This window comes from Fusobacterium sp., assembly GCF_032477075.1.
Taxonomy (GTDB): Bacteria; Fusobacteriota; Fusobacteriia; order Fusobacteriales; family Fusobacteriaceae; genus Fusobacterium_A.
Map to the genome: position 1 here is coordinate 1 of NZ_JAWDXO010000015.1, position 57,671 is coordinate 57,671.

Below are 57,671 nucleotides of genomic sequence, written 5' to 3' on the forward strand. Positions count from 1 at the left end.
TCCCATTCTTTCAGGTCCATATTCAGGAAAACCTTGAACAAACATTCCACCACTGAATGCTGCATCTGCTAAAAGTAAAGAAGCTGTTTTGGCTCCTTGTCCCCCTCTTCCATGCCATCTTATTTCAAAAATTTCTTTCATAAATCCCCTTCCCTTTCTAAAATTTTTTAAAAAAGAGAAAGACTAAAATTGCCCTTCTCTTTATTTACTACATGTTTAAATTTAACTGTTTAAGCATGTTCATATAAAATATTATATACCATTTTCAAGCTAAATGCTATATTTTTTTAATAAATGATTTGAAAAAATACTTAATATTAAAAAAGAAATAGTATATATTATGGATTTTCAAAATATTCTTTAATTATTAAATATACATAAAGAAAAATTATTAAGAATATTATTAAAATAACAGTTTTAACAGTATTTATTTAATTTTGACATAAATTATATTAAATAAAATATTTTTTATTATTCTATAAATAGCATTTAATTTCTGAAAGTATTATGGTAAAATAAAAAGGTTATAAAATTTAAAATATGAGGTGTTTGGATTGGGATTTTTTCAGATTTTTTTAATAGGAGTAGGACTTTCAATGGATGCTTTTGCTGTTTCTTTATGTCAAGGACTTATAATGGGAAAAGTCAAAATGAGAAAAACAGTAAGAATAGCTTTTATTTTTGGAATATTTCAGACAATTATGCCAATATTAGGTTTTTGTATAGGAAGTATTTTTAGTGGGAAAGTTTCACAATACAGTAATATTATTGCTTTCATTATTTTAGGATATTTAGGATTTAATATGATAAGAGAAGCTAGAAAAGAGAATAATTGCTGTACAGAAAATGGATGTAGTTCAAAAGCTCTTTTAGCATTGGGAATAGCAACAAGTATAGATGCATTAGCTATAGGATTTACTTTTTCATTTCTGAAAAACTTTAATATTTTTATGTCATCAACTGGAATTGGAATAATTACTTTTATAATTTCTGCTATTGGAGTAGTGTTAGGTACAAAATTTGGAACATTACTAGAAAGTAGGGCTCAATATTTAGGAGGAATGATTCTTATAATTATAGGAATTAAAAGTTTAACAGAAAATTTTATTTGATTTTGAAGCTAGAATCTTATAGTACAAGATGAAGAAAGATACAAAAGTGAAGAAGGATACAAAATTTTTAAGACTGTTTAAAAAAGCAGTCTTTTATTTTTGGAAAAAATAAATAATAAAAATTTAGTTATTCAATAAATAATTATAAAATTAATATTGAGTAAATTTTGCTCTATTTTTTAAAAAAGAGAAATCTTTTTTAAATTTTGAGAATATTTTATTTGATTATGAACAACTGTTATGGTAGTATGTAAAGAAAATATTTTTATACTTAATAAAAGGAGGAACTGTATGAATTTTATCTTTATTTCGCCAAATTTTCCGAAAAATTATTGGAATTTTTGCAGAGGATTAAAAAATAATGGAGTAAATACTTTAGCAATAGGAGAAGAGGAATATTATAGTTTAACTGATGAATTAAAAAATTCTTTAAATGAATATTATAAAGTGTCTTCATTAGAAAACTATGATGAAGTCTATCGTGCATGTGCATATTTTACATATAAATATGGACGTATAGATTGGCTGGAATCTAATAATGAATATTGGCTTTTGAGAGATGCACAACTTCGTACAGATTTTAATATTAATACAGGACTTAAAAATGATAAAATAGCTGGGATAAAATATAAAAGTGTAATGAAAAAATTCTATGAAAAGGCTGGAATTCCAAGTGCTCGTTATCATATTGTAACTAATTATGAAGAAGGAAAAGCATTTATAAACAAAGTTGGATATCCAGTAGTTGTAAAACCTAACAATGGAGTGGGGGCAGCTGCAACATATAAATTAATAAATGATGTAGAACTTGGATATTTTTATAGGGATCTTCCACCAGTTGAATATATTATGGAAGAATTTGTAGATGGAGAGCTTTTATCATATGATGGCATAGCTGGTAAAGACAAAGAAATAATATTTGAAACAGCTCATGCATATCCTATTCCTATAATGGATATAGTAAATGAACAAGCTGATGTGATGTATTATTCTTATAAAGAGATTCCAGAAGATTTAAAACAAGTTGGAAGAAAAGTAGTAGAGACATTTGATACTAATAGTCGTTTTTTTCATTGTGAATTCTTTAGACTTTTGAATGATAAAGAAGGTCTTGGAAAAAAAGGAGATATAATTGGTCTTGAAGTAAACATGCGTCCACCAGGGGGATATACACCTGATATGATGAATTTTGCAAATGATATAGATGTTTATCAAATATGGGCAAATATGGTAGCATATAATCAAGGATATTTTGATAATCAATCTAGACCATATAATTGTGTATATGCAGCCAGAAGAGATAGTCACAGATATGTTTACAGTAAAGAGGAAACTTTAGCTAAATATAGGGATAATATAGTAATGAAAGAAAGAATGCCAGATATATTCTCAGTAGCTATGGGAAATGACATGCTTACTGCAAGATTTTGTGATATAGAAGAATGTTTTGAATTTATTGATTTCTATTTGGAAAAATATTAAAATATAGGAGGATACAGAATATGCATACAGCTTATTATAAAGAGTACAGTCATATATTGGAAAGAGAAATGGAATTTACAGTATATGGACATAGTGGAAAACCATGTATAGTTTTCCCTGCACAAGATGGAAGATTTTATGATTTTTTTAATTTTGGAATGGTGGATGCTGCTTCAAAATTTATTGAAGAAGGAAAGCTTCAGCTTTTTTGTGTAGATGGAATAGACTGGGAAAGTTGGTCACAAATAGGTGGTGATTATCATTGGAGAATAATGCAGCATGAGAAATGGTTCAATTATATCATAGAAGAAGCTATACCCAAATTCAGAGAAATTTATGGAGAAACTTCTGGGGAATATTATAGAGGGAAATTTTTTACAACTGGTTGCAGTATGGGTGCATATCATGCATTAAATTTTTTTCTTCGACGTCCAGATTGCTTTGATGGGGTAATTGCTTTAAGTGGGCTTTATCATGCAGGATATTTTTTTCCAAATTATAACAATGAAATAATCTATAATAATTCTCCAGTTGATTATATGAGAAATATGCCATGGAATCACTATTATTTAAATATGTATAGGAATTCAAAAATAATACTTTGCTGTGGACAAGGTAGATGGGAAAAAGAATGCATAGAGGATACAAATAGTCTTAAAGAGAGTTTTAAACATCTTCAAGTGCCAGTATGGACAGATTTTTGGGGATATGATGTAGATCATGATTGGCCATGGTGGAAGATACAGTTTCCGTATTTTTTAGATATAGCATTATAATTTACTGAAGGAGCTTATTATGGTTTTAAAACATGAGATTTTTATTGAACCTTTTGGTTTGAATAGACTTTTACATATATATATTCCTGATGATATAAAAAAAGGGGAGAAATTTCCTGTAATGTATATGTTTGATGGACATAATTTATTTTTTGATTCAGATGCAACTTATGGAAAATCTTGGGGAATAAAAAAATTCTTAGATAGCTCTAATACAAGAATAATGATTGTAGGACTAGAATGTAATCATGAAGGAAATAAAAGACTCTGGGAATTTTCTCCTTATTCTTTTAAAGATAAATATTTTGGAAGTGTAAAAGGATATGGTAAAATACTAATAAATTGGATAGCTGACTATTTAAAACCTATGATAGATGAAAATTTTCCAACACTTTCAGAAAGAAAATTTACTGGTCTTGGAGGAAGTTCTATGGGGGGCTTAATGTCAGTTTATGGAACTGCTATAAGATCAGATATATTTTCTATGGGAGCTTGTCTTTCACCTTTTTATGAGCATATATTTAAAAAACTTGTAGAAGAACTTTCAAAAGCAGAAGTAAACCCAGAAACAAAATTTTATATCAGTTGGGGAAGGTATGAAGTACATTCTAAGAAACAATTAGCTGTAGAGTCTGAAAAAAATTTGATTATAAGCAGAATACTAACATTTAAAGGAGTTCAAGTATTTCCACATTTAATGGTAGAAGGTGGACATAATGAAACTTCATGGGAAATGGAAAACCCCATATGGATGACAGAATTAGGGCTTATAAGATAATAAAAAATTTGGAGGGGTATATATGTATTATAGTATTTTTTTAGAAACAGAAAATGATCCTGTAATAAAGAAATGGCTTAATATAAATACTAAAGATGAAATTATTGAAGTATTAAGGAAATTAACTGATGAAGAAGTAAAGAAAATACAAATAGTTGAAACTTCTATTGAAGCTACTGGAGAATATGAGCTTATAAAAAGATTTATTAAAGAAACTCAAATTTTAGGAGAAAAATTCTTTAATGAAAAATATCCTTTTTATTATGCTAAAGATATTACAAATGAAATTGTAGAAAGGTAATATCAAAAAAAATTTTTAAAATTACTTTTTTTAATTTACTGGGAGGGGAAAGGGAATAATGATACTTCATTTAATGAAAAAATTGTTTATGTTTTTTTATATACCTGTTGCTGCTAATGTTCCTTTACTCATATATTCTTATTATAAGAATACCATGAATATTTTATTAACAATTTTATTTAGTTTATTAATATTTGCTTTATGGATATATCTTAATATTTTTCCATATAAAAAAGAAGAACATGCTGGGAAAAGATTGAGAATAATGATAGGTGGGAGAGCTCTGTGTTTTTATTCTCTTTATGGATTTTTAGTTCAAGTGGGTATAATTATATTTTTATATCCATTATTTAAAAAAGAAATTTATAATGAAATACTATGGTTTAATAGCTTATATGCTTTAGGAATAATCTTTTTTCTTTTTCTTAATGGAATCATTCGTATTTTTTTTACTTCGAAATGGTTGAGTTTTAGAAAAAGAATTTTATTAATAATAACTATTTGGATACCATTGATAAACATTTTAGTTCTTTTTTATATTTTAAAAATTATTAAATGTGAATATGAATTTGAATGTTATAAGGTATCTTTAAGGGAAATGAGAGCTGAATCAGATATATGCAAAACAAAATATCCAATAATACTTGTACATGGAGTAGGATTTAGAGATTTTAGACACTTTAATTATTGGGGACGAATTCCAAGAGAATTAATAAGATATGGTTCTTCTATTTATTATGGAAATCAAGAAGCATTTGGAACTATTGAATATAATGGAGAAGATATAAAGAAAAAAATATTAGAAGTGATAGAAGAAACTGGTTGTGAAAAAGTTAATATAATAGCACATTCTAAAGGTGGATTGGATTCACGTTATGCTATAAGTGTACTAGGAATGGATAAATATACAGCTTCACTCACAACAATAAGCACTCCTCATAGAGGATGTCTTTTTGTTGATAAAATATGTAAACTACCAGAAAAGATTTATAGGTGGATTGCTAAATTTTATGATAATATGTTTAAAAGATTAGGTGATAAAAATCCAGATTTTTATGGTGCAATGCATCAATTTACAACATATAATAGTAGAGAATTTAATAAAAATGTAATTGATTCTCCTTTGGTATATTATCAAAGCTATATTTCTATAATGAAAGATTCTTTGAGTGATGTTTTACTTACTATTCCACATTTTTTTATTAAAACTTTAGATGGAGAAAATGATGGATTAGTAAGTATACCTTCTGCTAAGTGGGGGAATTTTAAGGGTGTCATAAGAAATAAATATCATAGAGGGATATCTCATGGTGATATCATAGATTTAAAAAGGCAAGATTATAAAGGATTTGATGTTGTAGAATTTTATGTACAGCTTGTTTCTGAATTAAAAAAAATGAATTTTTAAAAGAGGAAGCTAGTTGCTTCCTCTTTTGTAGTTAGATATCTTTTATTTTTTCTGAAATATATCTGCTCGGGCTCATTTCTTCTTTCCAGTAAGGATCAGAGATATTAAAGTTTTTTCCATATATTTCAAGAAGTCTTTTTAAAGAATTTCTTGGAATATAAGTATCTATTCCCATAAATTTAATTTCTTTTAATGTAGAGTTTGAAAGCTTATAAACAGAAATAACTCCATTTTTATCTTCAAGATAGCATATTACTTTATTATCTTCTCTATCAAAAAGAAATATTTCTATTTCAATTCCTTTGTATTCATACTTGATATTTTTAAGACCTTCATTTTTTAAACTCAAAGAAGAGATTCTTTTAAATCCTTCATTTTCTATGTCTATTATAAATTTTGGAATGAGTTCTTCTTTCATTATTCCAATATCAAAGTTGATATCATGTCCTATAAAGTTATTTTCTCTGATTTTTCCAAGGAGCGTTCCAAATTCCAACCAATATTTCACACCAGTTTTTTTAGATATTTTATTCAATATTTCAAGAACTTCCTTACCAGTTAAAAGTAAATTTTCACCTTGTTTTTCTTTTCTTATTGAATCTTTTCTTTTTTTATTATAACTCTTATTTCTTATATATTTTATTGAAAGATCAAAAATTATCTTAAAAAATATATTTACAAGAATAATCATTACAGATATTGCAGCAGCAGTTCCTATATCTCCAGCATCATTTTTACTTATCATCACTACAGATATAAGTCTTGTTTTTGATGTATAAAGGAAAATAACTGCTGAAATAGTTATCATAGAATTTATAAAATAATATGAAAAGCTTTCAAGAATAGAATCTATTGATAGAGGAATTATAACTTTAAAAATAGTTCTATACCATGAAACTCCCATTATATTAGAAATAGTTTCATACTCATTGTCCAAAGTTTTTAATCTTGCAGTTATAGTAAGAAAAGGTGTTGCAAAGAAATGGATTATATTTGCAAGGATAATTATTCCAAAACTTCCATACAGGAAATTTAATATATTATCTTTAGAGTTAAAGAAGAAAATATATGCAAGCCCTATTGTCAATCCAGGAATGGCATTGGGAAGTATAGAAAGAAAATATCCTATTTTTCTTACAATAATATATTTTTTTTCTCTTTCAACTACATATGCTGTAAGGAAACACAAAATAGTACCAAACACTGCAGAAAAAATTGATACAAAAATACTATTACCAAAAATCTTCCAGACACTTTCTCCCATTATAGTAAAAGTATATGACTTAAGAGTCAAGCTCATATCATAAGGCCAAGTTTTTACAAGAGAAGCAAAAATAACTATTGCAAAAAAAGATATTATAACTAAACTTAAAATATAATTAAAAAACTTAAAAAAAGTGTCTCTTACTTTATTTTCCTTTATGATATATCTAGTAGATTTTGAATCTATTTTTGAACTTTTACTTTTAATAACAATATCAAATATAAAAGCAAAGAGAGCAGGGATTATGAGAAGTATTCCAACAGCTGATCCCATAGAGAAGTTTTGCTGTCCTATCACTTCTTCAAATATATCAGTAGCAAGAACATTATAGTTTCCTCCTACAACTTTAGGTGCTCCAAAATCTGTAAAGCTTAAAGTGAAACCAGAAAAAAAACAAGTTATTAATGTATACTTAACATTTGGAATAGTTATTGTAAAAAATTGTTTTAATTTGCCTACTCCCATTATTTCAGCCATTTCATATTTTCTATAATCTTCTGAATCAAAAGCTAATACTAACATAAAGAAAAGTATTGGAAATATAAAAATAGTTTCTGCAAAAACTATTCCCCAGAATCCATATATGGATATTGAAAGATTAAAAGTTTTAGTTATAATTCCCTGTCTTCCAAAAAGATATATAAGAGCAATACCATGTGTCATAGTTGGAGAGAATAAAGGTAAGAGAGCAATCCCTTTTAAGAGAGATCTTCCTCTTAAATTACTTCTATTTATCCCATAAGAAAAAAGGAAAGCAAAAGCTATTGTAAGAATAGTTACAGTTATAGAAACTTTTAAACTATTAGTAAGAGAACTTGCTGTAACTGGATCATTAAAATATTCAGCAAAATTGTTCAACCCTATATAATTTCCATTTTTACTTTGAAAAGCTTTTATAAAGAGATTAGATATAGGAAAAATTATAGAAATAATAAGAAAAATAATTAAAATTAGAGACAAAATTATTTTTATTAGTTTATCTTTTTTCATGAAATGCTCCTAAATATTATTTTTTTCATTTAATTTGATATAAAGAAAATCATTGATTTTAAGGTTTAATTTTTCTTTTTCTTTAGATAATATATCAATGTAAATATTTTCTCCAAATAATTCTAAAGTGACTCTATAAAAAGCACCTCTAAATTCAATACTTTTAATAGTTCCTCTATATGTTTCTTCTTTTTTTTCTATAAAATATTCTACATCTTCAGGTCTTACAGTGTAGATATCATTGTTTTTATCAGTAATAAAATTTATTTTTCCTATAAAATCAGCTACAAATATGTCTTTTGGCTTATTGTATACTTCTTCTGGCGTTCCAAATTGAACTATTTCACCACCATTGATGATAGCAATTTTATCTCCCATTGTAAGAGCTTCTTCTTGATCATGAGTTACCATAATTGTAGTAATTTTTAAGTTTTGCTGAATTTCTCTTATTTCTTTTCTTAAAGACTCTCTTACTTTAGCATCAAGAGCTGACAAAGGTTCATCAAGGAGTAAAATATTTGGTTCAAGAGCTAGGGCTCTGGCTAAAGATACTCTTTGTTGCTGACCTCCACTCATTTCATCTGGATATTTGGAAATTATATGATCAAGGCCAACCATTTTAAGAACTTTCATAATTTTTTCTTTTCTTTGATATTTATCTTTTATTTTCTTTTTTAACCCATATTCAATATTTTCAAAAACTGTCATATTTGGAAAAAGGGCATAGGATTGGAATACCATACTTAAATTTCTCTGAGAAGGTTCTAAAGTTGTTATTTCTTTTTCATTGACTAGGATGCTTCCAGAATCAAGTTTTTCAAGCCCAGCTATTATACGAAGCAGAGTTGTTTTTCCACAACCACTTGGACCTAGAAAACATATAAATTCTCCTTTTTCTATTTCTAAATTAATACCTTTTAAAACTTCCACTTTATTAAATTGTTTTTTTACATTTTTTATAATCAAGTAAGGCATTTTTATTCTCCTTTACCATATCTTTTTTCCCATTCTTTAAGTAATCTTGATCTGTTTTCTGATGCCCATTTGAAATCTATTTTAGCTAATTTTTCTTTAAAGTTTGCAGGATAACCTTCAAGTTTTGTATTTATACCTTTATATGAAACTAATCCAATATTTTTTGAATATTCTTCCATCATTTTTTTTGAAAGAGCCCAATTAATAAAATCAATAGCTTCAGGTTTGATTGTATCTTTTTTTATAAGAGCAATTCCTTCCATATCCCAGCCATATCCTTCACTAGGGAGAATAGTAACTATAGATTCATTAGTCTTTCCAAGTCTCATACTCTCACTATCCATTCCAACACCAATTAATTGTTCACCTTGCATAGCCATTTTAACTGGTGCACTTCCAGAATGAGAATATTGAGATATATTTTTATGAAGTTGATCCATATATTCCCAGGCCTTTTCTTCTCCCCATATACTTATCCAACCTAATATTGTAAGATAACCTGTTCCAGAAGAAGCAGGATCTGGCATAACAATCTCTTTATGATATTTTTTATCAAGAAGATCAATATAAGAGCTAGGAAGAGACATATCTTTTACTGCAAATTCATATTTATTGGCTGTGATGGCAGAAGTCCAAGCTGTCATACCTGTCCATTGGGGTTTTTCATTAATAGAATCAATATATGTAGGATCAATATTTATTAACCAGTCATTGTTTAATTCGGCTAGTTTCTCCTGATCTGCTAAATCAATTAAATTAATACTTGCCATTCCCCATAAAACATCAGCTACAGGATTATTTCCTTCAGCAATGACTTTAGCAGCAATAGCTCCTTGAGAATCTCTGATTATATTAAGTTCTACATCAGGAAAATCTGCTTTGTATATTTCAATATAGTGATTTAAATATTCTTCTTCTAATCCAGTATAAACATTTAAGACAGTTTTATTTTCTTTATTACCACATCCAAAAAGGAATGCAGAAAGAATAAAAAGAATAAAAGTTTTTAATAGTTTTTTCATAATTAGTTTTCTCCTTTTTCTAAAAGTTTAGGGTAAATAGTCTCCATTACTCTGTTCAGCTGAAATTCATCGTCTATTTCAGACCAAATAATACCATCAACTCTTTTACAAATAATCTTTCTATCTTTTGCTATTTTCTCCATACAATATTCATAACCTAATTTAAGATTTTTTTCATCTTCAAATTTTTTAAACATAAGCTGGCATAATTCATTTGATAGTTTTTGTAGTCCTGTAAGTTCTCCATATTCTCCTTTGATTTCAAACAGATTGAAAGTAAGCTTTCCAATACTATTATCCACTATTTCAAAATAATAATCATCTGACATTTTTTTATCTTCAGATAAGAGTATTGTATCTTTTTCAGTAGTATTTATCAGTATATCTAGACAATTTTTTTCATATATGAGATCTCCTTCTAAAAGAAGAATATCTTCATTGCCAATCAACTCTTTAGCGCAATAAAAACTTCCCATACTGCTTGTATTAGTATAGTTGTTATTTTTTATTGTAATAATGCTGCTGTATTTTTTTTTAAGAGATTCAAAAAAATAATCTAAATGACCAGTAACCAGTATTATTTTTTTAATACCTGAATCTAGTAGTTTTTCTATTGATCTTTCAATAAGAGATAATCCATTTATTGTTAAAAAAGGTTTAGGAATTTCATCATTGGTTACTCCTTTAAGTCTTGTTCCCATACCTGCAACAAGTATCACTGCTGTTTTCATAAATCTTTCTCCTTTTTATCTAAACACCTTAATATATTGTTTTTTACATATCTATACTGTTTCTGATTATCTATTTCTCCCCATATTTTCTCTTTAGAGGATATGCATTTTAAATCTGGGAAAATATTTTTGTCTAAAAAACTATATTCATAAAAAAATAGTTTATTTTCTATCTGGGTAAATTTATCCAACATTTTTAAATATGAATTATATTTTAATTTGCTGATCCCTATAAGTTCTCCTGAAATTTTTTCAAGACTATATTTTCCTTTAGATATATTTAGAAGTTCTCTGTTTTTTGTAGTAACATAAAGAGAATCTTCTTTATCAGATATAGATGTATCAATTATTGTTACATTTTTTTCTTTAGAATTTAGTAGAAGTGAAATTAAATTTTCTTCAAAGACAAGGTCTCCTTCCAAAAGAATGAAATCTTCTTGCAAATATTTTCTCAAGAGATAAAGAGAATACATATTTCCTGTAGTTTTATATTTTTTATTCTCTACAATTTTAATATTTAAATATTTCTTTGATAATTTTTTATAGTATTCCGCTTTATATCCAGCTACAATTATTACTTTTTTAATGTTATGTTTTAATAATAGTTTTATTGTTCTTTCAATAAGTGTGGAATCAAATATTTCAAGAAATCCTACAGGTTTATTAAAGTCCAAAGTTTCACCAGCTGCAAGAATAACAGCAGTTTTTATAGAACTTTTATCAGAATTTAAAAGTTCTTTACCAGAATTAGTAATAAAGTATTTTGTTTTCCTATAAGAGATAATTTCTTTAGTAAGATAACCATCATCTAAAAGAGAGTTAATATATTTATTAACGGAACCAAGAGAAATATTCAAATATTCAGATATTTTTCTCTGGCTGACTACATTATTTTCACCTATAAGAGATATGATTTTTCTTTTTATTTTAATCACCACCCAACACTAAAAATGAACGATAATATTTTCACACTGTGAACGATTTTTGTCAAGAATAAAATATCTACAATTCTCAATTTTAAAATTAAAGGCATTTAAAAATGATTTTTTTTTTGATATTAAAGAAATTATTTAGGATAAAAGAGGAAATAAAAACTATCAAAATAAAAAGTTATATAAAAAATATTTATATTTGAAGGTGTTAATTTACATTAAATAATGTTAATATATAGACTGAGAAAATTTGTTAGGAGGATATTGAGTTGGAAAGTATAAGAGCAGTAATCAATTTTGTAAATAATTTGTTATGGGGTAAAAATATTCTGGTAGTAATGCTTATAGGAACAGCAGTTTATTTTACTTTTAAAACAAAATTCATGCAATTTAGATTATTTGGAGATATAATAAGAATATTAAAAGGAAATGGAGACGAAAAAAGAGATGGAGTAAGTTCTTTAGAGACTTTTTTCTTAGGAACAGCCTGCAGAGTAGGAGCAGGAAATATATCTGGAGTTGTAGCAGCAGTTTCTATTGGAGGACCAGGAGCACTTTTTTGGATGTGGCTTGTAGCTCTTCTTGGAGCAGCGACATCTTTTGTTGAATCAAGTCTTGCAGTAATGTATAGGACAAAAGTAAAAAAGGGAGAATATCAAGGAGGAACTCCTTGGATTATAAAGAAGAGACTTAATATGAAATGGTTGGGGGCTGTATATGTAGTAGCATCTATCATTTGCTATATAGGAGTTATACAAGTAATGTCTAACTCTGTAACTGAATCAGTTGTAAGTGCTTATGGATTTGATCCTAAAATAATAGCAGTCATATTAGCAATTGTTGTTGGTTTGATCATATTTGGAAAGAGCAAAAAAGATAAAATAATATTAGCTCTCAATAAAATAGTACCTGTAATGGCTGTTATGTATCTTTTAGTAGTAATTTATGTTATTTTTACTAATATAACAGGAATTCCAGCAATGATAGGAAATATATTCTATCAAGCTTTTGGAGGAAAGGAGTTTCTAGGAGGAGCAGTTGGTGGAATAATTATGCAGGGAGTGAGAAGAGGACTGTTTTCTAATGAAGCAGGAAGTGGAAATTCTAATTATGCAGCAGCAGTAGTCGATATAGATGAACCAGCAAAACAAGGGATGGTCCAAGCATTAGGTGTTTTTGTAGATACACTTGTAATATGCAGTGCTACAGCATTTGTTATTCTTTTAGCAGATACAGAGGTAATAAATGGTTTTACAGGAATGACTCTTTTTCAAGAATCTTTAAAAAGTCATATAGGTTGGATTGGAATACCATTTACTGTAGTGGTATTATTTTTCTTTTCTTTGAGCACGATATTAGGTGTTACATACTATGGAAAAAATGCCATGAATTTTATAAGTACAAAACCAATTGTGAAGGAAGTATATCATATAGTAGTAGTCCTGATGGTATATATTGGAGGGATAGAACAAAATTTCTTTGTGTGGTCTTTGGCAGATTTTGGACTGGGAATAATGACTGTAATTAATATAATATGCATTATTCCAATTTCTGGTGAGGCTTTAAATGAATTAAAAAAGTATGAAAAAAAACTTAAAAATGAGAAAAGAGCCTAAAAGGCTCTTTTATTTTTTCCAATAATATTCATTTCTTGGTCTTCCAATTTTTCCATAGATAATTTTTAAATCAACCATTTTTATTTCTACAAGATAATTCATATATTTATTTACTGTTTGAGAAGCAAGACCAGTAGCTTCTGATATTTCTTCAATTGTAATATAAGAGTCTATCTGTTTCATTTTATTTTCTATTAAAGAAATAGTATTTACACTTATTCCCTTTTTATAATCACCATATTTCTCTTTTTTGGTTGTAGAGATTTCTGAAGAAGAAATTTTCTCTTTCTTCTTGTTAAGATGAACATTTACCCTTGAGTATAAATCAAGTACTTTAATAGGTTTTATAGCAAAATCATTAGCTCCAGCAAGAAAAAATTCTTCTGCAATATTTTCTAATCCTTCAATAGTAAGAGCTATAATAGATACATCTTCATTCATTTGTCTTATTAATTTTACTCCTAATACTCCATTTATATATGGCATGTGATAATCAATTATTATAATATCAAGTTCTTTGGTATTGACTATTTTTAAAGCTTCCTCCATTGAGAGAGCTGTATAAACCTCCCAGTCTTTCATAAGAAAAAACTCTGAAACAGCAAAGATAATATCTTTAGAGTCATCTATAATAAGAATTTTATTTTTCACTTCCTAAAACCTCCCCACACATAATGATATATACTCCAATACCTCTTTTTTTTCTGTTTCGAATAAATAATTTACATTTGTGTTCTTCCATAACTGTTTTTACAAAGTTTAATCCTACTCCACTGGAATTTTTAGTTGAAAAACCATTTATAAAAGCATTTTCAAGTTCTTTTTCAGACATTCCTTTTCCATAATCCTCAATTTTTATGAGTACAAATTGTTTATAATCTTTAATAGTAAGTTCAATTTTATTATTTTCATATTCTGTAAAGGCTTCATAAGAATTTATAATAAGATTAGTAATAGCTCTTGAAAAAACTATTTTATTAACTTTTATTTTTCTTTTTGTACAATAATTGTTATAACTTAAAAATTCAATACATTTATGTGTAGAAAGATAAGAGAGAATAAAATTAAATACTTTATTTATATCAATAGGATTCTTATGAGTATCTCTTAAAATTTCAGATACCATTATATTACATCTTTCTAAAGATTTTTCAATTCTATTATAGTAATCTTTTTTCTTTTTATTATCTTCTTGCATATTAAGTATTTCAATAAGTGTTCCCATGGAGAATAATGGAGTTTTCAAATCATGTACTAGGTATTGAATTTCTTTTAAATATCTATTTTCAACTTCTTGTAATTTAAGATCTGAAATGGCTTTAGTCATATCCTTCTCTTTTTCGTAAATATTCTGACGTCTTTCTTGTTCGAAGAATATAAGAAGTAAGGTTATGGAAAAAATGAAAAAAAGTATAAAAAATAAAAAACCAATTAAGTTTAAGATATTATCAGCTTCCATTAAAGAAGATATATCCTTTAAATCAAAAAAGATTTCCCCAGTTGATTTATAATCCAATACAGAAAAATACTTTGTAATATCAAGCCATTGAATACCAGTAAAAACAAGAAGAAGCACAATGTTTCGTTTAAATAAACTGATATTTTTAAAACGATTGCTTGAGTGAAATGCAAGATAAATCATTTCAAGTATGGATACTTTGCCAAAATAATAATCCATATCATAATAGACTTTATATATTATAAAATAAATTATTTGAATTATCAATATTCCAAATATAACTTTTAAAGTATTGTTTAATTTTTCATTTATTTCTATTTCCATAGAATCCATAAGAAGAAAAACAGAGAAGAATATAGGAAATGATTTTATTGTGTTTAAAAAAACTAAACCAAATGCAGCATGAAGGAGATACTCTTTATCCCAAAAGTCAATACTTTTTTCTAAAGAATCATAAATATCAAAATTTTTATACAATAAAAAATTTGGCAGAATAATACTGATTAATACCATTAATATTCCTAATGAAAGTTCTGTTTTATGAATTTTAATATGAATTTTTTTTCCTAAGATTTTCATGATCTTTCCCCTTGAATCTAAAAATTATTAAAATTCTTTTTATGATTACAAATTAAATTAATGATACCATATTTTAAGTAAAAATAGTAGAAAAAAGATGAGAGGAAAAAGAGAAAAAAGAGAAATAAAAGTATAAGATTTACTTTTTATATATCTTGAAATATACTTAATAGTAGGTAAAATGATAAAAAAATTTAAAAATAGAACAAAAAAATAAAAAAGGGGGAACATATGATTTCATTAAAGAGATTCATGAAAATTGGTAGTGTAATAGTTGGCTTAATGGTAAGTGTTTTTACAGCATCCAATGCAGCACATCCATTAAATCTTTATGGAAGAGATGCTGAAGGAAAAAATGGAGTAGTGGCAGCAGCTAAACCAGAAGTATCACAAATAGGAGTAGAAGTATTAAAAAAAGGTGGAAATGCTGTAGATGCTGCAGTGGCAACTGCATTTGCTATTAGTGTTTTTGAACCAAATGCCTCTGGAATAGGTGGAGGAGGATTTATGTTAATCAGAATGGCTAAGACAGGGAAAACAGTAGTCATAGATTACAGAGAAAAAGCTCCAGCTAAAGCTACACCTGATATGTTTGTACTTGATGAAAATGGAAAGGTAGTAAATGATGAAATAACTGTTGGAGGAAAAGCTTCAGGAGTTCCAGGGACAGTAGCAGGGCTTTTGACTGCATTGGAAAAATATGGAACAATGAAAAGAGCTGATGTTATGGCTCCAGCTATAAAATTTGCCAAAGAGGGTATTCCTGTAACTGTAAATTTAGAAAGTATAATAAAAGATAATTATGAAAAACTTACACAATTCGATGCAGCAGCAGAAATATATTTAAAAGATGGACTTCCTTATGAAATTGGAGATACTATAAAAAATCCTGATTTAGCAACAACTCTTACAAAGATATCAAAAGAAGGTAAGAAAGCTTTTTATGAAGGTGAAGTAGCTAAAAAAATAGCTGATGAAGTTCAAAAGCAAGGTGGTCTTATGACTGTTGAAGACCTAAAAAATTATGCAATAGAAGAAAGAGAACCAGTAGTTGGAAAATATAGAGATTATACAATTATTTCTTGTCCACCAGCAAGTTCTGGAGGTACTCATATAGTACAGCTTTTAAATATGGTTGAAAACTATGATTTAAAAGCAATGGGTGATAATACTCCTGAGAGCTGGCATGTATGGGCTGAAAGCATGAGACAAGCTTTTGCAGACAGAGCAGAGTATATGGGAGATACAGCTTATGTAAAGGTTCCTTTAAAAGGACTTACTTCTAAAGAATATGCAAAAGAACTTGTGAAAAAAATAGACTTAGAAAAAGCTGGAAAAGATGTAAAAGCTGGGGACCCTAGCAAATATGAAAGTGGAAGTACAACTCACTTTTCTGTAATGGATAAAGAAGGAAATATGGTTGCAGTAACTCAAACTATTAACTATTTCTTTGGTTCTGGAGTAGTAGTTCCAGGAACTGGAATAATGATGAATAATGAAATGGATGATTTTGTTCCTCAAAAAAATATGAAGAATTCAATTGAAGGTGGAAAAAGACCTCTAAGTAGTATGTCACCTACTTTGGTCCTTGATCCTAAAAATAGACCACTTATGACAATTGGTTCTCCAGGAGCAACAAGAATTATACCAGCAGTAGCATTGACTATAAGTAATGTAATAGACCATGGAATGACTATTCAAGAAGCTATTAATGCACCAAGAATAGCCCAATTTCAATCTGGGAAATTGAATATTGAAGGAAGAGTATCACTTGAATCATACAATAAATTGGGAGAAATGGGACATGAAATAAATGTAAGAGATAGTTATGATGCTTATTTTGGTGGAGTTCATGGAGTAATGATGGATTACAATACAAAAACTCTTCATGGTGGAGCAGATCCAAGAAGAGATGGACAAGCAGCATCATTCTAATTTAAAGATATAAATTATAAACTGCTTCTGAAAGTTTTTAGAAGCAGTTTATAAAAATAAAAAATTGGGAGGAAGAATAATGAAAAAAAGATTCTTTTTTGCAAGTGTCATAGCCGCATTAGCTTTGTCACTAACTACATATGCCACTACTCAATCTAGTTTAGATTCTAAAAAGACAACTTCAGTAGTTCAACAATCAAAAGAATGGGTTCCTTATGATGCAGCAGGAAATATTTTAAGAAGCGACAGAGATGCAACAGGTATAAATGGAGTTGTTTCAACTGGAAAATATGAAGCAACAAAAATAGGTGTAGATATAATAAAACAAGGTGGAAATGCAATAGATGCTGCAGTTGCTGCTGGCTTCGCTTTAGGAATATGTGAACCACAATCTTCAGGAATAGGTGGAGGAGGATTTATGGTAATCCGTTTTGCCAAAACTGGAGAAACTAAATTCATAGATTTTAGAGAAATAGCTCCTAAAAATGCAACACCAGATATGTGGAAAGAAGATAAAGATGGAAATGTAATAGGAAATGAAAAAGTTGTTGGTGGAAAATCTGTTGGGGTTCCAGGAGAAGTAAAAGGAATGCTTTATGCTTTGGAAAAATATGGAACTATGTCAAGAGAAAAAGTAATGCAACCAGCAATAGATTTAGCAGAAAATGGATATAAAGTGTCTGCTGTTTTAAATAGAGATATGAAGAATTCTTTTGAAAGAATAGAACAATATCCAGAAACAGCTAGTATATATTTAGATGGAGGTCTTCCTTTTGAAGTTGGATCTACATTAAAAAATTCTGATTTAGCAAATACATTAAGAAAAATAATGAAAAATGGAGAAAAAGCTTTCTATGAAGGAGAGATAGCAGAAGCTATAGTAAAATCAGCACAAGATGCTGGTGGACCATTAACTATAGAAGATATGAAAGATTATAATATTAGGGTTAGCGATCCATTAGTAGGACATTATAGAGGATATGAAATAATAACATCAGCACCACCTTCATCAGGAGGAGCTCATATAGTACAAATTCTTAATATTTTAGAAAATTACGATATGAAAAATATAAAACCAGGGTCAGCAGAATATTATCATTTATTCTCAGAAGCTATTAAAATGGCTTTTGCAGATAGAGCAAAATTCTGTGGGGATACTGAATTTGTAGATGTTCCTGTTGAAGGAATAATTTCTAAAGATTATGCAAAAGAACTTGTAAAAAAACTAGATATGAAAAAATCCAAAGATTATTTAGCAGGGGATCCATGGAAATGGAATGAATCAAAAGATACAACTCATTATTCAATAGTTGATAAAGAAGGAAATATAGTAGCAGTAACAAAAACAGTAAATGATGTTTTTGCATCTGGAGTAGTAGCTAAAGGAACTGGAATACTTTTAAACGATGAAATGGATGACTTTGATACTGGACATGGAAAAGCTAATTCAGTGGAACCAGGAAAAAAACCTCTAAGTTCAATGAGTCCTACAATAGTATTGAAAGATGGAAAACCAGTAATGAGCTTAGGGGCTCCAGGATCTACTAGAATAATTACAGGAGTAGCTCAAGTAATAAGTCTTGTTCTTGATTATGGAATGGATATTCAAGAAGCAATAGATTTTCCAAGAATTCATGATGATTATCAAAAATTAGTCTATGAAACAAGAATAGATCCAGCAGTTATAGCTAAATTAAAGGCTATGGGACATAATGTTGTAGAAGAGGGAGAATGGTTTGAGTATCCATGTGTTCAAGGAGTAACAATGGGAGAAGATGGAAAACTTAGAGGTGGAGCAGACCCAAGAAGAGATGGAAAAGCTTTAGGATTTTAATAGTAAAATATTTATTTAGCAAAGACAATAATAAATACAGGAGGAATAAATAAAATGAAAAAATTATTAACAGTATTGATGTTTGTTTTAACAGCAATAGCAGCAATAGCAGCAAAATTTGAAAAACCTATTATGCTTACTTCAGTAGGACAAAGTGCTGATGTACAAATGGTAAAAGCTTTATTAAAAAAAGGTGGATTAGAAGCAGGATTTGATAAATCAATAACAGCAGAGGGATTAACAAATGAAAAAACTTTAATACTTGCTATTGGAGGAAGTTCAAAAGGACTTGGAGCAGCTGGAATAAAAGTTGAAGATGAACTTGACAGAACAGCTAAATTAATAAAAGGTGCAAGAGATAAAGGAATAAAAATAATTGGAATGCATATTGGAGGAGCAGCAAGAAGAGGAGAATTATCTGATAAATTTGTAAATGCAGCAGCACCAAATGTAGATTATTTAATTATTGTAGAAGAAGGAAATAAAGACGGTTTGTTTACAAAAATGTCAACTGAAAAGAATATTCCTATGGATACAGTTCCAAAGATTACTAATGCAGTAGATCCGTTGAAAAAAGCGTTTGAATAATTTGATTAATGGGGGGCAATATATTGTCCCCTATTATTTAAAGGAGGGAAAGAAAATATGTCACTTGAACTTATATTATTTTTAGCTATGGTAGCTGTCTTTATGATTGCATGTTTTGCTGCAAAACTGCCAGTGAGTATAGCTATGGTATTATCATCAATAACAGCAACATTAATAGCAGGAAAGGGTATTCCTATCAGACACTTGATTGAAGGTACTTTTGGATATATTGATACAATTCTTGTAATAGCAACAGCTATGATTTTTATGAAAGTTATTCAGGAAATAGGAACATTAAATGCATTAAGTGCATCAATAATACGTAAATTCCATAAAACACCTTGGCTTTTATTAGTACTATTAATGTTTATTTCAATGTTTCCAGGAATGATAACAGGATCTTCAACAGCATCTGTATTGACAGCAGGAAGCATTGTTGCACCTATATTAATGATTATAGGTATACCTATGGTGGAAACAGCTACTATAATAGCTTTAGGAGGAATTTTAGGTATGATAGCTCCTCCAGTAAATGTACCTGCCATGATTATAGGTGGAGGAATAGATATGCCTTATGTTGGATTTACTATTCCATTGTTGTTATTAACAGTACCAGTAGCTATATTTTCAGTATTGTATCTTGGACTGAAACATGTTAAAACAATAGATTATAGTGAAATAAAAAATGAAATAGATTTTACAGCAATTGATGAATATGGAGTAAAACTATATATCCCAATTATTATAGCTATATTTTTAATGACTATGGATAAAGTTGCTCCAAGCATATTTGGTTTGGGAATGCCTCTGATATTTATAATAAGTGCTGTATCAGGACTTTTTTGTGGTAAGAAGATAAATTTCTTTAAAGTTTCAAAAGAAGCAGTAAATCAAACTCTTCCAGTAATGGGAATACTTATGGGAGTTGGAATGTTTATTCAAGTAATGACATTGACAGGAGTAAGAGGATATATTGTTGTAAGTAGTTTAAGTCTTCCTCCATCTCTAATATATATAGCAATGGCTGTGACTATACCATTATTTGGAGCAGTATCATCATTTGGAGCTGCTTCAGTTTTAGGAGTTCCTTTTTTAATGGTATTTTTATCACAAAATCAAATTATTACTGGATCAGCTATATCATTTATAGCTTCTCTTGGTGATTTGATGCCTCCTACAGCACTTGCAGGAATATTTGCAGCTCAAGTGGTTGGAATGAAAGATTATAGTCCTGTATTAAGAAAGGCAGCAGTTCCAGCAATAGTTATCATAGTTTATTCTATAATTATGATAATTTTTTCTAATCAATTAGGTTCTATTATATATTAGGATGAGGTGATGAAAATATGATGATGTATATATATTTAGCTTTAGTTTTATATGTTTTAGTAATGGTTATTTTAAATCTATTAGAGGAAAAGGATTTAATGAAACAAGTAAATGCAGCTCTTGTTATAATTCCTCTATTATTGAGAATATTAATGATAAAATAAGGGGGAAAGAAAATGAAAGGAAATAGAGGAACAGGAATTGCAATGATTTTTCTTTCTCTGATTGTTGCATTTCTAGCAGGAAAAGAATTTTTAAAAATGAGAGAGCCAGAACCTATAGTTAAGGGAGAAGGAGTAACTTCAATGCAGAAATTAAGCGACTATCTTCCTGCTTTAAAAGGGACTTCTGGAGATAGTGATGTTTATATCCTTCAAGGAAAAGAAGAAGGAGGAAGTGTACTTGTACTTGGAGGAACTCATGGAAATGAACCTTCAGGATATATGACAGCAATACTTATGATAGAAAATTTAAAAGTGGATAAGGGAACTGTTTACATACTTCCAAGAACTAATGGAAGTGGACTTACACATAATGATCCTCAAGAAGGATCACCTCAAAGATTTACATTAAAAACTCCATATGGAGAAAGATGGTTTAGATACGGATCAAGAGCAACTAATCCTTTAGATCAATGGCCTGATCCTGATGTATATATTCATGCAGCATCTGGACAACAGCTTTCAGGAAATGAAACAAGAAATATTAACAGAGCATACCCAGGAAGACCAGATGGAACTTATACAGAAAAAATGGCTTATGCAATAACTGAAATGATAAGACAAAATAAAATTGATATGACTATTGACCTTCATGAAGCATCCCCAGAATACCCTGTAATCAATGCTATAGTATCTCATGAAAGAGCAATGCCAATAACTTCACAGGTAGTTATGAATATGGAATTTGATGATATAGCAATTGGATTGGAACCATCTCCAGTATCTTTAAGAGGACTTACTCATAGAGAATTGGGAGATTATACTGATACTTATGCTGTGCTTATGGAAACAGCAAATGCCGCTCAAGGAAGACTCAGAGGAAGAACAGATGAAGCTTTGGCTTTGACAGGGAAAGATCCAAGATATGTAGAAGCTCAAAAATTAGGAAGATTATTTGTACCTTATGATGAAAATGGACATCCTTTAGAAGAAAGAGTAGGAAGACACTTGACAGGAGTTGTTCAACTTGTTACAGTAATGGGTGAAAATGAACCTGAAAAAGAAATCATAATGGAAGGAGTTCCATCTTATTCTGAGCTTCTTGAAAATGGTGTAGGTCAATACTTAAAAGAGGTAAAATAATTTAAAAAGGAGTGTAAAGTTTGTTAAAAAATCTTTTATTAGTATTCATAATTAATTCTGTTATTTGCTGTGCAATTGAAAAAATTTCATTATCTGAAATTGATTATTTTAAAATTGGAGGAGGAAAGCCAGTAGTTATGGTAATTGCTGGAATACATGGTGATGAAATATCTGGAATAGAAAAAGCCAAAGAACTTAAAGAATATAAAGTTTCAAGAGGTACTCTTATAATTATCCCAGAAGCTAACAAAGAAGCAGTAAAAAGTGGAAATAGAACTGAATACTACATGAAAGATTTGAATAGAACTTTTTTTCAAAATAGTAATGATAAAACCTCTAAAATTACAAAAGAAATTGTAAAAGTAATAGAGGAATATAAACCTAATATAATATTAGATTATCATGAATCTTATTATAATTATGATGAAATTAAAGATCCAAATTTTTATATTGGAAATACTATAATTTTTCAGCAAAATACAATGGATGAATATCCAGAACTTATATTCAGCTTCCTTGAAGAGGGGTTCATTCCTCTTCAAGGAGCAGAAAAGGGAAGTTTGAATAAAGAAGTTTCAGAAAGAATGAACATTTCAGTGATAACAATTGAAAGTTCTAGAGAAGATAAAGTAGAAGTGAGAAAAGAAAAATATGAAACTGTTTTAAAAAAAGCCTTAAAATATTTAAAAATGGAGTAGATTATGGAAAAAATAATTCTTATACTATGTTTTATCTGTGTTGGATATCTTTTTTTTGAAAAAAGAAAAGCTGAGAGACAGAGAAAATCTTTTAAATATGTCATTCATATAAATGGAATAAGAGGAAAATCAACGGTTTCTAGACTTATAGATGCTGGAGTACGTTCTGGCGGCTATAAAACATTCACAAAAACTACTGGAACATCTCCTAGGACTATTTCTGTTTCTGGAGAAGAAAAAGAAATAAATAGAAGAGGTAAAGCAAATATAAAAGAACAGATAAAAGCAATAAATTGGGCTTACAGAGAAGGAGCAGAAGTTCTTATTTTAGAATGTATGGCTGTAAAACCAGAATTACAATATATATGTGAGAATAAAATATTAAATTCTGATATTGGAGTAATTACTAATGTGAGGGAAGACCATCTGGATGAGATGGGGAAAACTTTAGATAAGATAGCAGAATCTCTTTCTAATACAGTTCCAAAAAATGGAGCTTTTTTTACAAGTGATAAAAAATATTTTAAATTTTTTAAAAAAAAAGCTGAAGAAAAAAATTCTAAAGCATTTATAAATGAAAAAGAAAAAGAAGAATATTGGGAGATTGATTTTGCTAGTAATGTAGCATTAGCAATAGAAGTATGCAAGTACATGGGCATAGATGAAAAAAAAGCTTTAGAAGGAATGAAAAGCTATCATAAAGATCCAGGATGTTTAAAAACATTAGTATATAAAAATGAAAAAGGGCATAAAGTATTTTTTGTAAATGCTATGGCTGCAAATGATCCTAACTCTACAGATATAATTTTAGAAAGAATTTCTAAAAGATACTATTGGAATAATAAAAGATATCTTTTAGTAAATAACAGAGGAGACAGGGTAAGCAGATGGGAGCAATACATAAAATTTGTGAAAAGTGTTGAAGAAAAATTTGATAAAATAATAGTCTCAGGAGAGAATAGAGAACTTTTTAAAAAATATTTATTGAAAAATAAAGTAGATAAAAATAAAATAGAAATATTACAAAATGAAAAATATTTTGATGAAATAGAAGATGGAATACTTATTTTTGCTGTTGGAAATATATGTGGTCATGGGAAAAAATTAATAGACTATTTGGAAATCAGAGGAGAGATAATAGATGGCTAATGACATAATAATATTTGGTATCATATTGAGCATAATATTTTATGAAATAACAGAAATATCTCCAGGAGGATTAATTGTTCCAGCATATATAGCTTTTTATATAAATGACCCTCAAAGAATTACTGTAACTATAGTCGCAGGAATATTAACTTTTCTCATTGTAAAATTTATATCAAATCACACTATAATATATGGAAGAAGAAAATTTGCTCTGTGTATAATGATAAGTTTTATAATAAGGCTTGTGGTTAAATATTTTAATATTTATATAGTGAATGAGTATGAAGTATACATATTAGGGGGCAGTATAATAGGAATAATAATTCCAGGAATAATAGCACAAGAAATGGATAAGCATGGAGTTGTAAGAACTGTGTCTTCTCTTATGATACTTTCAATATTTATAAAAGCTGTAGTGGAAGTCATATATAAGGCAGGTGGAATGAATTGAACAAAAAAACTAATAATGTCATTCTTACAGTAATAGCCTTATTATTTATTTTTATTCAATATGGTTTAAAAAATAAAGAAATAAAAACAAAGAGTCCTTATTACAACGAAATGACTCAAGCTTCTGAAAAAATGAAAACTATGAGTATAGAAATAAAAAATGAAAGAATAAGAAAAGGAATAGCAATAGACAAAAATTTAGATATTAATGAAACTGGACTTATAGGAGAAGAATGGAGCAGAATAACAACTACTTTGGGAAATTTGGAAAGTAAAAGGACAAGTACAAATCCTGATTTTGCAGCTCTTATGGTAAAATTATTCAAAGAAAAAGGACTCAAAAAAGGAGATATAATAGCAGCAAATCTTTCGAGTTCTTTTCCAGCATTAAATTTATCTTTGATAGCAGCAGCAGATACTTTAGAACTAAATGCTATAATGGTAAACTCAGTTGGAGCTTCCACATATGGAGGAAATATTGAAGATTTTACATATCTTGATATGGAAAATTATCTCTTTTCTAAGGAGATAATTCAAAATAGAAGCAGAGGATTTTCTTTAGGGGGAATAGGAGATATAGGAAAGGAATTTGAAGAAGAAATAAAAGAAAAAATAATAGAAAAGAATAAAAAATATGGTCTTAAATTTTTTTATAATGAGAATTTAGAAGAAAATATAGAAGAAAGATACAACTATTTTGTGCAAGAAAGTAACAATCAGATAAAAGCTTTTATAAACATAGGAGGTAATCTTTTATCTATTGGAGATAGTGTAGATATTATAGTAAATTCTAAAATAATTTTAGATGAAAATACAAATATGAAAAGAGGGTTGATAGGAAAATTTTTAAAAGACAGAATCCCAGTATTTTATCTTCTAAACCTCAAAGGAATTACAGCAGCATATAACTTACCTTTTGATCAATACAATCTTCAAGACACAGAAAAGAACAATATATTTTTTGAGAAAAATATAAGTATCTGGAATTATTTAATTATTGGAATTTTCTTGATATTTGTATTAAAAATGATATTTATGAAAAAAAAATAAAAAAATTTACGAAAACTATTGAGTTTATTGAAAAAAAATGCTACTGTAATAGTAGTAGCAACACAATATCATATAAAATAGTTGGGAGTGATAAGAATGACAAAAAAAGAATTTGTAGAATTATTTGGAACTAAAGCTGGAATAAAAACTAAAGTAGAAGCGGACAAACTTACAAAAGCGTTTATAGATACTCTTGAAGAAATTTTAGTAAAAGGTGAAAATGTGTCATTCATAGGATTTGGAAAATTTGAAGCTGCTGAAAGAGCTGCAAGAACTTGTGTTAATCCACAAACTAAAAAACCTATGAAAGTAGAAGCTAAAAAAGTTGCCAAATTTAGAGCTGGAAAAAATCTATTAGAAAAAATGAATCCAGTTGTTGAGAAAAAAGCTACAAAATCTAAGAAAAAAGGAAAATAGTTAAATATTATGAAATAGCTGCTTACGGGCAGCTGTTTTTTATATAGTAAGTTATATTTTAATTATAAAATTTGATCTAATTTTTTATTAAAATAAAATTTATACAAAAAATAAAGTTGAAAACTTTAAAAAAATAAAGTTTTATGTACAAGATATAGAGAATTTTGAATTCTAGCTTTATACTTCTTTTTTTATATGATATAATTTAGAATAAGAAAAAATCTATTTTTAAAATTAGTAGAAGTTTATATAATCTGTAGAGGAAATGTAGACATAGGAGAGAAATTATGAAGGAAATATTATTTTTAGTTTTAGGTTATGTAATGGGAGCACTTCCTAATGGAGTATGGATAGGAAAATATTTTAAAAAAATAGATATAAGAGAACATGGAAGTAAAAATTCAGGAGCTACAAATGCATATAGAGTATTAGGTCCAAAATATGGTCTTATAGTATTGGCAGCAGATGCCTTAAAGGGATTTCTTCCACCATTTATAGCCAGCAGATATGGAGTGAGTGGAGACATGTTGTTGTTAATAGGAGTTTTGGCTATTGTAGGACATTCCCTTTCTTTTTTTCTGCATTTTAAAGGCGGAAAAGGAGTGGCAACAAGTTTAGGAGTATTTCTTTTTTTAATGCCAAATGTAACTCTTGCTTTGCTGATAGTTTTTATCCTTGTAGTTTATTTTACAAGATATATTTCATTGGGATCAATTGTTGCAGCAGCAGCACTGCCACTTTTAACTGCATTGAGTCCAGTTGGATATGGAATAGGGAAAACACCTCTTCTAGTGATGACTACCTTAATAGGAGTTTTTGTTATATACAGACATAGAACAAATATTAAAAGACTTATAGAAGGAACAGAAAATAAATTTAAGTTTAAATAAGGAGTGATTGGGATGAAAAAAGTAGTAATCATAGGAGCAGGAAGCTGGGGAACAGCCTTAGGACTGGTACTAGCTAGAAAAGGTTATGATATTACTTTATGGGAATTCAATAAAGAAAGAGCAGAAGAAATACAAAAAGATAGAGAAAATAAAAGATACTTACCTGGTATAAAGTTTCCAGATAATTTAAAGGTTACACATTTAAAAGAAGGGCTTCTTGATGGAATAAAATATGTAGTATTCTCAGTTCCTTCCCAAGTATTGAGAGGAGTAATAAGAGAATTTTCCAACAATTTGACTGAAGAGATGCTTCTTGTCAATACTGCTAAAGGAATAGAAGTCTTAACAGGGATGAGACTCTCAGAAGTAATGAAAGATGAAATAAAAGGTAAATTTCATAAGAATATTGTAGTTTTATCTGGGCCTACACATGCAGAAGAAGTAGCAGTTGGAATACCAACAACTATAGTTGCAGCTGGTGAAAGAGAAAAGGCTGCTGAAATACAGGAACTTTTTAATAGCAAAGTATTTAGAGTATATTTAAGTGAAGATGTGATAGGAGTAGAATTAGGTGCTGCTGTAAAAAACTGTTTGGCTATAGGAGCTGGTATTGCAGATGGAATGGGATTTGGAGATAATACAAAGGCTGCATTGATAACTAGGGGAATAGCTGAAATGATAAGATATGGAAAAGCCTGTGGTGCTAAAGAAATAACTTTTTCTGGACTCAGTGGAATAGGTGATTTAATAGTAACATGTGCAAGTAAGCACAGTAGAAATAGACATGTTGGAGAATGTTTAGGAAAGGGACAAGATATACAAACTATTTTAAATGAAATGACTATGGTTGCTGAAGGTGTTCCAACAGTAAAGGCAGTATATGAACAGATTCAAAAACTTAATATTTCAATGCCAATATTAGAAGCCACATACAATATCATATATAAAAATGCAAATGCTGGAAATATGGTAGAAGAACTTATGGAGAGAACTTTAAAAGAGGAATTTTACTAAAATAAAATTGATAAAAGTGGGGAATCATAATGATAGAAAAGGATCTTATTTCACTTTATTTGGCAGATATAAGAAAATATAAAATATTAGATAAAGATGAGGAATTAAACCTTTTAATTAAAGCTAAAGCTGGAGATGAAGAGGCTAAAGATCAATTGATTTTATCTAATCTCAGATTAGTTGTTAATATTGCAAAAGGATATGTAAATAAAGGCTTGAGTTTCATAGATTTAATTAGTGAAGGAAATTTAGGGCTTATTTATGCAATAGAAAAATTTGATATTACAAAAGGCTTTAGATTTTCAACATACGCAGTATGGTGGATTAAGCAATCCATAAGTAAAGCTGTTATAGTAAAAGGAAGAGAAATAAGAATTCCATCATACAAATATGACCTGCTAAATAAAGTCAACCGTTATGTTATGTCACGATTAAAAGATGAAGGCAATTATCCATCAGTAGAAGAAATAGCTGCAGAATTAAATATAGAAGCTGAAAAAGTCCAAGATATAATAATGGATTTTCAAGATCCAATGTCTTTAAGTACACAAATAGGAGATGATATTTATCTTGAAGACACTTTAGCTCAACAAGAAGACTTTTCTATGGAAGAGGAAATTTTTAACGAAATGGGTAGAAAACAAGTAAGAGATATGGTCAATCAATTAGAAGAACGTGAAAAAGAAATACTCAAATTGAGATATGGCTTAGATGGGTATGAAATACACACTTTAGAAGAGATTGGTAATACTCTTAATATAACAAGAGAAAGAGTAAGACAGATAGAGAAAAAAACTTTACAAAAACTTAGATCAAAATATACTAAAGAATTAAAAGGTGACCTTTTTTAGAAGCTTAAACAGGAGGAAAAAAAGTGATTGTAAAATTAAAAAGACAGGATTTTTTAAAAAGATTAAAAATAGTTGAAAAAGCCATAAATGAAAATAAGATAAAGCCAATAATTTCTTGTGCTTATATAGAAACAAGAGGAGAAAGTCTATTTTTTTGTGGAACTAATCTTGAAACTACTATTACTACAGAAATGAAATGTGAAGAAGTAGTAGAAGAAGGAAAAATAGTTTTTCAACATCAATTAGTAGATGAGTATTTAAGAGAAATAAAAGATGAAATTGTGACTTTAAGTGTAAGAGACAATAATCTTTTTATTGAGAGTTCTGATTCTGCTTCTGAATTTTCACTTATGGAAGCAGATGATTTTCCAAAAATACTTGTAGAAGCTGATTTTTTCCAAAGACAAGAAGAATTTAAAATGAATAGTATAGAGTTAGCTGATATATTTGAAAAAGTAAAATTTGCTGCTTCTGGTTCAAGCGACAATCTTTCTATAAATTGTGTTAGATTAGAAAGTGAAGAAAATAATCTGAAATTTATAACTACAGATACTTACAGGCTTGTATTTTTAGAAAAAGAGTTAGAAAAAGTGAATGAAAAACTTGGAGTAAGTATTCCTTTAAATACAGTAGAAGCTTTAGCAAAACTTTTAAGAAGTATAGAAGAAACAGAAATAAAATTTTACTTTTATAATAAGCAAGTATATTTTAAATTAGAAGATACTCTTATAATCAGTAGAGTTATTGATTTGGCATTTCCTAACTATAGAGGAATACTAGGGAATGATACATACAATAAAACTCTTATTATAAATAGTGACAAGTTTTTAAAAGTTCTTAAAAGAATAATAATATTTGTGAGAAATAATGCAGAGTCAAAGTATGGAGCAACTTTTGAACTTGAAGGAAAGGAATTAAAAGTAAATGGTGTCAATGATATTGCTAAGATAAATGAACAGTTAGAAGTAGAATATGAAGGAGATAGAATAAAAATATCTTTAAATGCTAAATTTCTTTCTGATTTTATACAAAATTTAAATAAAGAAAGTAATATTATGCTTAATTTTATTAGTTCAAATAGTTCAGTTAAAATAAAAAAAGAAAATGATAATAATTATATTTATATAGTAATGCCACTAGCATTAAAAGATTAATTTTAAATGAGAGCTAATAGAAAATATTAGCTCTATTTTTTCTTAATGATTAATTTTTGATTGTTTGAAATATGGACTTAAATATGCTATAATTTCCTTAATAATTTTGAAGAGGTAAAAAGATGAATAGTAATTTTTTTAGAAAAATAGTGTATGATTTTTACTATCTGTTATTTTTACTTGTAGATAGGAAAAAGAAGGAAATAGAGGTAAATAATGTAGCTATAAAATTTTTAGATTATAACAATAAAAAAGTAATATCTTCTTTAAAAGGAAAGGAAATAAAAAAACTATTAATTTTACTCCCACATTGTGTTCAAAAATATACATGTCCATATAAAGTAACATCTAATATAGAAAACTGTAAGAATTGTGGTCAATGTGTAATAGGAGAACTTTTAAATATGAAAAAAGAATTTCCAATAGAAATAAAAATAGCTACAGGAGGAACTCTTGCCAGAAAATATATAAAGGAATTAAAGCCAGATTTAGTAGTTGCAGTAGCATGTAAGAGAGATATTATGTCAGGAATACATGATGCTTTTCCTATAAAAGTATATGGTATATTTAACAAAATTATAAATGAACCATGTATAAATACAACAGTTTCTGGAGAAAAAATAAGGAGTTTTTTAAAAGAAATATATAAAACTCAAGGAGGAGAAATGTGAAAAAGATACATTTGATACTTGCATTACTATTAAGCACAAATATCATTTTAGTTGCCTCAGAGAGAGAAGATATTGCATTCTTAGATGAACTTTACAAACAGAAAAAATTCTCAATGGCTATAACAGAATCTGTGAGCTTTTTAAAAAGATATCCTGATTCTAGATATACAAGGAATATTCAAGATAGAATAGCAAAGACATATTTTCTTCAGGAAGATTATAATAATGCTGTAAAATATTTTAAAATTATTTTAATGAATAATGATGTAAAAGCCAAAGAGAAAGATGAAATAAATTTTTATCTTATGAAAAGTTATACAGCATTAGGAGATGTAACAAATAGTGATTTTTATATGGAATCTTTAGATAAAAATGGTGATTTTTATGAAAGAGCTTTATATGATTCTGGAATGACTTATTTAGCTAAAGAAAATTACCCAAAAGCAGAAGAATTATTTCAAAAAGTAATACAGATAAATAAAAAATATTATAGTGAAGCTGTTTTGAGTATGGCAATGTCATCATATAATAAAGCAGATTATAAAAGAACTCTTTTATTCTTGGACGAATATTCAAATGGGAAAGATAAAAATAATAATCAATCACTTTTAAACTATTTGTATGGGTCAGCTTACTATAAATTGAATTCAACAGAAGAAGCAGTAATATATTTTCAAAAGGTTACTAACAAAGATAAAACAAGCTCATATGGTAAAAAATCTATATTAAGTTTAATAGAAATATACAGTAATAGAGGAGATGTTAACTCCATGCAGAAGTATCTTACTATGCTTGAAAATACAAAAGAGTATGGTGAGGCAATGAGGATGATAGGAGATCTTTATGCTACAAAAGGAGAATATGAGAAAGCTGTTAGTTATTATTCAAAAACTAATACTCCAAATGATCCAAAACTTATGTATGGATATGGATTTTCATTGTATAAATTAAATAGATTAAAGGAAGCTCAAAAATATTTTGAAGGATTAAGAAATACTACTTATTATAATCAATCATTATATTATATTTTTGCAATTGATTACAAATTAAAAAATTATAAAAAAATAGTGAGAAACAGAGATGAAGTAAAAAGAGTAGTTGTGAACCAGCAAGATACTGATAATATTAATTTAATGATAGCCAATTCAGCTTATGAAATTGGAGAGTATACACTTTCAAAAGATTATTATGGAAGGCTCTATGCAAGAAATCCAAATAAAGAAAACCTCTATAGAATAATAGTCATAGATAATAAGGCTGGAGATATTGATGATATTGCAAGAAGATTTGCAGAATATAAAACTAAATACTCAGATGACAAAGAATATAAAAGAAATGTATATTTTTCTGTAGGAGAAGCATATTATAAAAGAAATAAAGTACCAGAAGCAATAGAAGTATATAAAGAGTTTTTAGCTACTGATAAGGATTTTAGTATTTTAAATAATCTTATTGTTTCTTTACTAAGTGAACAGAGATATGATGAAATGCTAACATACTTAAATGATGAGGGAATAGAAAATTCAAAAGAAAATACATACTTAAAAGGAATAGCTTTTGTAGGAATGGGAAAATATGCTGAAGCAGAAACAGCTTTTAATCAATTAGAAACAGATAACACTTCTGATACTGCTCTTCTAACAAAGGTAAAATTTAATAAAATGAGGAATTATTTCTTGTGGGGAAAATATGAAGATGCTATAAAATATGGTGAGGAATATCTTTCATTAGAAAACCCAGAGGGAAAAAATGAGATAATGGATAAATTAGCTATCAGTTATTTTAGGTTAGATAACTTTGAAAAAAGCAGAGAATACTATAATAAACTTTCTACATCCCCAGAATTTGAAGCATATGGAAGATTTCAAATTGCAGATAGTTATTATGCTGAAAAGAATTTTGAGAAAGCTAGAGAAGAATATAAACATGTTGCAGAGCAATATGCTGATGGACAGTATGGAGAAAAAGCATATTATTGGTACCTTACTACTTTAATTAATTTAGGAGAAACAGAAATTTTTGAAAAAGAGAAGGATGCATTTCTTGTAAAGTATCCTGGAAGTAAGATGAGAGATAATCTTTTAATATTATCTGGAGAAGTATATGAAGGTGGAAATAATGATGATAAAGCTCTCGAAAATTACAGAGAACTTCTTTCAACTTCGGAAGATAAAGTAGTTAAAGAAAATACTGCTTCTAAAATATTGGATATACATTTAAGTAAAAATAATATTGAAGAAGCAAAAAAATATATAGAAGAAATAACGAATATAGATTCTAAGAGTTATTATAATTCTCTTATCTATGAAAAGCAGAATAATAAAGAAGCTGCAATGAAAGAATATGAAAAACTTCTAGAAAGTAGCAGATATAAAGATTATGCATGTGTAAATATAGCTTCTAAACTATTTTCTGAAAAGAATTATAAAAAAGCAAGAGAATATTATAGTCAAGTAAATGATATGGAAAATAGTATATATAAAGATCTTGTACTATTCCAAATTGCCTCTATTGATGAAATTGAAAAGAAAAATGAAGAAGCTTTGAGAGGATATACAAAAGGATATGTTATGTATAATGGAAAATATTCTCAAGTATCAAAATTGAAAGCAGCTCAATTGAATGAAAAAATGGGCAAAGAAAAAGATGCAGAAGTATTGTATAAAGAACTTTATGATCTTGATAAAAAACTTATTTATAAAGAATTTGTTCTTGAAAAGATGATCTATTTTGCTTTAAAAGCTGAAAATAAAGTAGATGGTAAAAAATATTATTTAGAATTAAAAGCAATCAATGCTAAAAAAGCAGAAAAATATGCAGACTTTTTTAAAGAGGAGGAAAATAAATGAAAAAATTAGTAGTATTTTTATTTTTATTAAGTGCTCTTGTAGTGAGTGCAGAGGATAGTATGACTGCAATAGACAAAGAAGTAACTGGTGTTAACAAAGAGCAGCTTGAAATGAAGGAAATAGAAACAAAAGAAATGCTTTTAAAAGGACAAAAAATTGATTCTGGATCAGTTGAACTTTCAGGAGAAAATCTTAAAAATCAACAGCAAAAAATAAAAGTAGTTCAAAATGAAAAATCAGCTTTAGAAGATGAATTATCACAAGGTGTAGAAAAAAAATCATTTCTTAAATATATAATAGGAGCTTTGGGAGTAGTAGTTTTAATTATAGCACTTTAATTAAATTTGCATAAAGCAGTATAAAGGAGAAATAAATATGTATTGGATTAAAAATGGTGGAATTTTAATGTATTTCATTTTGGCTATGTCTATCATAGGACTAGCTGTAGTAATAGAGAGGTTTATTTATTTTAAACTTAGTGAAAAAGATAGTTTTAATAAAATAAATCCAGAACTTAGGCAACTTATAGAAAAAGGATCTATAAAAGAAGCAATAGTCTTATTGAATAATAAAAAAGCTTCAGCTGCTAGAGTTTTGAAAGATATATTGATACAATATTATAAAAGTAATAGTAAAGATCCTATTATGCTAGAAGAAAAAGGAAAGGAAAGTGCAATGGCACAAATACCTCTTTTAGAAAAGCATATGTGGATACTTTCATTAGTTGCTCATATAACTCCTTTATTGGGGCTATTAGGAACTGTTACAGGAATGATTAAGGCATTTCAGGCAGTGTCTATTCATGGGACAGGAGATGCTTCGGTTTTGGCAAAAGGTATATCTGAGGCATTGTTCACTACTGCTGGTGGACTTTTTGTAGCTATCCCTGCTACTATTTTCTATAATTATTTTAATAAAAAGATAGATGAAATAATAAATGATATGGAAAAGACTAGTACAGAACTGATAAATTACTTCAGACGATAGGAGAAATTATGAAAATTGAAAGAACAAAAAGACGTGGAAAGGGAGAATTAGCATTAGAAATAACTCCCCTTATTGATGTTGTGTTTCTTTTATTAATATTTTTTCTGGTTGCTACTACTTTTGAAGATATTAACAGTGGGATTAAAATAGATTTACCACAATCTACAATCAGAGAGATAAAAAATATAAAGGAAATACAAGTTGCAATAAATAAAAATAAAGAAATTGTTCTTAACTTTAAGGAAAAAGGAAAAAGTCAAAAAATTAAAGTAAATAAGAACAACTTAAAAACAGAGCTTGAGAATAAATTAAAAGAATCAGAAGAAAAGAATATAGTAATAAGTGCTGATAAAAATTTAGATTATGGTTTTATAGTAGAAATAATGACTATTTCTAAAGAGGCAGGAGCAGCTTCACTGGATATTGATACAGCAAGCAGTAAATAAGGAGAGGATTATGAAAAGAGTCGATTATGTAAGTTTTGGTCTTTCTATACTTCTAAACCTGCTTATCATATTACTTATACCTAGTCTTTCAGTTGAAACAATAGTAGATAAAAAAATTAAAGTTGGATTAGTTTCTTATGATAATAACAGTAGAATAAAAATGGAAGGAACTAAAAATACAAATTCTAAAACTAAAAATCTTACAGCTGAAACTAGAAAAAAGACAGAAAAAGTTGAAACTCAGGTCAAAAAAGAAAGTACAGTAAAAAAAGAACCTGTTACACAAGTAAAACCTAAAGAGCCTGAAAAAAAACCAACTTTAAGCGATATAGCTAAATCTATATCTGGTCCTGAAATAGATGTTTTGTCTGGAATAAATGATATAGGCCATTCTGTTACTAGAGAAAAAGTAAAAACAATTCCTAAAAGACAAAATAATGATAAGGAAGGAATTATTTCAAAAGATAATCTTGTTGGAGAAAAACTAGATTTAACATCTGATTCAGATACAAATATTCAAGGCAAAGAGCAATTTTTAGTTGAAGAAAATGGAAAGCTTGCATTCAACTCAGAAGAAGGAAAAGATTTGGAATTTGAAAGAATATTAAAAGCTGATGGAGATGTAGAGGGGCTTCCAAGTGGATATAGACTTGGAACAGAGGATGGAAATATTGTTGCTAGATGGGATAATACTAATAGAGAACCTGTGTATCCTGAGAGTGCTCAATTAAGAGGATTACATGGAACAGTAAAGATAAGGATGAACATTGATGAGAATGGAAATGTAAATTCTTTATTTTTAGAAAAAGGAAGTGGAGTTCCAGAAATCAATAGTTCTATAGAAGAGATAGGAAGAACTTGGAAGATATATTTGAGTAAAAATGGAATGAATGTAAAAGGTGATGTTATACTGGAATATAATTTTACATTAAGAGGAAAAAATTAATTTGTGAGGTGGATGGTTTGATTCTTTTAGGGTTTAGATTAGATAGAAGTTTAAAAGAGGAATTAGAAAATAATTTTGAGAATGAATTAACTTTCGCAGAAAATATAACTGATTTTATAGAATATCTAAAAAACAAAAAGTTTGAAACTATAGTTATAGAAGAGAGAAATCTTCAAGAAGAAGCTCTTATTAATTTAGTAAAAAAAGTAGGAGAATATCAAAAAAAAGGTGTTATAATAATTCTTGGAGAAACTTCTAATTTAAAAGTAGTAGCAGGGAGTGTAAAAGCTGGAGCATATGATTATATATTAAAACCAGTTGATAATAATACTGTTATAAAAATAATAGAAAAATCTGTAAAAGATTATAAATTGTTAGCCGAAAGAGTAGATAAACATAAAAGTTCTGGAGATAAACTTATAGGGCAGACAAAAGAGATAGTAGAATTATATAAAATGATAGGAAAAGTTGCAAACAGCAGAGTACCTGTTTTAGTGGTAGGAGAAAAAGGAACTGGAAAAACAAGTGTAGCAAAATCTATCCATCAATTTAGTGATTGGTCAAATGAACCACTTATAAGTATTAACTGTACTTCTTTTCAAAATGAATTATTGGAAAGAAAAATGTTTGGTTATGAAAAAGGAGCATTTACTGGGGCTGTTTTTTCTCAAATAGGAGACCTTGAAAAAGCTAATGGAGGAACACTTCATTTAGGAAATGTAGAATCTTTAAGTTTAGATTTACAATCTAAGATACTTTATTTCTTAGAAGAGGGAGAATTCTTTAGAATGGGAGGAGCTGATCCCATTAAGATTGATTTAAGAGTTGCAGCTAGCACAAGTGAGAATCTTGAAGAACTTATAAATCAAGGTAAATTTATTGACGAATTATATAGAAAATTAAAAGTTCTTGAGATAAATATTCCACCATTAAGAGAAAGAAAGGATGATATACCTTTAATAATAGATCATTATCTAATAGAATGTAATGAGGAACTTCATAAAAATATAAAAGGTGTAAGTAAGCCAGCCTTGAAAAAGATATTGAGATATGACTGGCCTGGAAATGTAAATGAACTTAAAAACGCAGTTAAATCTGCTGTAGCGTTATGTAGAGGAGGTTCCATACTTATAGAGGATCTTCCAAGCAATGTATTGGGAACAAAGGTTACAAAAAGAAAAGGAGATGTACAAACAAGTGCTCTTAAGGAATGGATAAAAGTAGAGATGGAGATGTATAAAATAAATAATCAGAAAGGTTACTATGGAAATATTATTTCAAAAGTAGAAAAAGAGATTATACATCAAGTACTAGAAATGACTAATGGTAAAAAAGTAGAAACAGCAGAAATATTAGGAATAACGAGGAATACATTAAGGACAAAAATGAGCAATTATGGTTTGGAGTAGGATGAAATGCATATAACATTATATAGAAAATATAGACCTAAAAATTTTGAAGAGATAGCAGGACAAAAGGAAATAGTAAAAACTTTGAAAACTTCACTAAGAAATGGTAAAACTTCCCATGCATATCTTTTCACAGGTCCGAGAGGAGTGGGAAAAACTACAATAGCCAGACTTATAGCTAAAGGTGTCAATTGCTTAGAGAATGGTATTACAGATGAACCTTGTAATAAATGTGAAAACTGTTTATCAATAAATGATGGAAGTTTTATGGATATGATTGAAATCGATGCTGCCTCTAATAGAGGAATAGATGAAATCAGACAATTAAAAGAAAAAATAAATTATCAACCTTCAAAAGGAAGAAAAAAAATATATATTATAGATGAAGTACATATGCTCACAAAAGAGGCTTTTAATGCTCTTTTAAAAACACTGGAAGAGCCACCTGAACATGTAATTTTTATATTGGCAACAACAGAAGCAGATAAAATATTACCAACTATTATTTCAAGATGTCAGAGATATGATTTTAAAACACTTTCTCCAGCTGAAATGAAAGAAAAACTTGGAGAGATATCTAAAAATGAAAGTGTTTCTGTACCTGATGATGTATTAGAACTGATTTATGAAAATTCTGGTGGAAGTATGAGAGATGCAACTTCTATATTAGAAAGACTTATGATAACTTGCTTAGATGAAGAAATAACTTTAGAAAAGTGTGAAAAAGTTCTTGGAGTAACTCCAGTAAAGAAAATGAAAGAATTTTTAGATAATGTTATAGAAAAAAAATATAAAGAACTTGTAAGGATGCTTAATGAGTTTTGGAGTGAATCTTTAGAGATAGAGTTATTCTTTAAAGATTTTGCCAAGTATTGTAAAACTCTTATGAGTAAATCAGAACTGGAAGTTGATAAAGGACTTGAAATAATTGGAGCTGTTTACGATTCTTTAAATAAATTTAAATATGAAGAAGATAAAAGAATGGTTGGATATGTAGTTATCAATAATCTTTTGAGCAGTAAAGTTACCACTATTCAAGAAAAAATAGTAGAAAGAATAGTTGAAAAACCAGTAACTATATATCAAGATACTTCTAATACTGAAGAAATTGCTGATCTTTCAGGATTAACTTTGGAATATGTAATAAGTCAATGGAAAGATATAGTTGAAGAAGCTAAAAAAGAAAAAATAACATTAGGGGCATTTTTAATAAGTGCTAAACCATATAAAATTGAAAGAGATACATTGTTTATTGGATTTGAAAGTGAAAATTCTTTTGCTAAGGAACAAATGGAAACAAGTGTTTATGATGATGCATTTTTAGAGGTAGTGAAAAAAGTGATTAATCCCAAAATAAAAGTAAAATATATACTTATTGGGAAAAAGAGAGAAGTTAACAAAGGTGAAAATGATTTTACTAAAAAAATTGTAGATTTTTTTGGTGGAGAAATTATGAAGTAAATACTAATAAAAACAGGGGGAAAAATGTTTGTAGTTCATGGAATGGCAGTAGCAGCATTATTTATGATTTCTCTTATGATGCCAATATTTAGTTTTTTATTGCCAGTTTATAAGATAAAAAAAATGAAAGAATTAGATTTTAGACAAAAAGTATTGATCAATATTATTACTATTATGCTCATAATATTGATGAACCCCATGCTTTTAAGTATATATATAGGATTTTTTATAGTAATAGAACTCTTCTATTACTATTTTGAAAAAATAAATTATTATGTAAAGAAATTTGATAGAGTAACCATTACAGCAATAGTTGTGACAATATTTATGATGGGAATATTTTTTCTTATTAAAAAGGATATAGATGCTAATATAGGAACACTCATGGAGATGTATCAACAGAGAACAAATTTCAGTATGGAAGATGTTCAACTGATATTTAAAGAGTTAAAAGCTAATTCCTTATGGCTTATGTTTACATATTCAATGCTGTGTTCATTTATGACATATTTTTCTTTGGATAAGAAAGATTATGGGAATTGGGAAATATCATATGGATGGGTATTAATTTATATAGTAGCATTTTTCGCATGGAAGATATTTAAGATAGAAAATTTCTACATATATAATTTAATGGAAATAGGAAAAGTGATATTTATATTTTTTGGATTAAAAACTATTTATACAATGTTAAATAAAATATTAAAAATAAGAATTTTAAATAGCTTTATAGCAATTTTTACTTCTGTGATGTTTCCTTTCTTGGCTTTTGTGATAGGGGTACTTTCAGGATTTAAGTTGGATAAAGTAATATTTAATGAAAAAAAATAATTTGGAGGAAAAGTGGATGGCAAAAATACAAGTTATCTTAACACAGGATGTAGCAGGACAAGGAAGAAAAGGAGACCTAATAACTGTTTCAGATGGTTATGCTCATAATTTCTTAATAAAAAATAAAAAAGGTATGATAGCAACTGAAGAGGAATTAAAAAAAATAGAGAATAGAAGGAAAAGAGAAGAAAAAAAACTTCAAGAAGATAAAGAAAAATCAATAGAATTAAAAAAACAACTTGAATCTAAAAAAATAGAAATTGGAGTAAAAATTGGAGAAAATGGGAAGCTATTTGGAGCTATTACTAATAAAGAAGTTTCAGCAGCAATAGAACAAACTTTTGGTGTAGCTATTGATAGAAAAAAAATAGAATGTAATATAAAAAGCTTAGGAGAACATACTGCAGTTATAAAGCTTCACACTGATGTAAAAGCAGAAGTTAAAATTGTAGCAAAAGCTCAATAATTTTTTTTTGTTAAAATAAGGAGAAAAAATGCCAGAAATTGAAAATTTGAGAAAAATTCCAAGTGATCTAGAGGCTGAGAGATCTGTTTTAGGAGGTATATTCCTTAAACAGGATGTATTTGGTGATATAATAGAGATACTTTCTCCTGATGATTTTTATAAGAATGCTCATAAGATAATTTATGAAACTATGAGGGAGATATACAATAAAGGAGAGGCTCTTGATCCTCTAGTAGTAATGAATAGACTAAGAAAAAATGAAAAATTTGAAGAGGTAGGAGGGGAACAGATTTTCTATGATATAGTAGAAGAAGTTCCTACTGCTGCCAATATTACTGCTTATGCAAAGATAGTTAAAGAAAAAGCTATTTTAAGAAGGCTGGGAGATGTTGGGACTAAAATAGTAGAAATGACTTATAGCGGATATGAAGAAGCTGAAAGTATTTTGGATAGAGCAGAGGGAATGATATTCAAGATATCAGAAAATAGTGAGTCAAAAGATCTGGTAAAAATAAGAGATGCTATGTCTGATGAATTCCTCAGACTTGAAAAAGTATATGCGAATAAGGGAACTACAATAGGTATTTCATCAGGATTTACAGATTTTGATCAAATGACAAGCGGATTTCAGCCATCTGATCTCATAATACTTGCAGCCAGACCAGCAATGGGAAAAACTGCCTTTGCATTGAATCTTGCACTTAATGCTGCATTGAAAAGTGACAAAGCAGTACTTTTATTCAGTATGGAGATGTCAAGTTCTCAGTTACTTCAAAGACTTCTTGCTGTAGAGGCAGGAATAGGACTCCAGAAAATAAAAACAGGATTTCTAGCTCCAGAAGACTGGGGAAGATTGGGAATAGCTAGTGGAAGATTATCTAATACAGAAATAAATATAGCAGATGTACCTAATCTGGGAGTACTTGAAATAAGAGCCATTGCCAGAAGATTGAAAGCAGCTGGGAAATTAGATATGATACTTATTGACTATTTACAGCTGATAAAAGGAAGCAGTGGAAAAACAGAAAACAGACAACAAGAGATATCTGATATATCAAGATCACTTAAAGGAATTGCCAGAGAGCTTGATGTACCTATTATAGCTCTTTCACAGTTATCACGGGCTACAGAGCAGAGAGCTGACAGAAGACCAATGCTTTCAGACCTGAGAGAGTCTGGAGCCATAGAGCAAGATGCTGATATGGTAATGTTTTTATATAGAGATGATTACTACAATGAAGAAACAGATGACAAAGGAATAACTGAGGTAATTATTGGTAAACATAGAAATGGTCCAACAGGAACAGTTAAATTGAGATTTTTCCATGAACTTACAAAGTTTGGAGATTATACAAATAAAATAGAATAGTTAAGAGAGGAATGATAAAGTGAAAAAAGCAGAATTATTAGCTCCAGTGGGAAATATGGAGAAGTTTAAAATGGCTATCCATTATGGAGCTGATGCAGTGTTCTTAGGGGGAAAAATGTTTAACCTGAGAGCAGGAAGCAGCAATTTTTCTGATGAAGAATTAGAAGAAGCAGTGACTTACGCACATAATTTAGGAAAAAAAGTATATGTTACTTTGAATATAATACCACATAATGATGAGTTAGATCTTTTACCTGACTATGTAAAATTTTTAGAAAAAATTGGAATAGATGGGGTAATAGTTGCTGATTTAGGCGTGTTTCAGATAGTAAAGGAAAATACTGACTTGTGTATTAGTGTAAGTACTCAAGCAAGTAATACAAACTGGCGTTCTGTACAGATGTGGAGAAATTTAGGAGCAAAAAGAGTAGTGTTAGCAAGAGAAATATCTTTGGATAATATAGCAGAGATAAGAGCTAAAGTACCAGATATAGAACTTGAAGTATTTATACATGGAGCTATGTGTATGTCTATTTCTGGAAGATGCTTATTAAGTAATTATATGACTGGAAGAGATGCTAATAGAGGTGACTGTGCTCAGTCTTGCAGATGGAAATATTCTCTTGTTGAGGAGACAAGACCTGGAGAGTATATGCCTGTATTTGAAGATGATCATGGAACATATATATTCAATTCAAAAGATTTATGCACAATAGAATTTATAGATAAAATTCTTGATATTGGAGTAGATTCACTTAAAATTGAAGGAAGAATGAAAGGGATATATTATGTAGCTAACTGTGTAAAAGTATATAGAGATGCTATAGATAGTTACTATTCTGGAAACTATAAATTTAATCCTAAATGGTTGGAAGAATTGGAATCTGTTTCACATAGATCATATACAGATGGATTTTATATGGGAAAACCTGGTGTAGACGGACAAAATTATAATGATAGAAATTCGTATAGTCAATCTCATCAATTAGTGGCAAAAGTAGAGAAAAAACTTTCAAAAAATGAATATATTCTTGCTATAAGAAATAGATTAGAAGTTGGAGAAAAACTAGAAGTAGTAAGTCCAGGAATAAATGTAAGAGAGATAATTCTTCCTAAAATGACTCTTATTACAAGAGGAAAAGAAGGAGAAGAGGTAGAGGCAGCAAACCCTAATTCTTTTGTAAAAATAACTATAGATACAGAATTAAATGAATTGGATATGTTTAGAAAAAGAATTTAGTTATATAAAATTAATAAGCTAACTAGGAGAAAAAAGTAAATTTAAAAATTTTACTTCAATTTCTAAGTTAGCTTTTTTACTATTCTAATAAAGTTCTATTTTTTTATTAAAAAAGAAAAGTTTAATTTATATCAGAAAGAGATAATCTTCCCATAATTCTTTTAGATTCAATATACCAGAGATCATTAGTATGAATAAGCTTTAAATTTTCTCTAGTTTTTTTCCAAACATTTTGCTGAATAATTTCAATAGTACTTTCATCAACTTTTGATATTATAGCAACATGACCATAGCGATTTAAAATATATGGCTTGAATATTACTATGTCTCCAACAGAAGGTTTTTTAAAACTGGGATTAGAAAATTGTAATAATCCTCTTTTAAGATTCATATCTCCATCTTTTAGTTTATTATCATAAAAATCTTTAGCATTTCCATAAGTATCAGACATTTTATGTTTATAGTATTCGTAATAATATCGTTTTATAAATTCTACACATTGAAACTTCATCCCAATATTATAGCCATCTTCAGAAAGATTTCTTCCAAAAGATTTAGTTGGAAATCCATTGAAATAAACTTTTACATTATTGAAACTGTCTAATTCCTTTCCTACTTCTTTATCTACTTTTATTTTAAAAAAGATTATCCCTACTATAAGAATAAAAATAATTTTAGGCAAAGTACTTCTTTTTTTCTTTTTATGAAAAATTGAATTGGTCATAAATCCCCCTAGAACATTTTATTTAACTGAATATTTTTCTTATCTTTTTTTCCAATTGAGCTGGAACTTTATAATTTTCTTCTGAAACTGTTTTAAGAGCATTGAAAGGTTTATTTTTATAATTTTTTCTTTCTCTTTTTTCACTATAAAGTTCCTCTTCTATGTCATTATCAAATTCAATAAAATCACCAAAATCATAATTGATACTTTTTTGAATAGAATGATTTTTTAAATTTGAATTTTCTATTTCTAATTCAGTTCTCCAAAGATGATTATCTTTATCATATATGGCAGTATATGGCAATTTAAAAGCATTTAAAAGCTTTATAAATTGTGGAATAATACTTTTACTACCACATTCGAGAATAGAATAATCATACTTATAAATTCCTAATTTTTTAGAAAGATATCCAAGAACTATTTTATCTGTCTGCCCTTCAACTAAAATAACTTTTTTAGCAAAGAAAAGTTCACTTCGATCAGGGTTTATCCAATAATTCATATTAAAGTATTTTACCTCATCACCAGAAAAAAGTCTCCCCTTAAATTGAAAAGCTCTACTGCCATTATCAGCATTTCTTATAATACATATGGATTTATAGTGTTTTAAACTTATAAAATTACTTGAATGAGTAGAAATATATAATTGTAACCCTAATTTACTTAATGTAATGAAACAGTCGTATAGCTCTTTTTCTGCTTGTGGATGAAGATATAATTCAGGTTCTTCAAAAAATATCATAGTATTCTCTATTATACTTGTTTCAATTTTTTTAGATTCTATAGTTAATGCTCTAAATAGTTCAAATAATAAAGCTCTATACAATCCCTTACTTACATATTCAGCTGTTAAGGTACTAGATAAATTTTTTATTTCATTCAATACAAACTTTTCATCTATATTTCTTTTTTTCAATATGTTTAAAAAAGAAGTAATAAAGTATTCTGCTTGTTCATTCTCTGTAAAAGGTGGAATAAAAAGAATAGGAATATTAGAAACAATACTAATATATGTGTCATAGTTTATTTCAGTCCACTCTCTATTTCTGCCTATTTTATACTGAATTTCATGATTAGGATATTTTATTATTCTTATTTTTAATTCTTTATTGTATATATATTCTTTTAATTCTTTAAATGTTTTTTTAGAAAAGTTAGAGAAACTTCCTTCTAATTCCAAAAGAATATTTTGATTTCGTATATCTTTTGTTCTTAAATTACGATAACCTAAAAAAAACATTATAGAAGACATAATACTGGATTTTCCATTATTAGCTGGTCCTATAAAAAGCATAAGGTTCTCAAAATCTAATTTAGTATATTCTATACACTGCCAATTGATAATTTTTAATTTTTTTAGATACATAAAAAACTCCTTTCTCTATATATTTCTATTGACATTTTAACGGAAAAAAAATATAATTTCAATGTAAACTTTCTATATATAAAAATTTTCTAGGAGGACAGCGTATAGTTATGATAAAAAAAGTTTTGTTAGTGTTAACTTTATTTAGTACTTTGTCTTTTGGAGCAGAAAGAAACTTGGAAGAAAGTTATATTCAAAAAATGTATAGTGATTTAAGCTTGAATCAAAAAATTGAGTATACAATTTTTAAAAAAGCATATAAAGGTTATATGCAGATACCAGATAAAAGAGAGGGGCTTCTTACAATAATTGATTATACAAAACCATCAAATGTTGAAAGATTTTTTGTATTAGATCTTAATAAGAGAAAAGTTGTTTATAGTACTTATGTAACACATGGGAAAAATTCTGGATTAACTTCAGCTCTTAATTTTTCAAATAATAAAAATTCATATATGAGTTCATTGGGGTTTTATATGACTAATGATTCATATGTTGGAAATAATGGATATTCATTAAGATTAAAGGGATTAGAAGCTGGAATAAATTCAAATGCTCTTAGTAGAAATATAGTTGTTCATGGAGCAGACTATGCAGAACCTGATTTTATAGAGAAATATGGATTTCTTGGAAGAAGTGAGGGATGTCCAGCTATACCTACTACTGTTTCAAGAGATGTTATAGATTCCATAAAAGATAGAACAGTTTTATTTATTATAGGGAATGATAGGCATTATTATGAAAAAAGCAGTTACGCATCTTTATAATAAAATATATGAACAATTAAGATTAAATAAATCAGCTCCATTGACATGGAGCTTTTTTATTAAAATTTATTTATTTGTTTTTTTAATTTTATAGAATTACGAAAATCTATTTTTTTCTTTATTTTATTATATCTTCGTATTTTATAATATATTTGAGAAAAAGTAGAAACCAAAACTATTCCAACTGTAATAGCTGCTGTTATAAGAAGAGTTTCAGTTCCTTTTGCTACAGCATCTTCTATTTTGTTTTCAACAAGATAGGACATTGTAAAATATACTCCACTTCCAGGAACTAGAGGTATGAGACTAGCTATTAAAGTAGATGTAACTGGTGTCTTTAAAAATCTGGCAATTATTTCAGAATATATGGTAATTGCAATTGAAGAATACAAGAATGAGGCTGGGATAGAACTTCCATTATATTTAAAAAAGATATAAATAATCCAACCTAACGCTCCACCAGCACTTGCACAGAATAATTTTTTTCCTTTAAGATTGAATATAATGCCAAAAGCGAAAGTACTTGTAGCTGCCCATAAAATTTCTAATAACATTTTATATACCTCCAAATCTTACAAGGATAAATAATGCAAATCCAGTACCTATGGCTAAAGCTGCCCCTACAAGAAAAGCTTCAACAGCACGAGATATTCCAGAAAGAAGATCTCCAGCTACTAAATCTCTTATTGCATTTGTAAGAGCTATACCAGGGACAAGAAGCATAATAGCTCCAATAATAGAGTAGGAAACTGTATTTGTAAATCCTATTTTATATGAAAGATAAGAAGATACTGTGCAAATAAATCCCCCTAAAGTATTTATAAAAAAGCTGTTTGACTGAAGTTTTGCAGCAAAATCTGATATAACAAATATAAGGCCTCCACTTATAAAAGCACAACATGCATCATTAAATTTTCCTTTAAAAAGAAGTGTAAAAGAAAAAGCTCCAAAACAGTATGCTAAAAAATATATATATTTTTTATAGGGAACTTCTTTTTCTATTATACTTATATTTTTCGCGAATTCATCAAAAGAATATTTTTTTATATCCCTTACTAGTTGGTTTATATTATGAACTTTATTTAAGTTAGTAGTTCTGTTAGGAACTCTTTCTACAGAACAGAAAAGCTGTCCTTTGTTATTTCTCACTGAAGTAATAATACAAGTAATTGAAACAAAACACTGGGCATTTAGTCCATAGTGTCGACATATTCTATTTATTATATCTTCTACTCTATAAGTTTCAGCACCACTTTGTAATGCTATTTTTCCCACTAAGTTAGCTAATATGAGAACTTTGTTTTCATTCATAAAATTTTCCTCCACAAGAATGAGAATATAGATTATTTGAACATTTCTAAAACTTCAGCAGAATATTGTCCATTATTATCATGGGTAAATAATGGGGGAAGTATTCTAAGCCCAGCTTTCCCATATTTAATTCCTTCCACCAATAATATTTTGCCTTCTTTATTAGTTTTTGAATGGCAGAATTGAATTCTTTTTGGCTCAATAAAGTGTTTTTTCATAAGTTCAATTATTTCAATAAGTCTGTCAACTCTGTGAACAAGAACAAAATATCCTTTGTCTTTTAATAATCCAGCAGCAGTTTCTATAAGGGTGTCAAGAGTAATAGATATTTCATGTCTTGCTAATGTTAATTGTGTAAGATCATTTAAAAGTTCTTCATTGCCATTGAATTTGAAAAATGGAGGATTTGAAACTACCATATCTAGAGTATGAGTAACAAAATATTTTCTCCAATTTTTCATATCATCATTAATAATAGTAATTTGTTTCTCAAGATTATTAAGTTTTACATTTCTCTCTGCAAGTTCACTTGACACCTTCTGTATTTCAATTCCAGTTATTTTTGCTTTTGTTTTTTTAGAAAGAAAAAGTGGAATAGCTCCATTTCCAGTTCCTAAGTCTACAATATTATTGATGTTTTTAGTAATAGATGCAAATTCTGAGATAAGAAGTGAATCCAGAGAAAAAGCAAAGTGGTCACTTCTCTGTATTATTTTCATATCCTTTTTTAAAAGATCTATAATAGTTTCAAATTCATTAGTAATCATAATATGTTTTTCCCTCCCATAGCATTATATCAAATTTAATTATAAATTAAAATTAGAATTTTAAGAAGAGAAAAAAAGAGCAGCTGAAATTAAACTTAAAGATAATTTTCAGCTGCTTTTTACTTAATGTTTTATATTCAATTTTATGTTATACAATTCCCATCATTCCTAAAATTATAGCTGCGGCCAATGCAATTAGAGGAATAACACAAGTAACCATTCCAATGTCATTGTATGAGTCCTTATGAGTCATACCTGTAACTGCTAAAAGAGTTATAACAGCTCCACAATGGGGAAGAGAATCTAACCCTCCAGAAGCAATTGTAGCTATTCTGTGGAAAGCTTCAACACTTATTCCTTGAGATGCAGCAATAGCCATATACTGAGGTCCAAGAGCTTCTAATGCTATTCCCATACCACCTGAAGAAGAACCAGTTGCTCCTGCAAGAAGAGTTATAGCTAAAGCTTCTGAAATTAGAGGACTTGCATCTATTCCAAGAAGTTTATCAGTAAGAACTTGAAATCCTGGTACAGCTCTTACAACTCCACCAAAACCAACAGCGGCAGCAGTATTAAGTATTGCTATTACTGAGCCGTTTCCACCTTCATTTAATGCTTTTATAAAGAATTTAGATTTTTTTAAATTAAGTACAGCAACAACAATATTTCCACATAGAAGAGATAATATACTTGCTGGTGTTATAGCCATTCCAACTTTTTTACTCAATATATAAAGAACAAGAACAACTGTAATTAGTGGAACTAGTGAAAGATACTCATTAGGAAGATCTCCTTCTTCTTCTTTAATATTGCTAGAAGGCTCAATGAAATGTTCTCCAGCTTTTACTAGTTTTTCTTGTTTCCAGTAAAGATATAAATATCCGCAAATAAGCATTATTAATCCAGCAACTATTCCCATAATAGGGGCTGCGTAAGGAGTAGTATTGAAATATCTCCCAGCAATTATATTGTTCAATTGAGGACTTCCTGGAAAGGCTGTCATTGTGAAAGTAAATGCTCCAAGTGCAATAGCACCAGGGATAAGTTTTCTTGGTAAATCTGCTTCTCTGAATAGAGATATAGCAAGTGGGTATATAGCAAATACTACAACGAAAAGACTTACTCCACCATAAGTAAGAACAGCACAACTTACAACAACACCAAGAAGAGCTCTTTTTGCTCCAACAACTTTTACAAGAAGATGAGCAACTGCACGAGCAGCTCCAGTAACATCCATCATTTTACCAAAAACAGCTCCTAAAAAGAATAATGGAAACCATGATTTAGTAAATCCAGCTAAAGATCCCATATAATTTTCAGTATATGACTCCAATAGAATCTGTCCATTGAATCCAAATCCATATATAGCTACAACTATAGCTGAAAGTGGTGCTACCCATATAATGGAATATCCCTTATATGAAAGAAAAACTAATAATAATAAACCTAAAAGTATACCCAGCATATATTCCCTCCTAAAATTTATTTTTTACCTTGTTATTGATAATCATAGCAACAAATTAGAACAAAAATTATAATTAATATACAAAATGATCTGATAGTTTTATGTTGAAATTATATTTCAATAAACAGATAAAGTAAAATAGTAAAATTTCATTTATATTATGAAAAAAAATCATACAGGAGTGTAAACTATGAAATTAAGAGAGAATATGAAATTATAAATCTATATTTTTTACAAATTCAATAAAAAGTTTTATAGCCTTAGATACATATTTATCTTTTCTCACAATAAGCGCTATGTTCCATGGAAATTCAGGATCTTTAATAGTCAAAAGTCTAATATTTTTGGAATGGAATTTACTGAGTATTGGTCTAGGAAGTATGGTTATTCCTTGATTAAGTGCCACCATTTCAGCAATAAAATCCCATTGTGAACTGCTGCAGATAATATTTGGTTCAAAACCAGCTTTAGCACATAGAGCTTTTATTCTGTCATGAAGCATGTATGTTTCGTTTAAGATGATAAGAGGTTCATCTTTAATTTCTGAAAATGAAACTTCTTTTTTAGAAGCCAAAGGATGATTTTTATGAACAACAACAACATTATCTGACATGAATACAGAGGTTATATTAAAATCTTGGGAAGAAAAGGGAAGAATAACAACTCCAATATCTATTTCTCCTTTTTCAACTTTATCTTTAACAGTATTGGCTCCAGCTTCAATAACATTTAAATTAATATTTTTATACATATTTCTAAATTCTTGAATAGTTGAAGTGAAGTATATAGTACTTATTACTGGTGGAACACCTACTTTGATACTTCCTTTTTCTAAGCTTATGCTATCTTGAAGTTTAGTGCACTGTTCATTTATGACTTTCAAAGCAATGATTCCATTTTCATAAAGAAGCTGTCCCTCTGGAGTCAGTTTGAAACTTTTGGATGTTCTGTCTATCAGTATAATATCTAATTCGCTTTCAAAAGTTTTTATAGCTTTGCTTAGAGCTGATTGGCATATATACAACTTTTTAGAAGCGTTTGTAAAACTTTCCTGTCTGGCTATTTCAACAAAGTAATTCAAAAGTTTTATATTAATAAGAATCCCCCCCTTTTCAAATAATTGAAATTTCAATTTTCATAGTTTTCTTTATATTTAAAGTATACACTCTTTAGTAGTATAAAATTAAATACTTTTTTATCATATACTATATGAATAAAATTCATAATAGAAAAAAGAAAAAATATATAAAAGTTATCCACAGTACAAGTATTATAACATATTTTTATAAAATAGAAAATTCTCGCTAGATAGAGAAAAAATATTTAATAATAGGTTAGTTATTTATTTTTGAATACATCTATTGACTTTTTTGTAAAGAATACACTATAATCCTACTAACAAATTAGAATCATATTTAATGTATGAAATGGCATGACTTAGTTCTAAAAAAGAATGCAAAAATATTCTGATAGGTATTTTTGTAAAAATAAAGGAGTGAGTTAAATGGCTGAGTTTATTAAAGCATCTCAAGCTGCCAGATTAATAAAAGATGATTCATTTTTACTGGTATGTGGTTTTGTAGGAATAGGAAGTCCAGAAGAGATATTTATTGAAATGGAAAAATCTTTTTTGGGAGAGGGAACACCAAAGAATCTTGATCTTATGTTTGCTGCTGGATTTGGTGATGGAAAAACAAAGGGTCTTAATCATTTCGCTCATAAAGGAATGATAAAAAAAGCAATAGGAGGACATTGGGGGTTAGCTCCAGGATTAGCACAACTAGTAAATAATAATGATATGAAAGGTTATAACCTGCCACAAGGAGTAATTGCTCAGATGTTTAGAGATATGGCAGCAGGAAAACCAGGTACTATTTCACATGTTGGATTAGGAACATTTGTGGATCCAGAAATCCAAGGAGGAAAACTTAATAGCATTACTACTAAAGATATTGTTGAAAAATTAACATTGAATGGGAGAGAAGTGTTATTTTTTCATGGGCAAAAACCAAACTTTGGTATCTTAAAAGGAACTTCATCAGATGAAGATGGAAATATTTCATTTGAAGAAGAACCGCTAACATTAGAAACATTATCAATAGCAATGGCTGTAAAAAATGCAGGTGGAACAATAATTGTTCAAGTTAAGAAAAAAGTTGAAAATGGAGTAATTCAACCTAAAAATGTAAAAATACCTGGAATATTAGTAGATTATGTAGTTATTGCTGAAAATCCAGAAAATCATAAACAAACACTGGCTGAAGATTTTAATCCAGAATATGTAACAAGAATTGTATCTGATAAGCCACAAAAAGCAGAATCAGTACCATTAGATGAAAGAAAAGTAGTATCAAGAAGATGTGCAATGCTTCTTTCAAGAGAAAAGAAAATAATAAATTATGGAATAGGAATGCCTGAAGTGATAGCTGCTGTATTAAATGAAGAAGGACAAGAAGAATACTTCACTCCAACAGTGGAACCAGGAGCAATAGGAGGAACTCCAGAGGGAGGACTTAATTTTGGAGCATCTATAAATCCTGTGTGTATAATAGATCAGCCATATCAATTTGATTTTTATGATGGTGGTGGATTAGATATGGCATTTTTAGGTTTAGCTCAATGTGATGGAGATGGAAACATAAATGTATCAAAATTTGGACCTAAGATAGCAGGATGTGGTGGTTTTATAAATATAACACAAAATGCTAAAGAAGTTGTATTTTGTGGAACATTTACAGCAGGAGGATTAAAACTTGATATAGCTGAGGGAAAATTAAAAATAATTCAGGAAGGAAAAATTAAAAAATTTGTAAAAGCTGTTGAGCAGATTACGTTTAGTGGAAAATTAGCAAAAGAAAATAAAAAGAAGGTAAAATATGTGACAGAGAGAGCAGTTTTTGAATTAAAGCCTGAAGGATTAACATTAATAGAAGTGGCTCCCGGAATAGATATAGAAAGAGACATACTAGGACAAATGGAGTTTAAACCATTGATTTCAAATGAATTGAAAACTATGGATAGCAAAATATTTAAAGCTGAAAAAATGGGATTAGTATTATAATTTTGATACTATTTTTATCTTATAATTTTAATAAGTAAGAGACCATTGTTCATAAAATATTTTATCTGACAATTATATTCTTTAAATATATATTTTTAGTTTGAAAAATAGAGGAGAAAATTTTTTATAATTTGATTATTTTTTAATAATTATAACGCAAAAAATGAGCAAAAAATAGAAAGTGTTCCCTAGCTCTTGACTTTGAGCTAAAATATTGGTATAACTTATAATAGAGTACAATTGACAGGTTGTGTGTATGTAAAAAAAGCATTAGATACATATAAAATGAAATAGTACAATTTCAGAACAGGACTGAATTGAAAATATTTGGTTAATTTTTTTTTGAAAAAGTGCTATAATAAAATATATTATATATCTACTGTTTTTTTATTAATCAAAGAAATTTATGAATGATGGATTGGAGGGGATATGAATTTCGAAGATTTGAAAATAGGTATGAAGGCTCAAGTTACAAAAACAATTACAGAGGCTGATGTTATTCTTTATGCAGGTATTACATTAGATATAAATCCAGCCCATTTAAATGAAGAATATGCAAAAAAAACTATTTTCAAACACAGGATAGCACATGGAATGCTAACAGCAGGTTTAGTATCTGCTGTACTAGGAACAAAACTTCCAGGTGAGGGGAGTATTTACATGGGGCAGGAACTGATGTTCACAGCACCAGTTTATTTTGGAGATACTATCACAGCAACTGCTGAGATTATAGAGTTGATTCCAGAAAAAAACAGAGTAATATTATTAACAACATGTACAAATCAAGATGGTAAAGAAGTATTAAAAGGTCAAGCAAAAATAATGAAAAAATAGTTAGATAACAAAGACTAGTAGGAGGATTAAGATAATGGAATTTAATATACCTAAGACACATGAACTTTTCAGACAAATGATAAGAGAATTTGCTGAAAAAGAGGTAAAACCTTTAGCTGCTGAAGTAGATGAAGAAGAAAGATTCCCAGTTGAAACAGTTAAAAAAATGGCTGAAATCGGATTAATGGGGATCCCTATTCCAAAACAATATGGTGGAGCAGGTGGAGACAATGTAATGTATGCAATGGCGGTAGAAGAACTTTCGAGAGTTTGTGGAACTACTGGAGTTATTGTATCTGCTCATACTTCACTAGGAACTTGGCCAATACTGCACTTTGGTACTGAAGAGCAAAAACAAAAATATATTCCAAAGCTAGCAAGCGGAGAATGGTTAGGAGCATTTGGATTGACTGAACCAAATGCAGGAACAGATGCTGCTGGACAACAAACTACTGCAGTTTTAGATGAAACTACAAACGAATGGATTATCAATGGATCTAAAATATTCATAACAAATGCTGGATATGCTGATGTATATGTAATATTTGGAATGACAGATAGATCAAAAGGACTAAAAGGAATTTCAGCTTTCATATTGGAAACAGGAACTCCAGGATTCTCTATAGGTAAAAAAGAAAAGAAACTTGGAATTAAAGGATCATCAACTTGTGAATTGATATTTGAAAATGTAAGAATACCTAAATCAAATCTATTAGGAGAAGTTGGAAAAGGATTTAAAGTTGCTATGATGACTCTTGATGGAGGAAGAATAGGAATTGCTTCTCAAGCATTGGGAATTGCTCAAGGTGCTTTAGATGAAACTGTAGGATATGTAAAAGAAAGAAAACAATTTGGAAGAGCTATTGCAAAATTCCAAAATACTCAATTCCAATTAGCTGATTTAGAAGTTAAAATAGAAGCTTCAAGACTTCTAGTTTACAAAGCTGCTTGGAGAGAAAGCAACAACTTACCATATACAGTAGATGCAGCTAGAGCTAAACTATTTGCAGCTGAAACTGCTATGGAAGTTACAACTAAAGCAGTTCAATTACATGGTGGGTATGGATACACTAGAGAATATCCAGTAGAAAGAATGATGAGAGATGCTAAAATCACTGAGATCTATGAAGGAACTTCTGAAGTTCAAAGAATGGTAATAGCAGGAAATCTTTTAAAATAATTAGCCAATAGAGAAAAAAGTATATGAATTAATATATGGAGGATGGAAGATGAAAATAGTAGTTTGTATAAAACAAGTTCCAGATACAACTGAGATTAAATTGGATCCAGTAAAAGGGACACTGATCAGAGATGGAGTTCCTAGTATTATGAACCCAGATGATAAAGGTGGATTAGAAGAGGCTTTAAAACTTAAAGATAAATATGGAGCTCATGTAACAGTTATAACAATGGGACCTCCTCAAGCAGAAGCTATTCTAAGAGAAGCATATGCAATGGGTGTAGATAGAGCTATCCTTTTAACAGATAGAAAATTTGGAGGAGCAGATACTCTAGCTACTTCTAATACTCTTGCAGCAGCTTTAAGAAATATGGAAGCTGACTTAATAATCGCTGGAAGACAGGCTATTGATGGAGATACTGCACAAGTTGGACCACAAATAGCTGAACATTTAGGATTACCTCAAGTATCTTACGTAAAAGATATGCAATATAACACAGAAGACAATTCGTTAACAATTAAAAGAGTTGTGGAAGATGGATATTATTTAGTAAATGTTCAATTACCTGCTCTAGTTACTGTATTATCAGAAGCTAACCAGCCTAGATATATGAGAGTTGGAGGAATTGTTGAAGCCTTTAATAAACCAGTTGAAACTTGGACTTTTGATAATATAACAATAGATCCAGCAATTATTGGATTAAATGGATCACCTACTAAAGTTAAAAAATCATTTACTAAAGGAGCTAAACAAGCTGGTAAAGTATTTGAATTAGAAACAAAAGAAGCAGTAAATTTAATTGTTGAAAAATTAAAAGAAAAATTTGTTATTTAACAAATGAACCTTAAGAAAAGGAGATAGGATAATGAATTTAAGTGATTATAAAGGAATATTAGTATTTGCAGAACAAAGAGATGGGGTAATTCAAACTGTTGGTTTAGAATTAATTGGAAAAGCTAAAGAATTAGCTGGAGTATTAAATGTACCAGTAACAGCTGCTTTGATTGGGTATAATGTTGCAGGATTAGCAAAAAATCTAGTTGAATATGGAGCTGATAAAGTTGTAGTTGTAGACCAAGCTAAATTAGAAGTTTATGATACTGAAGCTTACACTCAAGTATTTAAAGCTATAATAGATGCTAAAAAACCTGAAATAGTTTTATTTGGAGCAACTACTTTAGGAAGAGATTTAGCACCAAGAGTATCTTCAAGAATGGCTACAGGGCTTACAGCTGACTGTACAAAACTTGAAATTTCAGAAGAAACTAAAGGATTAGAAATGACAAGACCTGCATTTGGTGGAAATTTGATGGCAACAATTGTTTGTCCTGATCATAGACCTCAAATGTCTACTGTTAGACCTGGAGTAATGCAAAAAGCTCCAAGAATAGAAGGAAGAGAAGGAGAAATAGAAAACTTATCTGTATCTTTAGATATTTCTAAAATGAAAGTTAAAGTTGTTCAAATAGTTAAAGAAACTGCTAATAAAATAGATATTTCTGAAGCTAAAATACTTGTATCTGGAGGAAGAGGAATCGGTTCAGCTGACAATTTTGTTGCATTAGAAGCTGTAGCTAAAGAAATTGGTGCAACTGTATCTGCTTCAAGAGCAGCAGTTGATGCTGGTTATATTGAACATGACAGACAAGTTGGACAAACTGGAAAAACAGTTAGACCTGATATTTACTTCGCATGTGGAATTTCTGGAGCAATTCAACACGTTGCAGGAATGGAAGAATCTGAATATATAGTAGCTATTAACAAAGATAAAGATGCTCCTATATTTAATGTAGCAGATTTAGGAATTGTTGGAGATGCTAATAAAATAGCTCCATTATTGGCTGAAGAGTTGAAAAAAGTTAAAGATGCTAAATAATAACAGATAAATAGAAATCTGAATATATTTATAGAGAACTGGTCAATAAAAGAGTTGACCAGTTTCTTTATTTATAATATAATAATCTGACAAGGAGACTAATGTAAGACAAGCGCCAGAACTTTTAATAAAAGTTGACGAGGACTGAGATAATCGAAATTTCGGCGGGTTTCTCAGAGGTGGTTACAACCGTTACTAACAAAGCTATAGGGTAACTTATAGAACAAAGAGGTAACTGTAACAAGTCTCCTATGGACATTTTAAATTAAATAGGAGGTTGCATATGTGTGGAATTATCGGATATGTAGGAAATGATGAAAAAGCAGTAGAAGTGATACTTGATGGACTGAGCAAACTTGAATACAGAGGGTATGACTCTGCTGGACTTGCAATTATTGAAAAAGGACATCTTTTTGTAGAGAAAAAGAGTGGGAAATTGAACAATCTTAAAGAATCTCTGAAAGATGCAGGACATTATTCAAATGTAGGAATAGGACATACTAGATGGGCAACTCATGGAGTACCAACAGATGTTAATTCACATCCTCACTGTAGCTATGATAAAAAAGTGGCAGTAGTTCATAATGGGATAATAGAAAACTATGCTATATTGAAAGATGAACTTATAGAAAAAGGGTATATTTTTTCTTCAGATACTGACAGTGAAGTAGTAGCACAACTTTTTTCTCAACTTTATACTGGAAATTTATTGGAAACAATAATGAAAGTAAGGGATAGAATAAGGGGGAGTTATGCTCTAGGGATAATTCATGAAGAACAGCCAGATAAAATTATCTGTACTAGAAAAGAGAGTCCTTTAATTATAGGACTAGGAAAAGATAGAAATTTTATAGCATCAGATGTTCCAGCTATTCTAAAATATACAAGAGATGTTATTTTTTTGGAAAATGATGAGATAGCTGTACTTGAAGAGGGAAAAGTAAGTATTTTTAATAAGGAAGGGAAACCTATAGCAAAAGAAATCATTAAAATTGAATGGGATATGGAGCAAGCAAGCAAAAATGGATATCCTCATTTTATGTTGAAAGAAATAGAAGAGCAGCCTGCTGTTGTAGAGAGAACTCTGGAAGTTTATATAAAACCAGATGGAAGAGTAGACTTTGGAAAAGCATTTGAAAAAATTGATTTTGAAAAAATTAAAGAGATAGATATAATTGCATGTGGAACAGCTTATCATGCTGGATTACAAGCAGCATATTTTTTTAAGAAAATGGCAAAAATAAAGACAAATGTGGACATAGCCTCTGAATTTAGATATAGTGATCCATTTTTAAATCAAGATAATCTTGTTATATTTATAAGTCAATCTGGAGAGACTTTAGATACTCTTATGGCTTTAAAATTGGCTAGAAGTAAAGGGGCTAAAACTCTTGCAATAACAAATGTGGTTGGCTCAACTATTTCAAGGGAAGCTGATGTTGTACTATATACAGTTGCTGGACCTGAAATATCAGTAGCATCAACAAAAGCTTATACAACACAAGTAGTTACTTTTTATTTACTTGCCCTTTATGTAGCTTTTAAATGTAACAGAG

At 28.7% G+C, this 57,671-nt stretch carries 56 protein-coding genes (1 of these 56 running past the window's edge); 41 read left to right on the plus strand and 15 right to left on the minus strand.

Annotated elements, in window-relative coordinates:
* The coding region (locus E6771_RS07950; protein ID WP_316090773.1) for a 2-oxoacid:acceptor oxidoreductase family protein at positions 1–141 on the minus strand (141 nt) is incomplete at its 3' end.
* Positions 142–554: 413 nt separating this feature from the next.
* Between E6771_RS07950 and E6771_RS07955 the strand changes: the two genes are divergently transcribed.
* The 6 genes from E6771_RS07955 to E6771_RS07980 all read left to right on the plus strand — a co-directional run bounded on the left by E6771_RS07955 (position 555) and on the right by E6771_RS07980 (position 5,857).
* Positions 555–1,112 carry a manganese efflux pump MntP family protein gene (locus E6771_RS07955; protein WP_316090712.1) on the plus strand — a complete coding sequence of 186 codons (558 nt, stop codon included), beginning with the start codon at positions 555–557 and terminating at the stop codon, positions 1,110–1,112.
* 291 nt (positions 1,113–1,403) lie between these two features.
* Positions 1,404–2,594, plus strand: a complete 1,191-nt coding sequence (locus E6771_RS07960; RefSeq protein WP_316090714.1) for a carbamoylphosphate synthase large subunit — start codon at positions 1,404–1,406, stop codon at positions 2,592–2,594.
* Positions 2,595–2,614: 20 nt separating this feature from the next.
* Positions 2,615–3,370: an esterase family protein gene (locus E6771_RS07965; protein WP_316090715.1), complete on the plus strand. Its 756-nt coding sequence runs from the start codon at positions 2,615–2,617 to the stop codon at positions 3,368–3,370.
* Positions 3,371–3,389: 19 nt separating this feature from the next.
* The gene (locus E6771_RS07970) at positions 3,390–4,148 is read left to right on the plus strand and encodes an alpha/beta hydrolase-fold protein (protein WP_316090717.1); all 759 of its coding nucleotides are present in this window, start codon (positions 3,390–3,392) and stop codon (positions 4,146–4,148) included.
* Between the two features lie 22 nt (positions 4,149–4,170).
* The gene (locus tag E6771_RS07975; protein ID WP_316090718.1) at positions 4,171–4,449 is read left to right on the plus strand and encodes a hypothetical protein; all 279 of its coding nucleotides are present in this window, start codon (positions 4,171–4,173) and stop codon (positions 4,447–4,449) included.
* 73 nt (positions 4,450–4,522) lie between these two features.
* Complete coding sequence (locus tag E6771_RS07980; RefSeq protein ID WP_316090719.1) at positions 4,523–5,857, plus strand: triacylglycerol lipase; 1,335 nt, start codon at positions 4,523–4,525, stop codon at positions 5,855–5,857.
* A 31-nt stretch (positions 5,858–5,888) separates the two neighbouring features.
* Here the strand turns inward: E6771_RS07980 and E6771_RS07985 are convergent, their stop codons facing one another.
* Genes E6771_RS07985 through E6771_RS08005 form a run of 5 tightly spaced genes read right to left on the minus strand, consistent with a single transcriptional unit; the run spans position 5,889 to position 11,774 of the window.
* Entirely contained in the window at positions 5,889–8,111 is a 2,223-nt protein-coding gene (locus E6771_RS07985; protein WP_316090720.1) for a putative 2-aminoethylphosphonate ABC transporter permease subunit, read from the minus strand.
* A gap of 9 nt (positions 8,112–8,120) precedes the next feature.
* Positions 8,121–9,086 carry an ABC transporter ATP-binding protein gene (locus E6771_RS07990; protein WP_316090722.1) on the minus strand — a complete coding sequence of 322 codons (966 nt, stop codon included), beginning with the start codon at positions 9,084–9,086 and terminating at the stop codon, positions 8,121–8,123.
* Between the two features lie 2 nt (positions 9,087–9,088).
* A complete protein-coding gene (locus tag E6771_RS07995; RefSeq protein WP_316090723.1) occupies positions 9,089–10,108 on the minus strand; it encodes an extracellular solute-binding protein in 1,020 nt (339 codons plus the stop codon).
* 2 nt (positions 10,109–10,110) lie between these two features.
* Positions 10,111–10,839 (minus strand): phosphocholine cytidylyltransferase family protein, encoded by a 729-nt coding sequence (locus E6771_RS08000; RefSeq protein WP_316090724.1) that lies wholly within the window; start codon positions 10,837–10,839, stop codon positions 10,111–10,113.
* Positions 10,836–11,774 carry a winged helix-turn-helix transcriptional regulator gene (locus tag E6771_RS08005; RefSeq protein WP_316090725.1) on the minus strand — a complete coding sequence of 313 codons (939 nt, stop codon included), beginning with the start codon at positions 11,772–11,774 and terminating at the stop codon, positions 10,836–10,838. Before E6771_RS08005 ends, E6771_RS08000 begins: the two co-directional genes overlap by 4 nt.
* A 266-nt stretch (positions 11,775–12,040) precedes the next feature.
* Between E6771_RS08005 and E6771_RS08010 the strand changes: the two genes are divergently transcribed.
* Positions 12,041–13,387, plus strand: a complete 1,347-nt coding sequence (locus E6771_RS08010) for a sodium:alanine symporter family protein (protein WP_316090726.1) — start codon at positions 12,041–12,043, stop codon at positions 13,385–13,387.
* A 9-nt stretch (positions 13,388–13,396) separates the two neighbouring features.
* Here the strand turns inward: E6771_RS08010 and E6771_RS08015 are convergent, their stop codons facing one another.
* A complete protein-coding gene (locus E6771_RS08015) occupies positions 13,397–14,038 on the minus strand; it encodes a two-component system response regulator (RefSeq protein WP_316090727.1) in 642 nt (213 codons plus the stop codon).
* On the minus strand, positions 14,028–15,425 hold the full coding sequence (locus E6771_RS08020) for a HAMP domain-containing sensor histidine kinase (protein ID WP_316090728.1): 1,398 nt from the start codon (positions 15,423–15,425) through the stop codon (positions 14,028–14,030). Before E6771_RS08020 ends, E6771_RS08015 begins: the two co-directional genes overlap by 11 nt.
* 231 nt (positions 15,426–15,656) lie before the next feature.
* On the opposite strand from E6771_RS08020, the gene ggt (E6771_RS08025) reads away from it, so the two are divergent.
* The 27 genes from ggt (E6771_RS08025) to E6771_RS08155 all read left to right on the plus strand — a co-directional run bounded on the left by ggt (E6771_RS08025) (position 15,657) and on the right by E6771_RS08155 (position 42,763).
* Complete coding sequence (gene ggt, locus E6771_RS08025; protein WP_316090730.1) at positions 15,657–17,360, plus strand: gamma-glutamyltransferase; 1,704 nt, start codon at positions 15,657–15,659, stop codon at positions 17,358–17,360.
* Positions 17,361–17,439: 79 nt separating this feature from the next.
* On the plus strand, positions 17,440–19,194 hold the full coding sequence (gene ggt, locus E6771_RS08030) for a gamma-glutamyltransferase (RefSeq protein WP_316090731.1): 1,755 nt from the start codon (positions 17,440–17,442) through the stop codon (positions 19,192–19,194).
* 54 nt (positions 19,195–19,248) lie between these two features.
* A complete protein-coding gene (locus tag E6771_RS08035; RefSeq protein ID WP_316090733.1) occupies positions 19,249–19,782 on the plus strand; it encodes a DUF6305 family protein in 534 nt (177 codons plus the stop codon).
* A 57-nt stretch (positions 19,783–19,839) separates the two neighbouring features.
* Positions 19,840–21,111, plus strand: coding sequence for a TRAP transporter large permease subunit (locus E6771_RS08040; RefSeq protein WP_316090734.1), 1,272 nt, complete (start codon positions 19,840–19,842; stop codon positions 21,109–21,111).
* A 17-nt stretch (positions 21,112–21,128) separates the two neighbouring features.
* The gene (locus E6771_RS08045; RefSeq protein WP_316090735.1) at positions 21,129–21,275 is read left to right on the plus strand and encodes a hypothetical protein; all 147 of its coding nucleotides are present in this window, start codon (positions 21,129–21,131) and stop codon (positions 21,273–21,275) included.
* Between the two features lie 12 nt (positions 21,276–21,287).
* The gene (locus tag E6771_RS08050) at positions 21,288–22,415 is read left to right on the plus strand and encodes a succinylglutamate desuccinylase (protein ID WP_316090736.1); all 1,128 of its coding nucleotides are present in this window, start codon (positions 21,288–21,290) and stop codon (positions 22,413–22,415) included.
* Between the two features lie 20 nt (positions 22,416–22,435).
* Positions 22,436–23,113, plus strand: coding sequence for a succinylglutamate desuccinylase/aspartoacylase family protein (locus E6771_RS08055; protein WP_316090737.1), 678 nt, complete (start codon positions 22,436–22,438; stop codon positions 23,111–23,113).
* A gap of 3 nt (positions 23,114–23,116) precedes the next feature.
* Entirely contained in the window at positions 23,117–24,262 is a 1,146-nt protein-coding gene (gene pgsB / locus E6771_RS08060; protein ID WP_316090738.1) for a poly-gamma-glutamate synthase PgsB, read from the plus strand.
* The gene (pgsC, locus tag E6771_RS08065) at positions 24,255–24,713 is read left to right on the plus strand and encodes a poly-gamma-glutamate biosynthesis protein PgsC (RefSeq protein ID WP_316090739.1); all 459 of its coding nucleotides are present in this window, start codon (positions 24,255–24,257) and stop codon (positions 24,711–24,713) included. The genes pgsB and pgsC overlap by 8 nt, the downstream gene beginning before the upstream one ends.
* A complete protein-coding gene (gene pgsW, locus E6771_RS08070) occupies positions 24,710–25,762 on the plus strand; it encodes a poly-gamma-glutamate system protein (RefSeq protein WP_316090740.1) in 1,053 nt (350 codons plus the stop codon). Before pgsC ends, pgsW begins: the two co-directional genes overlap by 4 nt.
* Before the next feature lie 96 nt (positions 25,763–25,858).
* Complete coding sequence (locus E6771_RS08075) at positions 25,859–26,179, plus strand: HU family DNA-binding protein (RefSeq protein WP_316090741.1); 321 nt, start codon at positions 25,859–25,861, stop codon at positions 26,177–26,179.
* Positions 26,180–26,466: 287 nt separating this feature from the next.
* Complete coding sequence (gene plsY / locus E6771_RS08080) at positions 26,467–27,069, plus strand: glycerol-3-phosphate 1-O-acyltransferase PlsY (protein ID WP_316090743.1); 603 nt, start codon at positions 26,467–26,469, stop codon at positions 27,067–27,069.
* Positions 27,070–27,081: 12 nt separating this feature from the next.
* Positions 27,082–28,083, plus strand: a complete 1,002-nt coding sequence (locus tag E6771_RS08085) for an NAD(P)H-dependent glycerol-3-phosphate dehydrogenase (RefSeq protein ID WP_316090744.1) — start codon at positions 27,082–27,084, stop codon at positions 28,081–28,083.
* A gap of 29 nt (positions 28,084–28,112) precedes the next feature.
* A complete protein-coding gene (locus tag E6771_RS08090; RefSeq protein ID WP_316090745.1) occupies positions 28,113–28,934 on the plus strand; it encodes an RNA polymerase sigma factor RpoD/SigA in 822 nt (273 codons plus the stop codon).
* Positions 28,935–28,957: 23 nt separating this feature from the next.
* Positions 28,958–30,088: a DNA polymerase III subunit beta gene (gene dnaN, locus E6771_RS08095; protein WP_316090746.1), complete on the plus strand. Its 1,131-nt coding sequence runs from the start codon at positions 28,958–28,960 to the stop codon at positions 30,086–30,088.
* Positions 30,089–30,210: 122 nt separating this feature from the next.
* Positions 30,211–30,759: a DUF116 domain-containing protein gene (locus E6771_RS08100; protein WP_316090747.1), complete on the plus strand. Its 549-nt coding sequence runs from the start codon at positions 30,211–30,213 to the stop codon at positions 30,757–30,759.
* Positions 30,756–33,608: a tetratricopeptide repeat protein gene (locus tag E6771_RS08105; protein ID WP_316090748.1), complete on the plus strand. Its 2,853-nt coding sequence runs from the start codon at positions 30,756–30,758 to the stop codon at positions 33,606–33,608. Before E6771_RS08100 ends, E6771_RS08105 begins: the two co-directional genes overlap by 4 nt.
* Entirely contained in the window at positions 33,605–33,946 is a 342-nt protein-coding gene (locus E6771_RS08110) for a hypothetical protein (protein ID WP_316090749.1), read from the plus strand. The genes E6771_RS08105 and E6771_RS08110 overlap by 4 nt, the downstream gene beginning before the upstream one ends.
* Positions 33,947–33,983: 37 nt before the next feature.
* Positions 33,984–34,595, plus strand: a complete 612-nt coding sequence (locus E6771_RS08115) for a MotA/TolQ/ExbB proton channel family protein (protein WP_316090750.1) — start codon at positions 33,984–33,986, stop codon at positions 34,593–34,595.
* An 8-nt stretch (positions 34,596–34,603) separates the two neighbouring features.
* Positions 34,604–35,041 (plus strand): biopolymer transporter ExbD, encoded by a 438-nt coding sequence (locus tag E6771_RS08120; protein WP_316090751.1) that lies wholly within the window; start codon positions 34,604–34,606, stop codon positions 35,039–35,041.
* Positions 35,042–35,051: 10 nt separating this feature from the next.
* Entirely contained in the window at positions 35,052–35,987 is a 936-nt protein-coding gene (locus E6771_RS08125) for an energy transducer TonB (RefSeq protein ID WP_316090752.1), read from the plus strand.
* Positions 35,988–36,004: 17 nt separating this feature from the next.
* Positions 36,005–37,396 (plus strand): sigma-54 dependent transcriptional regulator, encoded by a 1,392-nt coding sequence (locus tag E6771_RS08130; RefSeq protein ID WP_316090775.1) that lies wholly within the window; start codon positions 36,005–36,007, stop codon positions 37,394–37,396.
* Between the two features lie 6 nt (positions 37,397–37,402).
* On the plus strand, positions 37,403–38,857 hold the full coding sequence (gene dnaX / locus E6771_RS08135) for a DNA polymerase III subunit gamma/tau (RefSeq protein WP_316090753.1): 1,455 nt from the start codon (positions 37,403–37,405) through the stop codon (positions 38,855–38,857).
* A gap of 24 nt (positions 38,858–38,881) precedes the next feature.
* The gene (locus E6771_RS08140) at positions 38,882–39,688 is read left to right on the plus strand and encodes a hypothetical protein (RefSeq protein ID WP_316090754.1); all 807 of its coding nucleotides are present in this window, start codon (positions 38,882–38,884) and stop codon (positions 39,686–39,688) included.
* 16 nt (positions 39,689–39,704) lie between these two features.
* A complete protein-coding gene (gene rplI / locus E6771_RS08145) occupies positions 39,705–40,154 on the plus strand; it encodes a 50S ribosomal protein L9 (protein ID WP_316090755.1) in 450 nt (149 codons plus the stop codon).
* A gap of 28 nt (positions 40,155–40,182) precedes the next feature.
* A complete protein-coding gene (gene dnaB / locus E6771_RS08150; protein WP_316090756.1) occupies positions 40,183–41,523 on the plus strand; it encodes a replicative DNA helicase in 1,341 nt (446 codons plus the stop codon).
* 19 nt (positions 41,524–41,542) lie between these two features.
* Positions 41,543–42,763, plus strand: a complete 1,221-nt coding sequence (locus E6771_RS08155; RefSeq protein WP_316090757.1) for a U32 family peptidase — start codon at positions 41,543–41,545, stop codon at positions 42,761–42,763.
* Between the two features lie 121 nt (positions 42,764–42,884).
* Here E6771_RS08155 and E6771_RS08160 read toward each other — a convergent pair whose 3' ends face one another.
* On the minus strand, positions 42,885–43,487 hold the full coding sequence (locus tag E6771_RS08160; RefSeq protein ID WP_316090758.1) for a CHAP domain-containing protein: 603 nt from the start codon (positions 43,485–43,487) through the stop codon (positions 42,885–42,887).
* Between the two features lie 22 nt (positions 43,488–43,509).
* Positions 43,510–44,853 carry an ATP-dependent nuclease gene (locus E6771_RS08165; protein ID WP_316090759.1) on the minus strand — a complete coding sequence of 448 codons (1,344 nt, stop codon included), beginning with the start codon at positions 44,851–44,853 and terminating at the stop codon, positions 43,510–43,512.
* 131 nt (positions 44,854–44,984) lie between these two features.
* Here E6771_RS08165 and E6771_RS08170 point away from each other — a divergent pair, with 131 nt between their 5' ends.
* On the plus strand, positions 44,985–45,620 hold the full coding sequence (locus tag E6771_RS08170; RefSeq protein ID WP_316090760.1) for a murein L,D-transpeptidase catalytic domain family protein: 636 nt from the start codon (positions 44,985–44,987) through the stop codon (positions 45,618–45,620).
* A 59-nt stretch (positions 45,621–45,679) separates the two neighbouring features.
* Here E6771_RS08170 and E6771_RS08175 read toward each other — a convergent pair whose 3' ends face one another.
* The 5 genes from E6771_RS08175 to E6771_RS08195 form a co-directional block, all read right to left on the minus strand.
* Positions 45,680–46,174, minus strand: coding sequence for a threonine/serine exporter family protein (locus tag E6771_RS08175; RefSeq protein WP_316090761.1), 495 nt, complete (start codon positions 46,172–46,174; stop codon positions 45,680–45,682).
* 1 nt (position 46,175) lies between these two features.
* Positions 46,176–46,931, minus strand: a complete 756-nt coding sequence (locus E6771_RS08180) for a threonine/serine exporter family protein (protein ID WP_316090762.1) — start codon at positions 46,929–46,931, stop codon at positions 46,176–46,178.
* Positions 46,932–46,963: 32 nt separating this feature from the next.
* A complete protein-coding gene (locus tag E6771_RS08185) occupies positions 46,964–47,698 on the minus strand; it encodes a tRNA1(Val) (adenine(37)-N6)-methyltransferase (protein ID WP_316090763.1) in 735 nt (244 codons plus the stop codon).
* Positions 47,699–47,846: 148 nt separating this feature from the next.
* Positions 47,847–49,163, minus strand: coding sequence for a GntP family permease (locus E6771_RS08190; RefSeq protein ID WP_316090764.1), 1,317 nt, complete (start codon positions 49,161–49,163; stop codon positions 47,847–47,849).
* Between the two features lie 214 nt (positions 49,164–49,377).
* Complete coding sequence (locus E6771_RS08195) at positions 49,378–50,244, minus strand: LysR family transcriptional regulator (protein WP_316090765.1); 867 nt, start codon at positions 50,242–50,244, stop codon at positions 49,378–49,380.
* Between the two features lie 423 nt (positions 50,245–50,667).
* Between E6771_RS08195 and E6771_RS08200 the strand changes: the two genes are divergently transcribed.
* The 6 genes from E6771_RS08200 to glmS all read left to right on the plus strand — a co-directional run.
* Positions 50,668–52,224: an acyl CoA:acetate/3-ketoacid CoA transferase gene (locus E6771_RS08200; protein WP_316090766.1), complete on the plus strand. Its 1,557-nt coding sequence runs from the start codon at positions 50,668–50,670 to the stop codon at positions 52,222–52,224.
* Between the two features lie 429 nt (positions 52,225–52,653).
* Positions 52,654–53,058, plus strand: a complete 405-nt coding sequence (locus E6771_RS08205; protein WP_316090767.1) for a MaoC family dehydratase — start codon at positions 52,654–52,656, stop codon at positions 53,056–53,058.
* Positions 53,059–53,092: 34 nt separating this feature from the next.
* Positions 53,093–54,238: an acyl-CoA dehydrogenase gene (locus tag E6771_RS08210; protein ID WP_316090768.1), complete on the plus strand. Its 1,146-nt coding sequence runs from the start codon at positions 53,093–53,095 to the stop codon at positions 54,236–54,238.
* A gap of 49 nt (positions 54,239–54,287) precedes the next feature.
* On the plus strand, positions 54,288–55,073 hold the full coding sequence (locus E6771_RS08215; protein ID WP_316090769.1) for an electron transfer flavoprotein subunit beta/FixA family protein: 786 nt from the start codon (positions 54,288–54,290) through the stop codon (positions 55,071–55,073).
* 31 nt (positions 55,074–55,104) lie between these two features.
* A complete protein-coding gene (locus E6771_RS08220) occupies positions 55,105–56,115 on the plus strand; it encodes an electron transfer flavoprotein subunit alpha/FixB family protein (RefSeq protein WP_316090770.1) in 1,011 nt (336 codons plus the stop codon).
* A 283-nt stretch (positions 56,116–56,398) separates the two neighbouring features.
* On the plus strand, positions 56,399–57,671 hold the 5' portion of the coding sequence (glmS, locus tag E6771_RS08225; RefSeq protein WP_316090771.1) for a glutamine--fructose-6-phosphate transaminase (isomerizing). The gene runs 554 nt beyond the window's last position; only the first 1,273 of its 1,827 coding nucleotides appear in the window; it begins with the start codon at positions 56,399–56,401; its stop codon lies beyond the right edge, outside the window.

Excerpts from the sequence above, each read along its gene's own strand:
- E6771_RS08075 (WP_316090741.1), top strand. The coding sequence starts at position 25,859 with ATGACAAAAAAAGAATTTGTAGAATTATTTGGAACTAAAGCTGGAATA.
- pgsC (WP_316090739.1), top strand. The coding sequence starts at position 24,255 with ATGGCTAATGACATAATAATATTTGGTATCATATTGAGCATAATATTT.
- E6771_RS07960 (WP_316090714.1), top strand. The coding sequence starts at position 1,404 with ATGAATTTTATCTTTATTTCGCCAAATTTTCCGAAAAATTATTGGAAT.
- E6771_RS08175 (WP_316090761.1), bottom strand. The coding sequence starts at position 46,174 with ATGTTATTAGAAATTTTATGGGCAGCTACAAGTACTTTCGCTTTTGGC.
- E6771_RS07970 (WP_316090717.1), top strand. The coding sequence starts at position 3,390 with ATGGTTTTAAAACATGAGATTTTTATTGAACCTTTTGGTTTGAATAGA.
- E6771_RS08125 (WP_316090752.1), top strand. The coding sequence starts at position 35,052 with ATGAAAAGAGTCGATTATGTAAGTTTTGGTCTTTCTATACTTCTAAAC.
- dnaB (WP_316090756.1), top strand. The coding sequence starts at position 40,183 with ATGCCAGAAATTGAAAATTTGAGAAAAATTCCAAGTGATCTAGAGGCT.
- E6771_RS08100 (WP_316090747.1), top strand. The coding sequence starts at position 30,211 with ATGAATAGTAATTTTTTTAGAAAAATAGTGTATGATTTTTACTATCTG.
- E6771_RS07990 (WP_316090722.1), bottom strand. The coding sequence starts at position 9,086 with ATGCCTTACTTGATTATAAAAAATGTAAAAAAACAATTTAATAAAGTG.
- dnaX (WP_316090753.1), top strand. The coding sequence starts at position 37,403 with ATGCATATAACATTATATAGAAAATATAGACCTAAAAATTTTGAAGAG.
- E6771_RS07975 (WP_316090718.1), top strand. The coding sequence starts at position 4,171 with ATGTATTATAGTATTTTTTTAGAAACAGAAAATGATCCTGTAATAAAG.
- E6771_RS08200 (WP_316090766.1), top strand. The coding sequence starts at position 50,668 with ATGGCTGAGTTTATTAAAGCATCTCAAGCTGCCAGATTAATAAAAGAT.
- E6771_RS08020 (WP_316090728.1), bottom strand. The coding sequence starts at position 15,425 with ATGAAAATCTTAGGAAAAAAAATTCATATTAAAATTCATAAAACAGAA.
- E6771_RS08210 (WP_316090768.1), top strand. The coding sequence starts at position 53,093 with ATGGAATTTAATATACCTAAGACACATGAACTTTTCAGACAAATGATA.
- E6771_RS08220 (WP_316090770.1), top strand. The coding sequence starts at position 55,105 with ATGAATTTAAGTGATTATAAAGGAATATTAGTATTTGCAGAACAAAGA.
- E6771_RS08115 (WP_316090750.1), top strand. The coding sequence starts at position 33,984 with ATGTATTGGATTAAAAATGGTGGAATTTTAATGTATTTCATTTTGGCT.
- E6771_RS08205 (WP_316090767.1), top strand. The coding sequence starts at position 52,654 with ATGAATTTCGAAGATTTGAAAATAGGTATGAAGGCTCAAGTTACAAAA.
- E6771_RS08160 (WP_316090758.1), bottom strand. The coding sequence starts at position 43,487 with ATGACCAATTCAATTTTTCATAAAAAGAAAAAAAGAAGTACTTTGCCT.
- ggt (WP_316090731.1), top strand. The coding sequence starts at position 17,440 with ATGAAAAAAAGATTCTTTTTTGCAAGTGTCATAGCCGCATTAGCTTTG.
- pgsB (WP_316090738.1), top strand. The coding sequence starts at position 23,117 with ATGGAAAAAATAATTCTTATACTATGTTTTATCTGTGTTGGATATCTT.
- E6771_RS08165 (WP_316090759.1), bottom strand. The coding sequence starts at position 44,853 with ATGTATCTAAAAAAATTAAAAATTATCAATTGGCAGTGTATAGAATAT.
- E6771_RS08110 (WP_316090749.1), top strand. The coding sequence starts at position 33,605 with ATGAAAAAATTAGTAGTATTTTTATTTTTATTAAGTGCTCTTGTAGTG.
- E6771_RS07995 (WP_316090723.1), bottom strand. The coding sequence starts at position 10,108 with ATGAAAAAACTATTAAAAACTTTTATTCTTTTTATTCTTTCTGCATTC.
- E6771_RS08180 (WP_316090762.1), bottom strand. The coding sequence starts at position 46,931 with ATGAATGAAAACAAAGTTCTCATATTAGCTAACTTAGTGGGAAAAATA.
- E6771_RS08120 (WP_316090751.1), top strand. The coding sequence starts at position 34,604 with ATGAAAATTGAAAGAACAAAAAGACGTGGAAAGGGAGAATTAGCATTA.
- E6771_RS08185 (WP_316090763.1), bottom strand. The coding sequence starts at position 47,698 with ATGATTACTAATGAATTTGAAACTATTATAGATCTTTTAAAAAAGGAT.
- plsY (WP_316090743.1), top strand. The coding sequence starts at position 26,467 with ATGAAGGAAATATTATTTTTAGTTTTAGGTTATGTAATGGGAGCACTT.
- E6771_RS08090 (WP_316090745.1), top strand. The coding sequence starts at position 28,113 with ATGATAGAAAAGGATCTTATTTCACTTTATTTGGCAGATATAAGAAAA.
- E6771_RS07985 (WP_316090720.1), bottom strand. The coding sequence starts at position 8,111 with ATGAAAAAAGATAAACTAATAAAAATAATTTTGTCTCTAATTTTAATT.
- E6771_RS08140 (WP_316090754.1), top strand. The coding sequence starts at position 38,882 with ATGTTTGTAGTTCATGGAATGGCAGTAGCAGCATTATTTATGATTTCT.
- E6771_RS07965 (WP_316090715.1), top strand. The coding sequence starts at position 2,615 with ATGCATACAGCTTATTATAAAGAGTACAGTCATATATTGGAAAGAGAA.
- E6771_RS08215 (WP_316090769.1), top strand. The coding sequence starts at position 54,288 with ATGAAAATAGTAGTTTGTATAAAACAAGTTCCAGATACAACTGAGATT.
- E6771_RS07980 (WP_316090719.1), top strand. The coding sequence starts at position 4,523 with ATGAAAAAATTGTTTATGTTTTTTTATATACCTGTTGCTGCTAATGTT.
- E6771_RS08000 (WP_316090724.1), bottom strand. The coding sequence starts at position 10,839 with ATGAAAACAGCAGTGATACTTGTTGCAGGTATGGGAACAAGACTTAAA.
- E6771_RS08050 (WP_316090736.1), top strand. The coding sequence starts at position 21,288 with ATGAAAGGAAATAGAGGAACAGGAATTGCAATGATTTTTCTTTCTCTG.
- E6771_RS08035 (WP_316090733.1), top strand. The coding sequence starts at position 19,249 with ATGAAAAAATTATTAACAGTATTGATGTTTGTTTTAACAGCAATAGCA.
- E6771_RS08040 (WP_316090734.1), top strand. The coding sequence starts at position 19,840 with ATGTCACTTGAACTTATATTATTTTTAGCTATGGTAGCTGTCTTTATG.
- E6771_RS08045 (WP_316090735.1), top strand. The coding sequence starts at position 21,129 with ATGATGATGTATATATATTTAGCTTTAGTTTTATATGTTTTAGTAATG.
- ggt (WP_316090730.1), top strand. The coding sequence starts at position 15,657 with ATGATTTCATTAAAGAGATTCATGAAAATTGGTAGTGTAATAGTTGGC.
- rplI (WP_316090755.1), top strand. The coding sequence starts at position 39,705 with ATGGCAAAAATACAAGTTATCTTAACACAGGATGTAGCAGGACAAGGA.
- E6771_RS08190 (WP_316090764.1), bottom strand. The coding sequence starts at position 49,163 with ATGCTGGGTATACTTTTAGGTTTATTATTATTAGTTTTTCTTTCATAT.
- E6771_RS08085 (WP_316090744.1), top strand. The coding sequence starts at position 27,082 with ATGAAAAAAGTAGTAATCATAGGAGCAGGAAGCTGGGGAACAGCCTTA.